Consider the following 56,119-nt stretch of genomic DNA (forward strand, 5'->3'; position numbering starts at 1 on the left):
CACGCGCGCTCGCCGCGTTGTCGTCGGTCGACGACGCGAGCGTCGCCTCCTCCCCCTGCCTTCGGCGGGGGGACCCCCACCTCCGCCTTGCGATCGCACGCACCAGACCCCGCCGGCCCGCCCTCACGGGCGGACGAAGCTACTTTGACGACACCCCCTAGCCGGCCGGTACCGCGCCCCCGGCCACCGTCCCGGTCGGCGTGGCCGGGTCGGTGTGCTCGGGGTACCGCTCCTCGTACGCCTGTATCAGGGAGACGAGGAGGTCGAACGAGGCGTCGTCGAGCGGCGAATCGCCGGAACCGTAATACGCGGCGGCGGCCCTGATGGCCGTACCGATCGCGTCGGCGTACTCGTCGCGGGTGGAGAGGACGGAACGGGGGCCGGCCGGCGGGTCGGGAGCGGCGCTGGTGATCGTCATGCCCCGGATCGTCGCGCAGGGGTCTGACAATGCCCCGCCGGTACCGCGAGGGCGGCCTGGGTGGCATCGCCCCCGCGGTCACCCGATCGGACCTGCGCGATGCGACGAAGCCCGCACCTTCGGCGCGAGCGGGGCTCCTTTTCGGACCCGCGCCTACGCGAGCTCGGCCCGGTGATCGGCATGCCACCCCCGTCGTGCGATCCAGCCGACGCATGCTCAAAGATGCTTGATGCGAGACGATTTCGAGCAGCATCCTTCAAGTGATCTTCTTCGGCCGCTATCTTGCCAGGCGCATGCCAAAGCGGTGTGTCCGCAATCCGGACCGCACGAGGAGCTGCCCCATGAGACTCACGCGCATCCCCAGGCGCACGCACAGCCGTATCCCCACGCCCACGCCCACGCACACACGCAAGAAGGCCAAACGGCGGGGGGCGTCCCTCGCCGCGCTGCTCGCCGGGGCCCTCGCCGTCGCCGGTCTGGCCGCCGCCGGGCCGATGACCTCGACGGCCGCCGCCGCCCCGGCCCCCGCCACGGCGGGCAACGCCACCGGCCTCACCCGGTCCGGGAACACCTTCACCGTCAGCACCTCGGCCGGCGCCAAGGCCCGCGTCGTCGTCGCCCGTGCCGACATCTTCCGGCTCTGGCTCTCGCCCGACGGCGCCTTCACCAACGACCCGGCAGGCTCCGACCTCGCCCCGACCACCGACTTCGGCCCCGTCGACGCCTCCTTCACCGACGCGGGCGCCTACTACCGCATCACCACCGGCGCCCTGAACATCCGCGTCAACAAGATGCCCCTGCAGTTCTCCGTCTACCGCGCCGACAACGCCACCCTGGTCTGGCAGGAGACCCAGCCCACCTCGTGGACGGCCTCCCAGACCACCCAGTACCTGGCCCGCGGCACCGACGAGCAGTTCTACGGAACCGGCCTGCGCCTCGGCGAATGGGCGCTGCGCGGCAAGACCGTCCCCGTGGCCGTCGACAACAAGTGGCGCGAGAACAACAACGCCAGCCCGGCCCCCTTCTACATGTCCACCAACGGCTACGGCGTCATGCGCAACACCTGGGCCCCCGGCTCGTACGGTTTCAACGCCCCCACCACCCTCACCCACGACGAGAAGCGCTTCGACGCCTGGTACTTCACCGGCGATTCGCTGAAATCCGTACTCGATGGCTACACCGATGTGAGCGGCAAGCCGTTCATGGCGCCGATGTGGGGCCTGGAACTGGGCAATGCCGACTGTTTCAACGCCTCCAACCCCGCATACCAGGGCGACCACAACCGCCTGCGCCACCAGACCACCCCCGACGTGGTCGGATACGCCACCGACGCCCGCGCCGCCGACATGCCCTCGGGCTGGTTCCTGCCCAACGACGGATACGGCTGCGGCTATACCGCGCCGCTCAAATCGACGGTCGACGCCCTGAAGGCCAAGGGCTTCCAGACCGGCCTGTGGACCTCCACCGGTCTCGGCTCCATCGCGGACGAGGTCGGCGCGGCCGGCACCCGCGGCGTGAAGACGGACGTCGCCTGGATCGGCGGCGGCTACAAGAGCGCCTTCAACGGGGTCCAGCAGGCCGTCGACGGCATCGAGAAGAACTCCGACGCACGCCGCTACGTGTGGACCGTGGACGGCTGGGCCGGCACCCAGCGCAACGCCGTCGTCTGGACCGGCGACACCAACGGCACCTGGGACGACATGCGCTGGCACGTCCCCGCCATCGCCGGCGCGGGCCTGTCCGCCCTCAACTACGCCTCGGGCGACGTGGACGGCATCTTCGGCGGCAGTCCCAAGACCTACACCCGCGACCTCCAGTGGAAGGCCTTCACCCCCGCCTTCATGACCATGTCCGGCTGGGGCGCGACCAACCCGGCGGCCGGCTACCAGGACAAGCAGCCCTGGCGCTTCGCCGAGCCGTACCTCTCCATCAACCGCAAGTACCTGCAGCTCAAGATGCGGCTGATGCCGTACCTCTACACCATGAGCCGCACCGCCCACGAGAGCGGCGTGCCGAGCACCCGCGCCATGGTCCTGGAGTACCCGGACGACCCGGTGGCCCGCGGGAACCTCACCAGCGGCCAGTTCATGGCCGGCGATTCCTTCCTCGTCGCGCCGGTCGTCTCCGACACCTCCGTCCGCGACGGCATCTACCTGCCCGCCGGGACCTGGACGGACTACTGGAGCGGGAAGACGTACGCCGGACCCGGCTGGCTGAACGGCTACCAGGCGCCGCTCGACACCCTGCCCCTGTTCGTCAAGGGCGGCGCGATCGTGCCGATGTGGCCGCAGATGAACCACACCGGCGAGAAGCCCGTCTCCACCCTCACCTACGACATCCACCCGCGCGGCAACTCCTCCTTCAGCCTCTACGAGGACGACGGGCTCACCCGCGCCTACCAGTCCGGCGCGTACGCCCGCCAGCAGGTGGACGTCACGGCCCCGGCCGCCGGCTCCGGCACGGTCACCGTCTCCGTGGGCGCCCCCACCGGCAGCTACACCGGCAAACCGGCCGCCCGGGGCTACGAGTTCAGCCTCCACCTGGCCTCCGCCCCCGGCTCGGTCGCCGCCGACGGGGCCGCCCTGACCCGCCAGAGCTCGAAGGCCGCCTACGACGCGGCCGCGTCCGGCTGGTTCTTCGACCCCGCCGACCGCGGCGGCATCCTGTGGGTGAAGTCCGGTACGAAGTCCGGGGCGTTCGGCATCACGGTGACCGGCACCTCCGTGCCCGCGGCCGACCCGGTCCCGGCGACCTCCGCCCCCGTCCCGCAGTCGGCGTGGACCCTGGTCTCCGCCGACAGCCAGGAGAGCGCCGCCGAGAACGGCGCGGCGAAGAACGCCTTCGACGGGAACCCGGCCACGCTCTGGCACACCGCATGGTCCTCGGGCACCCCGGCCGCGCTGCCGCACGAGATCGGCATCGACCTCGGCGCCCGCTACGCCGTCGACGGCCTCGGCTACCTGCCCCGCCAGGACGGCGGAGTCAACGGCCGGATCGGCGGCTACGAGGTGTACGTCTCCGACAGCACCACCGACTGGGGATCACCGGTGGCGACGGGCACCTTCGCCGACACCGCCGCCGCCAAGTCCGTCCCCCTGGCCGCGAAGACGGGCCGCTACCTCCGCCTGCGGGCCCTGACCGAGGCCGGCGGCCGCGGCCCCTGGACCAGCGCCGCCGAGATCAGCCTGACCGGGCGCGCCGCCCCGCTCCCGGCCGACGCCACCCTCGTCCAGGCGGCTTCCGCCCGCTGCGCGGACCTGCCGCACAGCGCCACCACGCCCGGCACCGAACCCACCCTCTACGCCTGCCACGGCGGCCCCAACCAGCGCTGGAGCCTGACGGCCGACGGCCGGGTCACGGGCCTGGGCGGGGTCTGCCTCGACGGTACGAGCGCCTCCTCGGTCACCGTCCAGACCTGCGGCGCGGCCGCGGGGCAGAGTTGGCAGCAGGGGCCCGACGGCAGCCTCCGTACGCTCGGCCAGTGCCTGGCCCCGGTCGGTGCGGGCACCGCGAACGGGACCCGGCTCACCCGCGCGGCCTGCGACGGCAGCCCCGCGCAACGCTGGACCTTCACGCCCTGACGAAGCCGGTCGTCAGGACGCGCAGGCGCCCTCCCCGAGCACGGTCCGGCACTCCCGCCAGGCCGGCTCGGTGAGCAGCCCCCGCAGCCGGGTGAACAGGGCGAGGAGGTCCGGCCCGTGGGCCGCACGGAACGCCGGGTCGATCCGGGCGAGGTCCAGCTCGTTCGCCGCGGACAGCTCGGCGAAGTCCCGCCGGGGCTGAAGGCCGGGGGAGTGGACGCGGCCGGTGAACCGGTCGCGGAACGCAGGCGCCACCGGCGCCACCGACGGCACCGCCTCGCCGTCGGCGGCGCCGGTGCCGGCCGTGACGCCGGTGCCGGCCGGGAGACCGGCGGCGAGCGTCGGACAGAAGGCCGCGCGGTCACAACTGGCGTAGAAGTAGACGACCTCCTCGGCCTCGGCGCCGATCACCGCCGCCAGCTCGGCCCGCCGGCCGACCGGCAGCAGGGCGGTGGCGAAGCCGTCCGTCCCGTAGAACGCGTGGCACAGGCCCGCGAGCCGGAGCGCCGGCCGTGCTCCCCACGCCCCGAGCCGCGCGTGTACGCGTTCCAGATGCGCGAGCAGGGTGCCGCCTGGGTGGTCCAGGTGTCCGGCGCCGAGTTCCCGCAGCAGCGCGAGGGCGGCCGCCTCCCGGCGCTCGGCCTGGGTCTGCATGGGCGTGGTCCTCTCCCGCGTGCCCGATGGACGTGGGTGGGTCGGCACCCGTCCCCGCCCGCGCCGGGGTCCGGACCGTGGCGCGGGCGGGGACGGGTTGCCGCCCGGGGCCCCGTATGGATCGTTGTCCACCCACAGACCCAAGTCAATCCTCTGATTGCCTATCAAGACCCAAGCTGGAGCTTGGAGTAGCCTCCACCCCGTGACTCTCGACGATCTCCGCGTCTTCGTGGCCGTCTGCCGGGCCGGCAGTCTCAGCGCCGTCGCCCGCGACCTCGGCTGCACGCAGTCGGCCGTCAGCCAGCACGTCCGCCGCCTCGAGAAACAGACCGGAACCGAGCTGCTGGAGCGGCACGCCCGCGGTGTGGTCCCCACCGAGGCCGGGCGCATCCTCCAGGCGGCCGCCGCCGACGGCATCGCCGGGCTCGACGGGGCCCTGCGCCGTCTCGACGAACTCGTCCGCGGGAACAGCGGATCGGTGCGCATCACCACGGGTGCGACGACCGTACGGCACTTCATGTCCGAGGCCGTCGTCGACTTCCGGCGCCGCCATCCGCAGGTCAGTCTGGAGTTCCAGACCGAGAACTCCAGCCGCAGCTGCTTCGACGCCCTCGCCGCCGACGACCTGGACCTCGCCTGGATCACCATCGGCCGCCCCGTGCGCGGCATCGAGCAGCGCCCGGTGATGGAGCTGCCCTGGGTGCTCGCGGTCTGCGCCGACGACCCCCTCGCCGCCCGGCCCCGCATCGAGCCGGCCGACCTCACCGGGATCCGCCACATCCGGCTCCCGGAGAACTCCGCGTCCCGGGCCCACCTCGACACCGCCTTCGCGCAGTCCGGCATCCGGATACGGTCCGACACCAGCGTGGCCGACTGGGACACCGCCCTGCTCCTGGCCGAACTCGGGCTCGGCCACGCCGTCGTGCCGGCCCTGCCCGGCTGGCGGGTCCCCGGATCAGACGGCCCGCTGCGCCTCGTCCCGGTCCCGGCCCTGCCGCCGCTCCCGGTCGGCTGGGCCGTCCGCCGCTGGGCGGCCCTGTCCCCGCTGGCCCGCGTCTTCGCCGACGACGTCGCCCGCAGCTGTACGGCGCGTGCCGCGCGGCAGCAGTGATGCCGGCAGCAGCCCCACGGCGGCCAGCGCCGCCAGGGCGAACAGGGCGGCCGGCGCGGTCCCGGCGCCCGCGCCCCAGCCCGCCGCGACGGCGATGCCCAGGGTCGGACCGACGTTCATCGCCGTCTGCTTGAGCCCGCCGACGACCCCCGCGTACCCGGCGGGAGCGTCCCCGACCACCGTGCCGGTGGCGGTGACCATGACCGCGGCGAACCCGGCGCCGAGCACCGCGAAGGCCGCCAGGACCACCGGGACGCCCGCCCCCGCGCCCAGCCCGCAGACCCCGAGGACGACCAGGCCCGTACCGGCCAGCGCGGTCCGGCGCGGCCCGTACCGGCGCAGTGCCAGGGCCGCCAACGGCGCGCCCGCGACCATGCAGCCGGTCAGCGGGAGCACCAGCAGGCCGGTGGCGAGCGGGCCCTGGCCCCGTACGTCCTGGAGCAGGAAGGTCGCCGTGAACAGGGCCCCGAACATGCCGGCGGAGACGGCCAGCAGCAGCGCCATCGAGGCCGCGACCGGCCGGGACCGCGCCACGGCGGCCGGTACGAGCGGCTGCGCGGCCCGCCGTTCGTACCGTACGAGCAGAGTCGCGAGGGCGGCCGCCGCGCCGAGCCCGAGCAGGGTCGGCGGCGCGGTCCAGCCGTGGGCGGGCACGCCGGCCAGCGCGTGGACGAGCAGGGCGAGCGTCGCGGCCAGCAGCGCCGCGCCGGTCAGCGCGGGCCGGTCCGATCCGGGCCGGTCCGATCCGGGCCGGTCCGATCCCGGCACGTCCGATCCGGGCCGGTCCGGCGCGGGGATCCGTACGGCGAGGGCGAGCGCGGCGATCGCGAGGGCGATCGGCACGTTCAGCACGAACACCGACCGCCAGCCCGACTGCGCGACCAGCGCGCCCCCGAGCAGCGGACCGGCCGCGGCGGCCGCGCCGATGGCGCCGGTCCGGACCGCCACCGGGCCGGAGAGCCGGTCGGGAGGGTAGGCGAGGCGCAGCAGCGCGAGGGTCGCCGGCTGCAGCAGGGCCCCGAACACCCCTTGGGCGGCGCGCAGGGCGATGACCCAGCCGACTCCGGGCGCGAGCGCGATCCCGGCGGAGCTCGCGGCGAAGCCGAGCACGCCGACGAGCAGCAGCCGCGTGTGCCCGTACCGGTCTCCGAGCCGGCCGGCGATGACGAGGAAGGCGGCCACGGCCAGGAGGTAGGCGGTGCTCGTCCACTGGACCTGGGCCATGCCCGCCCCGAGGTCGTGGCGCATGCTGGGCTGCGCCACGCTGAGGACGGTGCCGTCGAGGGCGACGAGCATCGCGCCGCCCACGCTGACGAGCAGCGCGATCCGCTGCCTCGCGCGCGTCATGCGGGATCCGACCCGAGGTGGGCGTCGAGGGCGGCGCCGACGAGCCGTTCGATGCCTACGGTGGGACGGGCTTCGAGCATCAGGGGCAGGCTGCCCCAGGCCCACAGCTGGGCCACGCCGTGCAGGTTGGCCCACAGGGCGGCGGTGATGACCTCGGGGTCCCCGTCGGTCCGGCAGCGGGAGACGAGCCCGACGAGGAGGCGGAAGAGCGGGACGGTGGTCTCGCGCAGCTTCGGCTGCCGCGGCCCGGGGGTGTCTTCGCCGGTGTTCTCCGCCGCTTCGCTGTCGAGCAGGTCGTGGCGGAACATCAGCTCGAACATCCCGCGGTGCTCCAGCGCGTAGCCGACGTACGCGCATCCGAGCGCCCGTACCTGCTCGCGCGGCGAGGAGGTGCCTTCGACCGCAGCGGCGAACCGGCCGCCGAGGTCGGCGAATCCGCGCCGGGCGATCGCCGAGAGCAGGGACTGGTGGGTGGGGAAGTAGCGCCGGGGCGCGCCGTGCGACACCCCGGCGCGCCGGGCGATCTCGCGCAGGCCGAGGGCGGCGGTGCCCTCGGTCAGGACGAGGTCGACGCCGACGTCGATCAGTCGTTCCCGGAGCGGGCTGTGCGGGTCCATGGACCGTGTCTACCAGGAGAGAGTAGACACTGTCTACCGCCGTGCCGCCGATCCCGCCGCTCAGTCGACGGAGTCCATGAACTTCAGCATCCGGGTGTTCGCCTCCCGGGCGTGGTCGATCTGCGGGCCGTGCCCGGTGTCGCCCATGATCTCCACGACGGCGCCGGGGACCAGGCGCGGTACGCGCTCGCGCTGCCGCTCCGGGTGGACGAGCAGGCTGTGTTCGCCGAGCAGGACGTACAACGGCGTGCGGATGGTGCGCAGTTGTTCTTCGGTGAGCGGCTGCGGAGTGGGTCGGCGGATCCGGAACGCGCGGACGCTGAGCATGATCATCGCGCGCAACTCCGGCACGATGAGCACGGGTTGGTCGAGCCAGGCCGCCAGGCGGCGCCTCATGGGCCTGGGTGCGACCGTGGCGAACAGGCTGATGAAGATCCAGACGAAGAAGCGGGCTCCTGTCTTCTCCAGGCCGCCCGGGTCGAGGAGGGTGACCGACGCGAGCCGCCCGGGGCTGCGGTGCACCTGATTGAGTGACAGCCAGCCGCCGTACGAGCTGCCGATGAGGTGGATCCGGTCGAGTCCGAGGCCTTCGAGGACCTCGTCGAGCCACTGGGCCGCACGCTCGGGCTGGTGGATGGGGGTGTGCTGCACGCTGCGGCCCGGATCGCCGAGGGTGTCGACCGCGAAGACCGGCCGCTCGGCGCTGAGCGCGGCGAGATTCGGGTACCACTGCGAGGAGTTGCCGCCCGCGCCGTGCAGGAGCACCGCCGGGGTCCGGGCGGCGGCCCGCGGATCGGCGGGGCCGAAGCGGTAGACGTGCGTGGTCCCGAAGCTCGTCTCGATGTCGGTCTCCGCGTCCGCGGCCGGGCCCAGTGCGTAGACGGCGTCGCAGGCGGCGAAGTACCGCTCGCGCAGCCGGTCGTTCACGTAGCGGCCGACATCGGCCTGGACGTGCTTGCGCTGGCGGTCGCGATCGCGGGTCGTGGTCTCGGGCACGGTGGCACCTCCGGTGGTCCGTCGCTTTCTTGATACGACCGTACCATGATGCTGGTACGGCGGTACCATGAAATCTGCGGGCCGGATCAAGGCGGGCCGGGGCGGGCCTGCCCCGTGCGAAGGTCGAACGAACGGGCGGAGACACACCGGATGCCGAAACGGGTGGACCACGAGGAGCGGCGCAGCCAGATCGCGGAGGCGCTGGTCCGCGTCGCCGGCCGGCGCGGACTGCACGCCGTGGGCATGCGGGACGTGGCCGCGGAGGCAGGGGTCTCGCTGCGCCTCGTCCAGTACTACTTCCAGACCAAGGAGAACCTGCTCCTGTACGGGCTCGAGCACCTGGCCGCGGCCCTCGGGGCCCGGGTCGCCGAGCGGCTGCGGGCGGTGGGGCAGGACCCGGGACCGCGCGCGATGATCGAGGCGCTGCTGATGGAGGCGCTGCCCACGGACGAGGCGAGCCGGACCTTCCACATCGTGTACACCTCGTACGCGGCGCTGGCGCTGACGGACGAGGCGCTCGCCGCCCAGCCGTTCATCGACAACCCGAACGCGGCCGAGGACGCCCTGACGGCGCTCCTCCAGCAGGCGGTCGACGCGAAACTGGCCCCGCCGGACACGGATCCGCGCACGGAGGCGATCAGCCTGCTCGCGATGTCGGCGGGGCTCGGCACCAGCATCCTGGTGGGCCAGCGCACGCAGGAATCGGCCGCGGCGGTGCTCCGCCACCACCTCGACCGGCTCTTCCCGGCCCTGCGCTGACGGGCCGGGGCGCGGAGGCGGAGGCTACGCGCTCGCGCTCGTGTGCCCCTGCGTGTCCCGGATCGCCCGTACCAGTCCGGCCACGAGGTTCGCCCGCTCTGCCATGGCGTCGACCACCACGTACTCGTGGTCGGCGTGGGCGCCGCCGCCGACCGCACCCAGGCCGTCCAGGGTCGGCACGCCCAGCGCCGCCGTGAAGTTCCCGTCGCTGCCGCCGCCTACCGAGCGGCCTTCGAGGCCGGGGAGCAGCTGTTGGGCCACCGCGAAGAGGTCGGCCGAGGCCGACTCCGGCATCGGGGGCCGGCCGATGGAGCCGTGGACCGAGATCTCCGCGTCTTCGAGGTGCGGGGCGAGCGCCGCGAACGCGGACTCGATGCGTGCCTGTTCGCGGGCCGATTCGACCCGCACGTCGGCGGTGACGGTCGCCTCGGCGGGCACGACGTTGTCCACGCCCCCCGCGGACGCGACGGTCGGGGTGACGGTCGTGCCGATCTCGGGCCGCCCCAGTGCGGCGATGTCCAGTACGAGGTGCGCCGCCTCGATCAGGGCGTTGACCCCGGCCTCGGGCTCGAGGCCGGCGTGCGAGGCCCGGCCCGCGACGGAGACGTGGAACGAGCCGCAGCCCTTGCGCCCGGTCTTCAGGGCCCCGCCCTCGGCGGCGCCTTCGAACACCAGCACCGCGCCGCAGGCGAGGGCGCGCTCCTCGATGAGGGCCCGGGAGGAGGGGGAGCCGATCTCCTCGTCGGCGGTCACCAGGATCTCGACGCCCGACAGGTCGTCGAGCAGCGCGAGCCCGTGCACGGCCTGCACCAGCCCGCCGAGCATGTCGAAGACCCCGGGGCCGGTCGCGCGCCCGTCTTCCACCGCGAAGGGGCGCCGTTCGAGGGTCCCGAGCGGGAACACCGTGTCGTGGTGGCCGAGGATCAGCACCCGCGGCGCCCCGCCGCCCGACCAGTGCACGTGCGGGCCGGTCTCGCTCTCGATGAGGACGGCCTCCCCGCCGAGGCGGTTCTCGATGACGGCGGCGACGGTTTTGGCCGATACCCCCAGCGCGTCGAGGTCCCGGGAGGGGGACTCGATCTCGACGAGTGTCCTGAGGTCCTCGATCATCGCGTCCACATTCACATGGACAACCGCACGCATCGTCATGGCGCAAGGGTAGCCGCAGCGCCACGGCGCGAAGTCCGCGGGAAGAGCGGCTGCATCAGGTGCGGCCGGGACGAATGGGGCATCTGAGGGGATGATGGAGGGGAGGAGGTGTTCGGGCCATGGCGGAGCATGACGGCGGTCCCTCGGCGGCGAACCTGGAGGAAGGCAAGCTGCTCAAGGAGCTGGAGGCCATCCACCGGACCCGCCACGAGACCCTGCTCTACGGGTCGGACGAGGCGTTGGTCACTCACACGCAGCGGATGAACGAGCTGGAGCACGAGTACGTACGCCGGCACCCGCAGCGGGCCCAGACGCCGGGGCGGACCCGGTCGGGCGCCCGCGCCCGGACCGGCGAGGGCTGAGGCGGTGCCCACGTCTCGTGGGCCTCACTTCTCGGCGTGCTCGCCCAGGTAGAACAGCAGCCAGATGAACCCGGCGAACACGTGCGTCCCGAAGATGTAGAAGAACGCGCGCAGCGCGACGCCCTTCCCCTTCCACTGCTCGTGCCGCGCCGCCGCGGAAGCGGTGTCCTCGGTCTTGTCCGGCACGGCGGATCTCCGTTTCGAGTGCGGGGCGGGAGCGGGGCGGGGGTGGGGGCAGGGGCGGGCAGGCACGGGCCGGTGGCCCGGAAAACAGCGTACGGGTGCGCCCTGAATCTGAGCCTCCTTCGACCCGAATGAGACGTTGATGTATCATTCGAGGCGAAGGAGGCTCATCGCTGTGCGCGGCGGCGGGCCTCCCCGCCCGCTCACCCGAACGGAACCCCATGCACGCCCGCCGTCCCACCGCTCCCCTCGATCCGCACCGGTGGATCGTCCTCGCGATCCTCTCTGGCAGCCTGCTGCTGATCTCGATGGACACCACGATCCTCAACGTGGCCTTCCCCTCCCTCGTCGGCGACCTCCAGCCCGGCGCCGTACAGCAGCTGTGGATCATCGACGTCTACGCGCTCGCCCTGTCCGGCCTGCTCGTCACCGCGGGCGCCCTCGGCGACCGGTGGGGGCGCAAGCGGCTGCTCATGGCGGGCTTCGCGATCTTCTCCGTCGCCTCCCTGATCGCCGTCTTCTCCACCGAGGCCTGGCACGTCATCGCGGCCCGCGCCCTCCTCGGCATCGGGGGCGCGGCGATCATGCCCTCCACCCTGTCGATCCTGCGCGGCGTGTTCACCGACGCCAAGGAGCGGGCCTTCGCGCTCGCCGTCTGGGCGGCTGTCTTCGGTGGCGGCATGGCCTTCGGCCCGGTCGTCGGGGGGCTCCTCGTCCAGGACTACGGCTGGCACTCCGCCTTCCTCCTGAACCTCCCCGTCGCCGCCGTCATCGTCGCGGCCGGACTGCGCTACCTGCCCGAATCCCGCTCCCCGCGCAGCGGCCGCTGGGACTGGTGGGGCGTCGGCCAGTCGATCGTCGGCATGCTCGCCCTCGCGGGCGGCATCAAGCAGCTCGGCAAGAGCGGGGCCGCGGATCCCCTCCCGTGGGCCCTGCTCGCCCTGGCCGCTGTCGCACTGACCGTCTTCGTACGCCGCCAGCTGCGGGTCGAGACCCCGCTGCTCCAGGTCCGGCTCTTCGCCAAGCCCGCCTTCAGCGTCGCCGCCACCGCGATCTTCCTGCCGATGGTGGGCATGGGCGCGATCCTCTTCCTCGTCACCCAGTGGTTCCAGTACGGCCAGGGGTACACCCCGCTCGAGGCGGGCCTGCGCCTGCTGCCCGCCCCGCTCGCCCTGATCTGCGCCTCGATGGTGGCCCCGACGCTGATGCAGCGCTTCGCGATCCGGCACGTGCTGGGCGCCGGACTGGTGGTGCTGGCCGCGGGCATGGCCCTGCCCTGGAGCTTCCAGCAGTTCACCGAGCTCGGCTACCCGGCCTTCGCCGTGGCCCTCGCGGTCATGGGCCTGGGCGCGGGCATCGCCACCACCGTCGCCTCGGTCACGCTGATCTCGACCGCTCCCGCGGACGAGGTCTCCAGCGCCGCCGCCATCGAGGAGACCTGCTACGAACTCGGCTCGGCCATGGGCGTCGCCATCCTCGGCAGCACCGCGGCCGCCCTGTACCGCGGCAACCTGCCCGCCCTCGACCTGGACGGCGCCACCACCGCGGCGGTCCGCGAGTCCGTGGGCGAAGCCGCCCACATCGCCGAACGGCTGGGCGGGACGGTGGGCAAGGGCCTGATCGAGGCGGCCTCCCAGGCCTACACCCTCGCCATCACCCCGGCCTTCCTCCTCGCGGGTCTCCTCGCGGCGGCGGCGGCGGCCACGACCTGGACGATGATCCCGCGCGACCTGCGGCCCACCGACGACCACTGACGGGGCCGCCGGCAGCGGCCCGCGTCACCGCCGCGGCGGTGACGCGGGCGCCGGACCCAGCGTGGTGGTGCCCGGCGCCGCGCGGTGGCCCAGCCCCGTACGGTAGGCGTCCAGCGCGGCCTCGATCCGGCCCGTGCGCCGCAGCAGGTCGCCCAGCAGCCGGCACAGGTCCGCCAGATCCCCGCTGGCCCCGCTGCGTTCCAGCAGGGTCAGCGCCTGGACGTAGTGCTCCTCGGCGCACTCGCTCTCCCCGCGCTCCTCGGCCATCAGCCCGAGCAGCCGGTGCGCCCCGCCCGCGTGCACCGCGCCGTGGCTGTCGCCCAGCTCCAGGAGCCCGGAGAGCAGCTCGGCGGCCTCCTCGCAGCGGCCCAGCCGGCGCAGGACATCGGCGAGTTCCACCTCGACCTGCGCCGTGTACAGGGCGGCCCGCCGGGCCGCGAGGATGTCCCGGGCCGTGCGCAACTCCGCCTCCGCCCCGACGAGATCGCCGTTCTGCGCCCGGACGTAGCCGCGCATCCAGTGGCAGTGCGCCAGATCGGTCCGCAGCCGCAGCTGCCGGTAGATCGCCTGCGCCTTGGCGAGCGAGGCGTCCGCGTCCGCCGGCCGCCCCGCGGTGAGGAACGTCCGCGCGACCTGCCGGTGCATCCCCGCCACCAGTGCCGGATCCGCCACCTGCGGAGCCAGCGACAGCGCCAGCTCGGCGGCGTGCGCGGCCCGGGCGTGGGCGCCCATGTCGATGTACGGGCCGATCACGGCGGCGTACAGCAGCACGAGCGCCTCCGGATCGGCCAGCCCGCTCGCATTCAGCTCGTCGATGGCGGATTCGAGCAGGTAGCAGGCGTAGCGGAGCTCGCCGGCGAGCAGGTGCGCGACGGCCCGGCCGCGGATCGGGCGGGCCCGGCGGGGCAGCGGCTCCTCGGCCAGCAGTCGCTCCGCCTCCTCGAAGTGGCCGATGGCTTCCGGCAGTTCACCCGCCTCCAGGGCGCAGTCGCCGAGGCCGAGCAGCGCCTCCGCCCGCTCGGCGTCGAGGCCGAGCCGTTCCGCGTCCGCCAGCAGCTGCCGGTACCGTACGGCCGCCTCGGCGGCGGCCCCCGTGGCCAGCGTCTGCTGGGCGTCGGTGAGGGAGAGGCGCAGCTCGGTGGCCAGATGGGCGGGCCGCCCGGTGGCCAGCTCCTCGTACGAGGTGCCGAGGCGCTCGGCGAGGAAGCGCAGCGCCGTCTCGGAGGGCCGGACCTTGCCCGACTCCAGGGTCGAGATGTAGGCGGAGGTGTACGAGGGCTCCGCCAATGCCTTTTGCGTCAAACCGAGTTCGGCACGCATGCGCTGAACCCTGCGGCCGATCGCGGCCGGTTCGTCCATGAAGACTCCCTGGTTGCTCCAACTCCCCATGGTGCAGGGGCGGCTGGCCATTGCGCACCTCCCGTGCGCCCCCTAGTTTAAGCAACTGGTTCAGCGCACTTATCGAGCCGCTTAACTTCCGGTGACTTCCGGCTTCTTCCCGGGGAGAACTCCATGGACGCGTCCCTCCGTCTGACGCTGCGCGCCGCCTTCGCCGCGGCCTGTACGACGGCCCTGCTGCTGGCCGCGGGCCCGCTCGGCACGGCGGCCGCGGCACCGCCGCCGCTACCGGCGAAGGCCGGGACCGAGGTGGAGGTACCCGGACCCGAGGAGGGTACGGCCGCCGGATCCGGCCACATCCGGGTCCCCGCCGCCGGGAAGGCGAGGAAGGCCCCGCAGCTCTCCGAAGCGGACCGGGCGGCCGACGGCGAGGTCGCCAAGCTGGTCGACAACGGCTCGACCGCCGACCGCCTCGACATCGTCGTCATCGGCGACGGATACACCGCCGCCGAGCAGGACCGCTTCCACGCCGACGCCCGGGCCAAATGGGCCGAGATCACCGCCGTGGAGCCGTACTCCACGTACCGGAACCTCTTCAACGTCTGGACGGTCGACGCCGTCTCCCGCGACTCCGGCGTCTCCGGCGACCCCACCCCGGCCACCGTCCGCGACACCGCCCTCGGCTCGTACTTCTGGTGCGAGGAGATCGAGCGGCTGCTCTGCATCGACCAGCCGAAGGTGGACGCGTACGTGGCGAAGGCGCCGGCGGCCGACCTGGTCCTGGTGCTCTCGAACAGCACCAAGTACGGCGGCGCCGGGTACAACGAGCCCAGCCCCACCCTCGGCTACGAGGGGATATCGACCGCCTCCGCCGGCAACGCCAAGTCCGGCCAGGTGGCCATCCACGAGACCGGCCACTCCCTGGGCAAGCTCGCCGACGAGTACTTCTACCCCGACACCCCGGGCTACGAGAAGTACGAGGGCCCCGAGCCCGCCGACTCCAACACCTCCACGCTGCCCGCCGACCGGATGGCCGCCGAGCGGGCCAAGTGGTACCGCTGGCTGGGTGCCGAGTCGCCCGACGGCGGAACCGTCGGCGCGTACGAGGGCGGCGGCTACTACGTCACCGGCCTGTACCGGCCCACCGACAACTCGATCATGCGCGTGCTCGGCAAGCCCTTCAACCTGCCCGGTACGGAGGCGATGATCGCCGGCTTCTACCAGCACGCGAAGCCCGCCGCCCCGCTCACCCCGACGGGCCGCACCCTGCGGCTGCGCAACACGGCGAAGGTCTCCGTACCCCGGCTCTCCGGTGCGGACGGCCGGCAGCTCGACGTCCGCTGGTACCTGGACGGCCGGGAGCTGAAGCGGTTCGCCGGCCGCACCGAGGTCGCGGTCGCCGAGCTGTGGCTCCTGGACCTGCGCACGCACAGACTGTCGGTCACCGCCGAGGACCGCACCCCCTCGGTCCGCGACCCGAGGATCGCCCGCACCCTGAAGTCCACGGTCGACTGGAGCGTCCGCCTCTAGCCCCCGGCGGGGAGCGAGTACGCCGGAGGCCCGGGGCGATCCGCCCCGGGCCTCCTTCGCAGCCTTCTTCGCGGCCGGTCCGCGGACCGGCCCGTGCGTCAGCTGTAGCGCCGCAGGAAGTCGGTCTGCGACCAGTTCCAGCCGGACGGTGCGCTCCAGCCGCCCTTGGCGCTGTTCAGCGTGCCGGTCGGGGAGGAGAGGTGGGTGAACAGCTGCACCGATCCGTTGGCGTAGCCGAACATGTTGCCCATGTCGTCGCGGCCGTCCCCGTCGTAGTCGCCGGGCACGATCTTCATCTGGCCGTACGTCCAGTTGCCGGCTGCCGACTGCCACATCACGGACGAGGAGGTGGAGAACCCGCCGTCCTTGCCGGCGTTGGCGGCGGCCAGGAACATGCCGTCGTGGCCGTCGGCGTAGTCGTACCAGAGCAGCATGTCGTCCAGGCCGTCGCCGTTGAAGTCGCCGGAGTGCGGGAACGTGCGGTTCCAGTCGCCCCAGCTCGTGATGGTGCCGCTCCAGGACGGGAAGTGGTCCCCGAATCCGCCGTTGGGCTGGGCGAGGAAGGTCAGCGCCTTCACGTCGCCGTTGCCGTACCCGTACAGGGCCGAGAGGTCGTCGCGTCCGTCGCCGTTGAAGTCGCCGGTGATGAACTTCGAGCGCTTGACGTCCCAGCCGGTGGAGCCCTCGTGGTGCGAGGGGAACGGGGCGTTGAAGCCGCCGTTCACGTTGGCGGTGAAGGTGAACAGGGTGTCCGTGCCGTCCCAGTACGAGTACCAGGCCATGAGGTCGTCCCGGCCGTCGCCGTTGAAGTCGCCCGAGTTCAGGGTCATCGAGGACGAGTAGAAGCCGCCCTTGCCCGAGGACCAGGAGACCGTCGGACTCGCCAGCTTGCCGTCGGCCTGGCCGAGCGCCGTGAACAGCTTGACCACGCCGTCGCCGTAGTCGTAGAGGCCCGCCATGTCGGCGCGGCCGTCGCCGTTGTAGTCGCCGGTGGAGAACTTCATGTTGTCGGTGTTCCAGCTGCCCGGCTGGGACTCGTAGCCCTTCAGCGGCCCCTGCAGGGAGCCGTCGCTGTTCGCGAGGAAGGTGTTCAGCGAGGACCGGCTGTCCGCGGCGACGTACCAGGCGGCCATGTCGCTGCGGCCGTCGCCGTTGTAGTCGTCCCGGACCACGGTGTTGCTGGACCACTTGGACTGGCCCGCGGTGTTGTAGATCACCAGGTTGCCGCGGTCCTGCAGCAGCGCGTAGCCGTCCGCCGCCTGGGACTTGGACTCCCAGAGCCGGGTGCCGCCGTCGGCCTTGTAGACGACCAGGTTGCCGTCGGACTGCATCAGGGCCTTGGCTCCGGCATTGCCCGCGGTGTTCGTCCGCCACAGCGCCTTGCCGGCGTTGGAGGTGATGACGAGGTCGCCGTCGGCCTGCATGGTGAGCTTGGCGGAGTTGGACGTGTAGGACTGGCCGGACGCGATGCTCGTGCCGGTCGGGATGAAGGTGCCGCCGGTCACGCCGTCGATGGTGAACCGGCTGCCGAACGAGATGTTGTTGGTCGGGTTGGGAGCCTGGCCGGCCCAGCCGAACATGGTGTTGTCGGCCTTGCGGGCCCACAGGTCGGCGTAGACCGCCCCCGCCGGGTCGTTCGTGTAGTCGCCGGAGGATCCGATGATCGGGTACTCCGCGGCCTTCAGCCCGCCACCGATCTTCACGCGGTCGGCGGCCAGGCCCCACTTGGCCGGGTCCACCTCGCCGTTCGAGCCCTTGGTCGCGTAGGACCGCAGGATGTCACCGCTCGCGTTGTCGCGCAGCCACAGGTCCGGCAGGCCGTCCGCGTTGACGTCGCCCGGGGTGATCAGGGTGAACTTGTCCCAGTCGGTGCCGCCGACGAGAGCGGGGTGGCGGCTGTTGGCCAGGTCGAGGTCCTTGCCGGCCCGGTTGCCGTAGTAGGCCCAGAGCAGCTTGCCCTGCTTGACCAGGAGGTCGGGCTGGCCGTCCCCGTTCAGGTCGCCGGGCGCGGCGATCTGGTCGGCGTCGCTCCAGTGGTCGTCACCGGAGTCGCAGCCCATGTCCGGGTCGGCGACGGGGCAGGTGACGTCGAGTACGACGTTCTTGTCCGGGCGGATCCGGCCGGTGCCGTCGTTCGAGTAGAGCCGGATCCTGTTGCGCTTGTCGGTCGCGCTGTACTCCAGGACGGCCAGGTCGTTGTAGCCGTCCTGCTCCCAGTCGCCGGTCGTGGCGACCTGCTTGCCCGCGAAGGAGCCGCCGGCGTTCGTGGCGTTGTTGAACTCCTTGTTGCCCTGGCTGGCGTAGGTCATCAGGGTGCCGTTGGAGTCGACGCTCCAGATGTCCCGGATGCCGTCGCCGTTGAGGTCGCCCTGGACGTCCCGGCTGGTGCTGCGGGTGGCGTAGTAGAGGTAGGTGGCGATGTCCGACCGGTTGCCGGCCTTGTCCACGCTGTACGCGTACACGAAGTGCGGGCCGAAGCTGGGCGGGGTGACGTTCACCTTGGTGCCGGGCGCGGCCTCCTGCACCTCGGGGTCGGAGTCGGACCAGTAGTGGTAGCCGACCACGTCGGTGGCGCCGTTGGGGGCGAAGGAGAAGGCGCCGGGGGTCCGGGCCTTGCCGGTGGTGGCGGGCCAGCCGCTCTCACCGTTGGGGAACACCGTGGAGGAGATCACCGGAGGCTTGCTCGGCCGGGTCCGGTCCACGGTGAACTTGCAGGTCTTCGAGACCGCGGAGGGCGCGTTGTCCTGGTCGCGCGCCACGACGTTCCACGTGTAGTCACCGGTGGGCAGGTCCGCGTCCGGGACGGCCCAGGTGGTGGCCCGGTTCTTGAGCGCGGGCAGCTGCACCGTCTTGAACGGGGTGGTGACGCCGGGCTTGAACAGCCGGAACTCCGCGGACAGGTTGCCCGCGTCCTTGTCGTCGGTGGTCGCGTAGAGGCTGACCCGGGTGTTGCCGATGACACCGCCGGTGGCGCAGTCCGTCTTCGGGCTGGTGCCGAGGTCCTCGGGCCTCTTCGGCGGGTTGTTGTACGTGAACTCCAGGACGGCGGTCTTGGCGTCGAACTTCTTCCAGCCGAAGGTGTCCGCCTCGTCGGCCGCGTAGAGGCCGAGCGTCACCGAGGCCTTGGGGCTGCCGCTGCTCGGCTTGGCCCGGGACTTGACCAGGTTGGTGACGTCGAACTCCAGGTTCCCGGCCGCGCAGTCGTTGCTCCAGCCCTTGGAGTCGTTGACGGTGGCCAGCGGCGAGCCGCCGATCTTGCCGGGCTGGTTGTTCCAGTTGGTCTGGCGGGAGATGTCGCCGGTCTGCCAGAGCTGCACCGGCCGGTCCTGGCAGGACCAGGACCAGGTGTTCTTGATCCGGAAGGTCGCCGTCTTGACGTCGGCGCCCATCACGGGGCTGGTGTCGAGCTGGACGAAGGAGCGGGAGATCCGGTCGGATCCGCCGGTCTCCGCCTCGTAGCCCACCCGGATGGGGTCCTTGGTGTTCCAGAACGAGGTGCGCGGGTAGTGCTTGTAGACCCGCGTCCAGTTCTGCTTCTTGCCCCAGTCCCAGGACGGGTCGATGAAGACCGGGTAGCGGGTGTCGGAGCCGGTCAGCAGCGCCTGGTCGGGCTTGATCTCGAGGGTGTCCCCGGCGACCGTCGTCGGCATCGGGGCGTCCTTGGAGCCGGGCGGCGGCTCGAAGGCGTCCGAGGGCGCCGGCTCCGCGGCGGCCGCGGCCGCCGCGGAAGAGCCGAAGGCGCTCCGGGCGGCGGGCGCGGCGGCGCTGGAGGCGGTCGTGGAGTCCCACATGGTCGGCGAGGGGCTGGTGAAGACCGTCTGACCCGCCGGGTCGACGGCCAGCACGCTGCCGGTGTCGGCGTCGGTGGAGACGTCCAGGCCGACCGTGGAGAACTTGAACTTCAGCGAAGCCAGTTCGGGGTTCTTGGCCGCCGCGGCCGTCTTGACGACCAGCAGCTGGGAGAAGCCCTCCACCTCCGCCTTCAGCTGGAGGTCCACGCCGGGCAGCACCTCGGCGTAGGTGGCGACGTTGCCCGCGAGCGTGGGCTTGGGGAGCGCCTTGGGCCAGGTGAGCGTGAGGTTGCGGCCGTCCTTGACCCCGGACAGCAGGGGCGCGGTGCCGCCGCCGGAGAAGGTGACGTCCAGCAGGGAGGCCTTCGGCTTCACCGCCCCTCCCGCGGCGAAGGCGAGGGTCGCGTCGGTGGCGACCCAGACGCCGCCGCGCAGGACGCGCACCGCGCTGCCGTAGCGCTTGACGGTCCAGGTGCCGTCCGGCTGCGCCCAGGTGTCCGTGGTCTCGGTCCGCGCCGCGGTCAGTTCGTACGGCTTGCCGGTGGCCTTCGCCTGGCTGAGCGCCCAGTCCTCCGGGCTCGTCGAGCCGTTGGCCACGGGATCTTCCGCCGCGGAGGCGGGGGCCGCCGCCGAGGGGGAGAGCGCAATTCCGGAAGCAATGATTCCGGCTATTGCGGCAAAGGAAACCGCCCGCCGGTGGCGGCGTCTGGAGTGTTCAGTTCTGTGGTTCATCAACGTCTCTCGCCGAACGATATTCGGAGAGACGATACAGGTGCTCTGACCAGGGATCTGTCCCGTATGGGGTCATGATCGCATTGGTCTCGATAATCCATCCGCATATTGCCGGGCGGCCGGATCGGATTCAGGCGCCGGCCGCGTACGTCCAGAAATCGCGCATCACGGCGGGCGGGGTCGGGCTGTTCATTTCGCGCTGGGTGAGCACGATGGAGACGGTGCCGGTGGCCGGGGTGACGTGGCCGGCGGTTCCGCTGCCGCCGATCCAGCCGTACCGCCCCGGCACGTTCCACGGGTCGCGGGCCGTGATGTCCACCGAGCCGCCGAACCCCCAGCCCTGCCCCTCCAGGAACAGCTCGCCGGCGGACCGCTGGGCCGGGGTCAGCCAGTCGGTGGTCATCCGCCGCACCGAGTCGGCCGACAGGAGCCGCCCCCGGCCCCCGTCCAGCTCCCCCTGCGCGAGGAGCATCCGGCCGAACGCCCACCAGTCGTCGGCGGTCGAGACCAGGCCGCCGGCGCCGGAGGGGAAGGCGGGGAGGCTGCTCCACTGATCGTGGGGGGCGTCGGCCAGGGCGAGGCCGTCCTCGCCCTCGCGGTAGAAGCTCGTGAACCGGCCGAGGTCGGAGGCCGGGACGCAGAACCCGGTGTCGGACATGCCCAGCGGCTCGAAGATCCGCTCGGCCATGAACTCGGGCAGGGACTGCCCCGAGACCCGGGCGATCAGCACGCCCAGGATGTCCGAGCAGGTGTTGTACAGGAAGGCCTCGCCCGGCTGGTGCAGCAGCGGGATGCCCGCCAGCGTCTTCAGCCAGACGTCCGGCGCCGCGATGTCCTGCGGTCGCGCCGGGCCCTGCTTCAACTCGCCGACCAGCGGCGCGAGCGCCGGCAGCGAGAAGTCGGACGGGAACCCGTACCCGGCGCGGGAGGTGAGGAGGTCGAACACCGTGATCGGGCGGTCGGCGGGCACCAGGTCGTCGAGCGCACTCGCGGGCGTACGGGCGACCAGCGGGGCGGCCAGCTCCGGCAGCCACGGCGCGATCTCGTCCCCCAGGGCCAGCAGGCGCTCCTCGACGAGCGTCATCGTGGCGGCGGCCGTCAGGGGCTTGGTCATCGAGGCGATCCGGAAGATCGAGTCGCGGACCATCGGAGCCGTGCCCTCCAGGTCGGCCGAGCCCACCGCCTCGACCTCCACCCGGTCGCCGCGGGCCACCAGGCCCACCGCCCCGGGCAGCGATCCGCTGCTCACGTGCCGTTCCAGGATGTCGCGCAGTCCACTCATCACTCCACCTCTCCCGATCCCGCTCCGGATGCCTCCTACAGACTCCCGCAGCGCCGCCCATTCATCGGCCGGACGCGCGGCGCAGGACCGGACGGGTCACCACCAGTAGGCGGGGTACCTCGGCGCCTTGCGCCGGATGCGTGAAGCGGCGTACCCGGTCAGGACGAGCAGCACCGTCGCACCGAAGAGCAGCGGGACGAACCGGGCCGGGGCCGGGCTCTGGAGCACGATCACCACGGAGGTCGCGCAGGCGGGCGAGTGCGGGGTGCGGGCGGCCATCAGCAGTGCGAGCGTGACCCCGGCCGCGACGGCCGCGGCCCAGGCGCTGCTGCCGGCGGCGGCGAGGGCGCCGTAGCCGACGGCGGTGCCGAGCAGATGGCCGACGACCACACCGCGCGGCTGGGCCAGCGGCAGGGTCGGGGCGCTGTGCACGAGGGCGGCGCTGGCGGCCAGCGGCGGTATGAGCACCGGCTCGTGGAGCAGCGCGCCGATCCCGACGAGCCCCAGCAGGACCGCTGTCACGGCGCTGATGCTGTGGAACGCGGCCGCGGTGGTGGGGCGGGCCGGAGCCCGGCCGGCGGTGATCCGCCGCCGGGCCGGCCCGGCGGCGGATGCGGGGGCGGGGGTGGCGGCGGAAGGGGACGGGGAGGGCAGGACGGTGCTCATGTACGGATTCCGGGGCAGGACGAAGGGGTGAACGCGGTCGGGGCGGCACGGAGGCAGGGTGATCAACCGCCGCCCCGGCCTCGCGTCCGTCCCTGGTACGGCCGACGCCGACCGGCTACGACCCTATCCGTCAGGTGTGCGCGGCCCCTCCCGGGGGAGGGATACGGATACGGGAAGGACGGAACATGACCACGCACGCCGACGATCCACAGGCGCGCCCGCCCGCCGACGACGCGGCCCGCGCCCCGGCTCCCGACCCCGCCGGGGGCGGTGAGCCGGCCTGCCTGCTCCACCTGGTCTGCCCCGACTGCGGCCGGCTCGCCGACCACCGCGGCGCCCGGTCCTGCTCCCGCTGCGGCGGCCCGCTCCCGGCCCCCGACTCCTGACGCCTCCGCGACCGCGCCCCGGATATCCGGTGGCCCGGGTGCGGACGGCGGTCCTAAGGTGCGGCCCATGACGATCATGGGCTCCGAAGCCGTAGACCGATCCGTGTCCCTCACCGTGCAGGCGCTCCGCGAGGCGGCGCACCTCGACTGGTCCGTCCCGGCCGCCGGCCTCGAGTGGAGCTGTCACGACACCGCCGTCCACGTGGCGAGCGATTTCATCGGGTACGCCACCCAGCTCACCGGCCGCTCGACCAGCGGGTACGCCCCCTTCGACATCAGCGCCGACCCCGGCACCGCCCCCGAAGGCCTGATCCAGGTCATCGAGGCCACCGGAGGCCTGCTGTCCGCCGCCGTGGCCGTGACCGACCCCGGGGTCCGCGCCTGGCATCCGTACGGCATGGCGGGCCCGGACGGATTCGCCGCGATGGGCGTCGTCGAGACGCTGCTGCACACCCACGACATCCTGAACGGTCTCGGCGTCCACGGCTGGGAGCCCGACGCGGACCTCTGCGAGCAGGTCCTCGACCGGCTCTTCCCGCAGGTGCCGCGCGACCTCGCCGGAGCGTGGCCCACCCTGCTGTGGGCGACCGGCCGGGGCGAACTCCCGGGCCTGCCGCGCCGCACCGCCTGGCGCTGGTACGCCGAACCCGTCACCGCGGAACGCGTCGTGCTCTGCGAGATCTCCCCGCTCGTCGCCGCGGACCTCCACGGCGGCGGCACCGGCGGCTTCGCCTGGGCCGAGGACGGCCCCGGCGAGGGCACCCGGGCCGCCTCCGGGATGGTGGCCAAGTCGCGGGAGGAGGGAACGTTCCGCCCGGGGTGGGGCGCGTACGCCATCGTCCGTACGCAGGACCGGCGGGCGATCGGCGGGATCGGCTTCCACGGCGCCCCCGACGCCGAGGGGAACGCGGAGGTCGGCTACGACCTCGTACCGTCGGCCCGCGGCAACGGGTACGTCACCGAGGCGCTGAGGGGCCTGGTCGCCTGGGCCCTCGCCCAGCCCGGCGTGAGCGCGCTGCACGCCCGCGTCGACGCGGACAACGCCCCCTCCCACGGCGTGCTCGTACGGGCGGGGTTCGAGCGGACGGGCTCCACCGAGGACGGCGGAGCCCGCTACACCCTGCGCGGGGCCGTTCGGTAGGTCGCTTCGGGTCGGGGTACGGGCGGCCGGCCGCCCGGCCGCCGACAGTCCGCGGAAGTACCGCCGGTCGGGGTCGGCCTCCCGGGCCTGCGCGGCGGCGCGCTCCTCCCGGCCGCCGTAGCCGTGGGCCCGCGCCCAGTGGTCGGCGCACCTGACCTACGCTGCGGACTCCCCGCCGTGCAGCGGCCTGGAGCAGCGTCCTTGAGTCCGGGCGGGGAGGCGGGGCGATAGCGTGGGAGGCGGACGCCCGACACCGGCTCGGAAGGCAGGCCCCGATGGCGAGTTCTCCGATTTCCCCCGCTTCCGCCCGTTCCCGAATTCCCGTGATCGACCTCGGGCCGTGGCGGTCCGGCGAGGCCGGGGCGCGCGAACGGATCGCCGCCCGCGTCGACGAGGCCCTCCAGAGCGCCGGGTTCCTGCTGGTCACCGGGCACGGGGTGGATCCGGGGCTGCCCGCGCGGATCCGGGCGGCCGCCAAGGAGTTCTTCCGGCAGCCGGCCGAGGCGAAGGAGCCGTACGCGGTCGCGGTCGGCGGCCGCGGCTGGCTCGGCCCGGGCGCCGAGGCCAACAGCTACGCGGAGGGCGCGGCCTCGCCGCCCGACCTCAAGGAGTCCTGGTCCTGCGCGGCGGACGAGCCCACCGGCAACCCGTCCGTGGACGCCGAGTGGTTCCGCCCGAACGCCTGGCCGGCCGAGGTGCCGGCGCTGCGGCCGCAGGCCCTCGAGTACATCGCCCGGATGAGGGAGCTGTCCGACGAGCTGCTGGAGCTCCTCGCTTTCGCACTCGGCCTCGCCGAGGACCACTTCACCCGCCACACCGGGCACCCCACCTGGGGGTTCAACCTCAACTGGTACCCGGGCACCGAGGTGATCGGCGAACCGCTGCCCGGCCAGTTCCGCATCGGGGCGCACACGGACTTCGGGACGGTCACCGTCCTCGACCGCGAGCCGGGCGCGGGCGGACTCCAGATCCACACCGACGCCGACGGCTGGCAGGACGCCCCCTACGACCCGGCCGCGCTCACCGTGAACATCGGCGACCTGATGGCCCGCTGGACGGGGGACCGCTGGCGCGCAGGCCGCCACCGCGTCCTGCCGCCGCCGTCCGACGCACCGGCCGAGGAGCTCGTCTCGCTCGTCTACTTCTACGAATGCGACGCGCACACCCGGGTCGAGTCCCTCCCGGCCCCGATCGGCCGGGTGGTCCACGAGCCCGTGGACTCCCACGCCTACCTGAGGGCGAAACTGGACGCGATCACCGTGTCCTGACCCTCCTCCCGGAGGGGGAGCCGGGTGTCCCGCAGGGGGAGGCCCCGCTCCTCCTGAGAGGTGACGATCACGCGCGGCCCGCTGCGTAGGTTCGACGTCATGAACCGACGCCGAACCGCCGCATCCCTCGCGTTACTCGCCCTCCTGCTGCCGCTGCCACTGGTGGCCGCCGGCCCCGCCGCGGCCGCCCCGCCGCCGACGGCCGGCTCCGCGGACTCCCGTGTGGTGCTGCCGCAACTGCCGCGCCCCACCGGCACGTTCGCGGTCGGCCAGGAGACCTTGCACCTGGTGGACCGCAGCCGGACCGACCCCTGGGCGGGGTCCGGACCGCGCGAGCTGATGGTGACCATGCGCTACCCGGCCCAGCGCGGCACCGGGGGGCCCGTCCGGCCCTGGCTCACCCACGAGGAGGCCCGGCTGCTGCTGGCCGACCGCGACCTGGACGAGGCCGTCGCGGTCGAGAGCCTGGTCGGGACCAAGGCCTACGCCCGCTCCGACGCCCGTCCCGTGGCCGGCCGGTACCCCCTGATCGTCCTGTCGCCCGGATTCACCGTCCCGCGCGCCACCCTCACCTCCCTCGCCGAGGAGCTCGCCTCCCGCGGCTACGTGGTCGCCGCCGTGGACCACGCGTACGAGACCTCCGGTACGGCCTTCCCCGGCGGGCGCGTCCTGACCTGCCTGGCCTGTGGGAAGGCCAACAGCGAGGAGGGCGCCAGGCAGGTCACCGACAACCGGGCCCGTGACGTCTCCTTCCTCCTGGACCGGCTCACCGGCCGCCACCCGGCCTGGCACAACGCCGGCCTCATCGACCCGGGCCGGATCGCGATGGCCGGGCACTCCATCGGCGGCTCCGCCGCGGTCGCCGCCATGGCCACCGACCCGCGGATCCGGGCCGGGATCGACATGGACGGCGGGGTGTTCTCGCCGGTCCCGGCGGGCGGGCTCGGCGGCAGGCCCTTCATGCTGCTCGGCGCGCAGGAGTCCCGCCCGGGCAACACCGGTACCGGAGAGGCGAGCTGGGACCCCAACTGGAAGCGGCTCGACGGCTGGAAGCGCTGGATCACCCTCGACGCCTCCCACCACTTCACCTTCACCGACTGGCCCACCATGAGCGACCAGCTGGGGCTGCCCCCGCTGACGCCGCTGCCCGGCGCCCGTTCGGTCGAGCTGACCCGGCGCTACGTCGGCGCCTTCTTCGACCAGCACCTGAAGGGCGTCCCGCAGCCGCTGCTCGACGGCCCGGACCCGCAGGCCCCGGAGGTCCGCTTCCACACCCCCTGACCGGGGGCCGGGGCGGTGGCCGGGTCCGCGGCGGCCGCCCGGGCGGACCCGATTACCGCTGGTCGGCGGTGTTCGGCAGGATGGGGGCATGACCGAGATCCGCACCCCCCGCCTGCTCCTGCGCCGCTGGACCGACGACGACCTCGTCCCCCTGTCGGAGATCAACGCCGACCCGGACGTGATGCGCTGGATCGGCGACGGCTCCACCCTCGACCTGGAGGAGACCGCCGAGGAGATCGAGCGCTGGGAGGAGGAGTGGGACGAGGAGGGCTTCGGCCTCTTCGCCGTCGAGCTCCTGGCCTCGGGCGAGCTGATCGGCGCGGTCGGCCTGACCGTGGCGCAGTCCCCCTCGGAGGTACGGGACTTCGTGGCGGTCAGCTGGCGTCTCGGCCGGCCGTACTGGGGCCAGGGCTACGCCTCCGAGGCCGCGCAGGCCACGTTGGAGTTCGCCCTCCAGGACCGCGGTCTCGACCGGGTGATCGCGGTCAACCGGTCGGGCCACGAGGAGTCCGAGAACGTGATCCGCAAGCTGGGCATGGTGCTGGACCTCGACACCACGGACCCGGAGCACGGCCACCTGCTCCAGGTCCACAGCATCGACCTGACGGAATACGAGGCCTGAAGCGAGGCTTGGCACGAGGCCGTCCCGAGGCCGGCCCGGGGGCTCCTTCCGCGGCCCGCGGGTCAGGGCCGGCGGAACCAGCGGCGCCGCGGGGCGGCCGGCGGGCCGAACGGCGGGAGGGCCTTGAACCGCTCGTGGAAGACCACCGTCGGGGCGATGCGCCGCAGCGCGCCGCGGACCAGCGTGAGCGGGTGCTCGGGGAACTGCGCGTCCCACTCCTCGAGGTCGGCCACGTGGTACGGCAGGCCGCCCGTCACGTCCGGCCCGTACGGGTGCGGGCGGAAGTAGTTCTCGTGGCCCACGCGGGCACCGACCAGGGCCTCCCGCATGCCCGTCGTGCCCTGCTCGCCCGCCTGCACCTTGATCACCGTGCTGCAGCCCTCCTTCGGCACGGTCCAGGAGGCGAGGAACACCAGCCCGTGCTCGGTGTTCGGCCGCCGGATCTTGACCAGCTGCCGTACGGCCGGGACGGAGTCCACCTCGCCGGGCACGGCCTCGATCAGCCCGCCGCCCGCCCGGGCCACGGAGCGGGCGAGGCCGTGCCGGAGCCGGTCGCCCTCGTGCAGCGGCGCCGGCAGGTCCGGGACCAGGGGGAAGAAGTGGACCGAGAGGACGAGGCCCCTCTCGTCGGTCCAGACCCCTTGCTCGCGCTCGGTGAAGCCGGTGAGGTCCATGGCCGTGATCGGCGTCGGTGTGGATATCGGTGTCATGGGGATCATGATGCTGATCTGCGGCCGGGCCCGCCGCAGCGGGTCAGCCGGCGGCCGGGCCCGGAGGCAGGACCGGGGCCTGGGCGGCATGGCCGGTGCGGACCGCCGCGAGGGCCGCCCGGTGGACGGCCGCCGGGTCCGCGTGGTGCGGGACCGGGCTGCCGGTCAGCGTGTACCACTCCTCCGCGTCCTTGTACTGGACGTCGATCCGGACCAGGCGGCCGTCCGGGAGCGCCGTCGTACGCAGGGTCAGCGGGCCCGTGATGACCCCGACCTCCTCCGTCATCGCCCCGCCGGGCCCGGCCAGGACCTCGTCGCACCACTGCCGCGGTCCGGCCGTGTGCTGTCGTCCGGTCATGCCGCGCAGCCGTCCAGCATCGTCGTGAGCATCTTCTTCTCCGGTTCCGTCACGGTCAGGCCGTAGGTGGATTTCACGATGGTCCAGGCCCTCCCGTACTGGCACCAGCTCGACTTGTCCGGCGGCTGCCACAGGTCGGGGCTCTGGTCGCCCTTCGAACGGTTCGTGGCCGCCGTCACCGACAACAGCTGAGGGTGGGTCAGGTCGTTGGCGAAGGCCTTGCGCCGCGCGGCGTCCCAGGCGGCCGCGCCCGAACGCCAGCCCTCGGCGAGCGGCACGATGTGGTCGATGTCCATCTTCGACGCCTCGGTGACCACGGCCCCGTCGTACAGGCTCTTCCAGGTGCCGGAGACCGCCTTGCACTCGGAGTCCTGCTTGACGTCCGTGCCGTCGCGCTTGAGGACGACCTCGCGGGTGTCGCACTTGTTGCCCTGCTCGGCCCAGTGGGTGAACTTGGCCCGGCTGTAGCCGGCCATGGTCCCGGGCGGCGCGACCTTCAGCGCGGCCAGCTGGGCACGGGCCGCCTGGACGCCGACCATGCCGGGCAGCACGTCCCCCGAAGCCGGTTTGGCGTCACCGCCGCCGGGAGCGGAGGGCGAGCCGGCGGCCGCCGAGGGCTTCGCGTCCTTGCCCGGCACGGCGCCGGTGCCCGAGCATCCGGTCACGGCCAGCAGCACCGCCGCCGCCAGGACCGCACCCCGTACACGTATCTGACGTCCCATGAACCCACCCCGAGCCGGTCCCGCACCGCACACTGTCCCGGAAAGACTACCCAGAACCGGACATTCAACCGGTCGGTCAACCCGCCCCGGCCGCGCCGCCGTCGGGCCGGGCGCCGAGCGGGCCGCCCGCGCGGGCGCCGAGCGGGGCCCCTCGGCGGGCGTTGTCAGAGGCTCTCGCTAGTCTCCCGGCATACCGCAGCTCAGGGGGCTACTCCCCTTGGTCGAGGCTGCGCGCATCCGGGATTCGGGCAGGCGGAGGGGCACGTACTGATGGCATGGCTGGCGGCGGGCGAGGGGTACGAGATCGCCCTGGTGGAAGGGAAGGTGGCGGCGCGGTCCGCCACCGGCCGCACTGCGGGACGGCAGTTGAAGTCACTGCCCAAGGCGCTGCGCGACCACCCCGAGGTGGACCGGCTGCGCCGGCTCGCCGAATGGCTGGAACGGCACGAGACCGCCTGCATCGCCCAGGTGGACACCTGGATGGTCTCCTCGCTGCCCGTGCCGACGGCGCTCCTCGCCCGGGTCTGGCCGGACGAGGCCTGGCAGAGCGCGCTGCGCGACATGGCCGTCGTCGGCGAGGACCCGGACGAGGTGGGCTTCCTGCGGGACGCCACGGCCTCCGGTGAGCTGAAGGTGGTCAACCTCGACGGCGAGACCGTACGGCTCTCCCCGCGCACGGTGACCCTGCCGCACCCGGTGCTGCTGCCCGACCTGGACGACGTACGGGACTTCGCGGCCGAACTCGGCATCGTGCAGCGCGTCGAGCAGATCCACCGGCCGACCTGGGAGAAGCCCGGGGACCTGGCGGCCACCGCCACCGAGGTACGGGACTACGCGGGCGGGGTCTTCGCGAGCCGCTTCGGCCTGGCCGCACGGGCCACGGGCCTCGGCTACCGGGTCTCCGGCGGCTACGCGACCTGCAAGGTCCGCGACACCGGCCGGGGCACGGAGGCGGCGGTCTGGATCGGCGAGCCGTACTACGAGGACGAGACGAGCACCGGCGCCCTGAGCTGGCACGACGAGAACGGCCGGGCGGTGCGCCTGACGGAGGTCGGACCGGTCGCCTGGTCCGAGGGAATGCGGATGGCCGCGGCGCTGTACGCCGGGCGCAAGATCGAAGAGGGCGGGGACGCGCGATGAGCAACACCACCGGCACCACGAGGACGAACGACGCCGCGGCCGAGGCCGAACTGCTGCTCAAGGCCGGCGCCGTACTGCCGAGCGGCACCGAGGGCGCGGGTCCCTCGGCGGTCGACCTGACCGCGCGCTCCTACCGGCACCCCGCCCTGCCCGACGACCGCGTCGTCGTCCGGCTCGCCGCCGCCGAACTGGGGGCCGCCGAGGACCTCGCCGCCGGCTTCCTGGGACTCGTGCCCGCCGAGGCCGAGGGCGCGCCGCCCGTGGTCGGCCTCGGGCAGCGCCAGGCCCTCGGCTTCCCCGAATGGGTCCTCGTCCACCACCCGGAGGACGGACACCACGCCCTCGCCGTGGTCCCCGAACTCGACCGGCTCGCCCGTACGGCCAAGACCAAGCCCAAGGCCGCCCTGGACGCCTGCCACGAACTGGCCGGCCGGCTCGGCGCCGCCGTCCCGCACTTCCTGCCCGTCTTCTACGAGCAGGCCGCCCGCATCTTCCTCGCCGTCGAGAACACCACCTACGCCGCCCAGCTGTTCGGCCGCGCCCGCACCAGCGAGGCCCAGCACGGCCTGCCCGTGGACGAGGACCGCCTCGACGCGGTCTTCCTCGAATTCGCCCTGGTCGGCGCCCTCCCGGTGAAGGTGCTCACCGGCTACGCCAAGGAACTGTCCGCCCGCGTCAGCCCCGCCGAGGCGTACGAGCGCTTCCGCCGGCTGTGCGTACGCCGCACCGCGGGCGGACTGCCGCCCTCCGCCCAGGCCGCGACCGAACTGCGCCGCCTCGCCCGCGCGGCCGGCCTGACCGGCACCGAGGCCGAGCAGGACTACCTCGCCGAGCTGCTGCCGCTGCCGGCCACACTGCGCGCCGCGTACGGCTGGTGGAAGGCGCACCGCAGCGCGCTCGTCGCGCTGGCCCGCCGGGTGCCGTCCGTACGGGGCACCCTGCTCGGCCTGATGCCGCCCGGCGGCGGCGACGGCGAGCTCCCCGAGCTGTGGCTGGGCCTGCTGGAGGAATCCGGCGCCACCGACGGACTGGTCCGCGCCGACCTGCCCGCCGAGCAGCGCTGCTCCGACGGCGCCGCCGGCTGGCTGGAGCGCTTCCACGCCGCCCGGCACACCGGCTGGGGCTCCCGCCCCACGCTGCCCGCCCTGCTCGACCTCGTCACCCGCGCCGCCGACCGGCTGCGCGCCGAACTCGCCGAGCCCGGCCGCGAAGCGGGCCTGAAGGTGGGCGTCGAGGACGCCGACCTGCTGGACCTGCTGCTCTCCCTGGACGTCCCCGTCACCGACCCCGAGCCCGACTCCGGCTCGCGCCGCCGCCACGACCAGCTGAACCTGGCCGACTGGGCGCGCTCCGACCGGCGAAGGGACCTGCTCGCCGTCGCCGCCGACCAGCGCTTCAGGCCTGCCTTCCGGCGCGCCGCGTACGGCCTGGGCGGTGACGCCCACGCGGTGGAGGTCATGCGACTGCTCGCCGCCTCGCCCGGCGGCCGCCCCATGCTCACCGAGTGGATGCGCGAGGTGGCCGGCGCCTCCACCGCCGCGGGCCTGCCCGGACTGCCCGACGCCGTCCGCCGGCTGACCTGGCTGCCCGCCGAGGCCCTCGAACTCGCCCGCGAGGAGGTGGCCCTCGCCGCCGCCGCCGACCTCGGCGAGACCCTGGCCCGCACCCTGCGCACCGGCCTCTTCGAAGAACTGTGCTGGCCCGCCTGGGAGAGCGCGGTCGCCGAGATGACCCCCGCCGGACAGGGCGGCGGGCACGGGCTGACCGTCGTCGAAGCCTGGCCCCACCTGATCGTCGCCAACGCCACCCAGGTCCGCGTCATCGACGCCGACTCCACCGTGCTCACCCACGACCTGCGGGCGGCGAGCAACAACGCGCGCCGCTTCGGATTCCACTACGTGGACGGCGAACTGCTCGTCTTCTGGGCCCAGTACGGATCCGGGGGCGTCGAGGGCTACTGGCACACCGACCCCGGCAACGTCTTCAGCGTCGACGTCGACGGCGGCTACTGGAACCTGCGCTCCGAGGACATCAGCCTGCCCCTGCCCGGCGGCGGCCGCACCACCGGCGGCGGGGTCCTGCACGCCGGGGACACCAAACTGCCGGGCGAGCGGCGGCTGCTGTCCGACGGCACCTCGTACTGGGTGTGGCAGCGCCGCGACCAGGAACACGACGGCGGCTGGCGCGAGTACGACCCCGAGGGCGGCACCTTCGGCCGGTTCTCGGCCCCCGGCTTCCTCGCCGACGCCCTGAGCGCGCACCCCGGGGACGGCAACACCGTGCCCGCCCAATCCTGCTGGCTGCGGCCCGCGCCCGCCGTCGAGGGCTCGGTCCTCGGCGCGCCCGCGGACGGCCTGCTCGGCTGGCGCGCCGTACGCGTCCCCGGCCGCGGCTGGGAGGCCTCGGACACCGGCGGCCGCCGGGTCGGCGTGCCCGAGGGCGCCGAGATGCCCGTCGCCGCGCTCACCTTCCCCGGCGACGAGCGGCCCCGCGCACTGACCCACCGCTGGCGCGAGCTGAGCATCAGCGACCCGGACGGCGTGGTCACCGCCCAGTCGCGCAGCGACTACCGCACCGCCGCCTTCGCCACCGGCAGCGTCGAACTCCCGCCGCTGCCCTTCTGGTACGCGCTGCGCCCGCGCGACCCGGAGGCCTCGGCCGCCCTGCGCGCCGCCGACGGCGCCTCGATCGGCGTCCTGCTCAAGGCGGCGGCCGCCGCCGAGGCGGCCACCGATCTGCCCGGCCTGGTCCGCGCGGCGCTGCCGCAGGTCACCGCCCCGCAGCTGATCGGGGGCATCGTCGAGGTGCTGCGCTTCGCCATCACCCAGCAGGAGGCGCTGGACGGGGTCGCCGCGCGGCTGGACCCCGACTCGGCCTCGGCCGACCGGGAGCCCCAGGGCCCCACCGACGAACTGATCGCCGACGCGCTGCACGGGCTCGTCGGCACCGGGTACTACCGCTGGGGCGCCCAGAGCGACGTCGCCCACCGCTACCTGGACGGGCTGGTCCGGGCGGCCGCCGACACCGGCGCCGAACAGGTCCCCGGCCGGCTCCACTTCGACCTGCCCGAGCTGGCGTACTCCGCGCTCCCCTTCACGCAGCTGCTGGACCAGCCCGCGGCGATCGCGTACCGGGCCGTCGCCGTCGGCACCACCGAGGAGCAGCGGACCGCCCTGTGCACCCTGCTCGGCCGGGTGGACGCGCTCGGCCTGGACTCGGCCGAGGGCTCCGCGGACCACTGGCGCCGGGTCCTGGTCCACCTCGACGAGCGGCACCTGCGCACCCCCGACGGCATCGAGCGCAACACCTCGCACCGCAGCCTGCTCCCGCTGGGCGGCGGAGCCGTCCTCGGCCTCACCGAGCACAACGTGTCCGTGCCCGGCGGCCACGAGTTCGGGGCGCTGCTGTACGACCCGGCCGGCCGCTTCGCCGTGCCCGGCCCCTACACCGTGCGCGGCGACGCCCCCCTCGGCGACCGGGAGCGCGGCCCCGGCTGGTTGGCGGCCTTCCTGGCCGAGGCCGCCGAGCGCGGGACGGCGCCGTTCCTGCCAGAAGCCGCGGAGGAGTTCGCCCGCCTCACCGGGGTCTCCGGCACGCTGGCCCGGCTGCTGCTGGCCGGCCTGCCGAACATCGACAGCTACGAACACCACTTCCTGCCAGCCGAACTGCGCACCGTCCTGGGCGTCAAGGCGGCCGACGCGAAGCACGCCCGCGCCGAACTCAAGAGCCTGCAGATCGAGGTGCGGCGCGAGGTCGTCGCCGCGCTGCTGCCCGCCGACCCGGCGCGGCTGTGGACCGACGGGCCGGACGCGGCCGCCGCCGCGCGGGCCTGGAACCGCCTCCTGGGCCGGCGTACGCCCGTGCCCGAGTGGCTGCTCGCCGAGGCCACCCGAGCCGCGCGCACCGGCTGGTCCACGCACCGGGCCCTGGCCGCGATCCTCGGCCCGGACCGGTCGCCCGCCTTGAGCGCCGACGTCGCCTGGGAGGTCAAGGGGGACCACGTCGAGCCCCGCGAACCGGCCGACGAGCCGTTCACCTCGACCATCCTGACCGGCGCGCTCACCCTGACGGCCTGGGCCGCCCACCGGCTGCCCGCCGGGGACCCGCTGCGGGCCGCGCTGCCGCCCGCGCTGAGCGCCGTGCGCCAGCGGCTCGCCGCACCGGAACTGATGCTCAGCATCGGGCACTTCACCAGCCTGCCCGACTTCCGGAAGGCGGCGGGCACGCCGACCGAGACGGGCGAGGGGTACGAGCGCTACGGCGCGGTGGTCATGGCCACCGCGGACGACCGGCCCAAGCCCGCGCTGCGGACGGCCCTGCTCGACTCCACCGGCTCCGACCCGTACCTGCCGGCGCTGCGCGGCGAGGACCAGCAGCCCTCGTCGGTGGAGACGGCGCTGCGGGCGGTCCACGACCCGCGGTTCGCGGCGCTCCTGGCGGATCCGGGCGCGCCGGCCGCGGGGACCGTCGACAAGGACGGCACGTGGTGGCCGCAGGATCCGAGCCGCTCGGTGCCCGAGCTGGTGGCGGAGGTGTCCGAGGCGCACGGCCTGGGCGCGGACGCGGCCGCCGTGTACCTGGCGCTGCTCGCGATGCCCGACCCCACCGACCGCAACCTGGCGCGCTGGACGGGCTGGAAGCCCGCCCGGCTGAAGGCCGCCCGCGCCGAACTGGCCGCCACCGAACTGGTGGTGACGGCCTCCCGGACCCGGGCCGGGCGCTCGCTCTTCCTGCCGGGAGGCTGGGCGGAGATGTCCTCGCCGGTGCTGCCGGTGGAGCTGTGGAAGCTGCCGATGTACGGGCTGGCCCCGGGCGGCCGGCCGGTGCTGGGAGTGCTGGTTCCGGACGAACCGGCCGCCGACCTCTACCGGCGGGCCTGGCAGCGGGTCCGCGAGGGCGACGTACCGCGCTTCGAGGCCCTGAAGGTCAAGCGCACCCGCGCACGCCGCCGCTGACGCCCGGGCCGGCCGCGGCGCGGCGCCCCCTCCCTCGGGAGGGCGCGCGCCGCGCCGCGGCCCGGCCGCCCCGTACACCCGTACCCCGCGAAGGACACACCACGTCATGACCCTCACCGACACACCCGTACAGAGCCCCGCCCGGCAGGTCCTGCCCGCCGAGGAGCGCCATGCCGCCGAACTCGCCTTCCTCGCCGCGCAGGACACCGGCCCCCGCCCGCCCGGCTGGGCGCTGACCCCGCGTGCCGTCGTCACCTTCGTGTGCGGCAGCGAGGGCGCCGAACTGGCCCTTCCGGGGCGCCGCCCCGCCGGACTCCCGGCCAAGCTGGTGATCGCCCCGAAGTTCGTCGGCGAACGCGCCCTGGTCGAGCGCTGCGTCGTCACCCTCGCCGGGGAGCGCGGCCTGCTGCTCACCGGCGAGCCCGGCACCGCGAAGTCGATGCTGTCCGAGCTGCTGGCCGCCGCGGTCTGCGGCACCAGCGCGCTCACCGTGCAGGGCACGGCCGGTACCACGGAGGACGCCTTCCGGTACGGCTGGAACTACGCCCTGCTGCTCGCCCAGGGCCCGACCTCCCAGGCGCTCGTGGACTCCCCGGTGCTCTCCGCCATGCGGACCGGACGGGTGGTCCGGGTGGAGGAGGTCACCCGCTGCCTGCCCGAGGTGCAGGACGCGCTGGTGTCGATCCTGTCCGACCGGCGGGTGAGCGTGCCCGAACTGACCGCCACCGAGGACGCGGTGGTCAGCGCGGCCCCCGGGTTCACGGTCATCGCCACCGCCAACCTGCGGGACCGCGGGGTCTCCGAGATGTCCGCCGCCCTCAAGCGGCGCTTCAACTTCGAGACGGTCGCGCCGATCGCGGACGCGGACGCGGAGGCCACGCTGATCCGCCGCCAGGCGGTGGCCGCGGTGCAGCGGGCGGGCGCGGCCTTCGCGGTGGACGACGCGGTGCTGGACGCGCTGGTCACGGTCTTCCGGGACCTGCGGTCGGGGCGCTCGGCCGAGGGCTGGGACGTGGAGCGGCCCGGTACGGTCATGTCCACTGCCGAGGCCGTGCAGGTGGCGGCCTCGCTGGGGGTGGCCGCGGCGTACCTGCCGGGCGGTGACGTGCTGGACCTGCTGCCGGGGCACCTGCTCGGCGTGGTCCGCAAGGACGACCCGGCCGACCACGGCCGCCTGCTGGGCTACTGGGACGGCCCGGTCCGCCGCCGCGCCGAAGACGGCTCGGCGATGTGGCGCCGCCTGTGGGACCTCCGCGGGAACCTCCGATGACGGCCCCTGCCGACCGCACCGGCTCCGCCGGCCCGCCGGGGGCCGATCCGCGGACCGCCGTGGACGGGCTCGCCGCGGCGCGGACGCCGTACCTGCTGGGCGTACGGCACCACAGCCCCGCACTGGCGGCCGTGGTGCCGGCGCTGCTGGACGCCGCGGAGGCGGAGGTGGTGTGCATCGAGCTGCCGACCGACTTCCAGCCGTGGCTGGAGCACTTGGCGGACCCCGAGACCGTGGCCCCCGTGGCCCTGGCGGGCACGGGCCGCGAAGGCGGGCTCGCGTTCTACCCGTTCGCTGACTTCTCCCCGGAGCTCGCCGCGATCCGCTGGGCGCGGGCGCGCGGGGTGGAGGTCCGCTGCTGCGACCTCCCCCTGGCCGACCCCGGCTGGACCGCCGCCCCGTCCGAGGATCCGGCACCGGCGAGCCGCGCCTCGTACGCGAAGGCGCTCAGCGCGTCCGGCACCGGGCGCGACGGCGACGACCTGTGGGACCGCGCCGTGGAGGTGCTGGCCCCCGGATGCCCGCCGGAAGCCGTCCGGCGGGCCGCGCTGGGCGTGGGCTGGGCCCTGCGCCAGGACGGCCCGGTCCCCGCGAGCGACCTGGCCCGCGAGGCCCACATGCGCGAGGTCGTCAACGCCGCCGCCTCCGGCGGCCGGAGGGTCGCCGCCCTCGTCGGAGCCTTCCACGCCCCGGCACTGCTCGGCGCCCCGCAGCCGGCCGCCCCGCGGCCCGTCGTCCCGGCCACCCGGTCCGCGGCGCCGGAGGCCGTGGCCGCGGGCCGGGCCGATGCTCCGGCTGCCGCGGCCGCGGCCGCGCGGGGCCGCGTTTCCGACGCCGGGATCGGGGGGACAGGGGGCGGCGGCGCCGTCACGTCCCTCGTGCCCTACTCCTTCGATCTGCTGGACTCCCGCTCCGGATACCCCGCCGGCATCCGGGACCCGCTGTGGCAGCAGGCCGTGCTGGGGGCGGGCGGGGACGCCGCGCGGGTGCGTGATGCCGCGTCCGTCGCCGTCACCGGCATCTGCCGGGAGCTGCGTCGCGCCGGGCACACCGCCGGGACCGGCGAGGCCGCCGAGACGCTGAGGCTCGCCGGCGATCTGGCCGTCCTGCGCGGGCTGCCCGCGCCCGGCCGGGGCGAGCTCCTCGAAGCCGTCACCACCGTGCTCGGCCAGGGCGAACCGCTCGGCCGGGGGCGGGCGCTGGCCCGCGCGCTGGAGGCCGTGCTCGTCGGCACCGGACGCGGCCGGATCACCCCGCACGCCCCGCGCTCCGGACTCGGCCCCGGCGTCGAGGCCGAGCTGGCGGAGCTGCGGCTGCCCGGCCCCGAGGACCCCGCCCCCCGCGAGATCCGCCTCGACCCGCTCCGCTCGCCGCTCGACCGCCGCCGCGAGGTCCTGCTCCAGCGGCTGGCCGTCTGCGGGGCCGCGTACGGGGAGCCCCTCGCGGTGGCCGCCACCGGAGACGGCACCGCCCTCGGCACCAAGTGGCGGCTGACCTGGACGCCTTCCGTCCCGGCCCGCCTCGACCTGGCCGGCGTCCGCGGGGTCACCGCCGCCCAGGCCGCCGCGGGGACGCTGCGCGAAACCGCCCGGCGGGCCGCCGCCGACGGCGGTCCGACCCCGGCGCAGATCCTCACCGGCCTGGCCGCGGCCGCGCGGTGCGATCTGCCCGAGCTGGTCGCCGTACGGCTGGACGAGGCCGCCGAGACCCTCCCGCAGACCGCGACCCTGCCCGAACTCCTGGAATCACTGGACCTCTTGGAGGGGCTCTCCCGCGGGCACTTCCCCGGTACCTCCGACGGCTCCCGCGCCGCCGCGACCGGGCTCACCGGCCGGCTCCTCGAAGCCGCCGTACGCTCCCTGCCCGGCCTCGCCGGGAGCGAGGACCCCGCCGACGCGCGGGCCCTCGTGGCCCTCGCCGACCGCGCCGCCACCCTGCACCTGGGCCTGCGGATGGACGCCGCCCTCGCGGAACTGGCCGCCACCGCCTCGCCGTTGATGCAGGGCGCGGCACTGGCCGTACGGGTCCTCCTCGATCTCGACCCGGCCGCCGGTCTCGGCGACCGGGCCGCCGGGTGGATCGACGGCGCCACCACCCCCGACGCCCGGCGCGCCCTCGCCCGCCGGCTCGGCGGGGTCCTGGCCGCGGCCGGACCGCTGCTCCAGTCCTCCGCCGCGGCCCTCACCCCGGTCCTGGACCGCGTCGACGGCCTCGCCGACCGGGAGTTCCTGGACCGGCTCCCGGCCCTGCGCGGCGGCTTCGACGTACTCGCCCCGGCCGCCCGCGACCGGTTGCTGGACACCGTCACCGAACGGCTCGGCGACCGCCTCGACCTGTCCCTCGACGCGCCGCCCGCGCTGCTCGCCCTGTGGGCCGCCGCGGACGCCGCCGGCGCCGCCGCGCTCAAGGCCCTCGAGGGGCTGCCGGTCGGTGGCGCGCCGACTCCCGGTGCCGGTGCCGGTGCCGGTGCCGATCCCGGCCCCGGGCCGCAGTCGCCCGTACCGCCCGCACCGCCGACACCCGCGCCCCTGCGGCGGACCGGCGACCGGCTGGCCCCCGCCGACCGCTGGCGCCTGCTGCTCGGCCGCCAGCGCGACCGGCTCCCCGCCGGCGCCCGGCGCTACGCCCACGCCCTCGACGAGCTGTACGGCAACGGCCGCGGCGAAGGCTCCGCCGACCTCGAAGGCGGCCGGGGCAGCGGGGGCGGGGGCGGCCGGGAGGCCTCGTTCCCGACGGCCCGCGAATGGTCGCAGGAGCTCGAATCGCTCTTCGGCGCCGACGTACGCGAGGAGGTGCTCGCCGACGCGGCCGACGCCGGCCGCGCCGACGTGCTGAGCCAGCTCGACCCGGCGGCCGTCCGCCCCTCGGTGGAACTGCTCAGCTCCGTGCTGTCGCTGGCCGGCGGTATGCCCGAGGCCCGACTCGCCCGGCTGCGGCCCCTGGTCAGACGGCTGGTCGAGGAGCTCGCGAAGGAGCTCGCCACCCGGCTGCGCCCGGCCCTCTCCGGCCTCGCCACCCCGCGCCCCACCCGCCGCCCCGGCGGCCGGCTCGACCTGGCCCGGACCCTGCGGGCCAACCTCGCGCACACCCGCCGTCTCGGCGACGGCCGGGTCGTGGTCGTGCCGGAACGGCCCGTGTTCAGCACCCGGGTCAGCCGGGAGGCCGACTGGCGGCTGATCCTGGTCGTCGACGTCTCCGGCTCGATGGAGGCCTCGGTCATCTGGTCGGCGCTCACCGCCGCCGTCCTGGGCGGAGTGCCGACCCTGTCCACGCACTTCCTGGCCTTCTCCACGCAGGTCGTGGACCTCACCGACCGGGTCGAGGACCCGCTGTCGCTGCTGCTGGAGGTTCGCGTCGGGGGCGGTACGCACATCGCGGCGGGTCTGGCCCACGCCCGCTCCCTGATCACCGTGCCGAGCCGCACGCTCGTCGTCGTGGTCAGCGACTTCGAGGAGGGCGCCCCGATCGGCGGACTCCTCGGGGAAGTCCGCGCGCTGGCCGCGTCCGGAGCCCATCTGCTGGGCTGCGCCGCGCTCGACGACGCGGGCGCGCCCCGCTACTCGGTCCCGGTCGCCCGGCAGCTCGTCGCGGCCGGCATGCCGGTGGCCGCCCTCAGCCCGCTCGCCCTCGCCCGCTGGGTGGGCGACCGCCTCCGTGGAGAGTCCCGTTGAGCAGTGAGTCGAGTACCGAGCCGAACGCGGGCCTCCTGCCGCCCGTCGCCCCCGAGGTCCTCGCCGAGGCCGTCGAGAACCTCACGGCCCGGCTGCGCAAGAAGCTGGACGCGGCCATCGAGGGCTGCGCCGCGGGCGCGGTCCGCGGGGAGGACGGGGGCGTCACCCTCCGCTTCGGGGAGGACGCGCTCGTCACTCTGCGGCCGGGCCCGGGCGGTGCGGTCACCGCAGCCGACCAGGCCACCTGCACCTGCCTGTTGGCGCCGCGCTGCCTGCACCGCGCGGCAGCACTGGGCGCCGCCCCCCTGGCGGACCCGGACCGACCGGCGCACGAGGACCCCGATCCGGCGGCCGGGGACGGGGCCGGAACCGAGGCCGAGGCCGTGTCCGAGGCCGCGCCCGGGGTCGATTCCGGGGCCGATTCCGGGGTCGCCCCCGCCTCCGTACCCGGGGCCCGTTCCGCGTCCGCGGCCGAAGCGGGCACCGAGCCCGGGCCCGGGCCCGGTGGCGGGGCCGGGCCGGTGGCCGGATCCGTGCCCGCCCCCGAGGCGCTCACCGCCGCGCAGCTCGCCGCTGCCGTCGCGCTCTGGCGGGCCGCAGCGGAGGCGCTCGCCGCCGGGGTCACGGCCGGCGGTGCGGTGGTCCAGGCCGAGCTGCTGCGGGCCGCCCACACCGCACGCCTCGCCGGGCTGCCCCGCGCCGAGGCCGCCGCCCTGCGGGTCGTACGGGGCCTGCGCGCGGCCCGGGAACGCAGCGGCGGCCACCGGCTCGCCGACCTCACCGGAGCCTTCCGCGAACTCCTCCACACCGCCGGACTGCTGGCCTCCGGTACGGCCGGCCCCGCGCTGACCGCCGCCGCCCGCCGGGCCTACCGGCCCGGCGGCAGCTTGCGGGTGTACGGCCTGTGCCGGGAGCCGGTCCTGTCGGCCACCGGGTACGGGGGAGTGGTCACCCACCTGCTCGCCGCGGACGGCTCCCGCCACTCCGTCTCCGACGTCCGCCCCGGCGGCCTGGCCCGCGCCCGCGGCGCCGGCACGGCCTCCGTGGCGCTCGGCGGAGCCGCCCTCGACCACGCCGGCCTCGCGCGCGGGGGACTGCGTATCGCCGGGGCCACGGTCTCCGCCGACGGCCGCCTCGGCGCCGGACGCGGGGTCCAGGCGACCCCGCTGCGCGGAGTCCCGTGGACCGGGGAGCCGGCCGCCGCGCTCTTCGCCCGGCCGGCGGCCGAGGCGGTGGCCGCGCAGCTCGCCGAACGGGACGGGGACCCGGACGCGGCCGAGCCCGCCCTGCTCGGCTGCGAGGTCGCGGTCGTCGGCGCGGCGGGGGAGGACCTCCTGGTCCGCGAGGTACGAGCGGACGCGCCCCTGCTGCGGCTGCGCGCCGCCCACCCCCATCCGGAGCTGCCGCACACGGCCAACCTGCGCCGTATCGCCGCCCATCCGGGGCTGCTGCTCCGGGTGCTGGGCCGCCCCGACCTGGACCGCGCGGCGACCCTGCGCCCGCTGGCCGTCGGGCCGGTCCCCGGCGCGCAGTACACGCTGCGCCTGCCCGAGGAATGGCTGGGCCGCGCCGATCTCGGCTACGACCTGCTCCAGGGCAGCCACTTCCCGTCGGGTGCGCCGTCCGCCACCGCGCCGTCCGCCGCCGAGGGCCCGGACATCCTGGCCGACTCGCCGCTGTGGCGGGTGCGCAGGCTGCTGGAAAGCGGGGTCGCGGGCGGCCGCCGCGCCGTCGCCGAGGCGGCCCGCACCACGGAGCTGCCGGCCGCGTACGGCCCCCTGCGCCGGGCCGGCTTCACCACGGCGGCGGAACTCGCCACGGCCCTCGCCGCCGAGGCGGACCGCCGCCCCCGCGACCGGTTCGGCCGCCTGAAGGACCCCTCACCCGACGCCTACGCCGCAGCCTGGCTGGCCGCCTCCACCCACCTGGCGGCAGCGGAACGCTCCCTGGTGGCGGCGTCCTGGTCCTAGGGGTTGTCCGCGAAGTAGCGCCGTGCGCCCGAAGGGCGCTCCCGCGGCGTCCGGTGCGTGCTCTCGGTGTGCCGGGCGGAAGCCCGTGTACTGGACGTACTCGGGATTTCGTCCGGTGCGCCGAGAGCGCGTGCCGGGCGCCGTGGGGCAGGCGGGACTTTGCGGACACGCCCTAGGGGGCGCCGCGGGGCAGGCGGGACTTTGCGGACACGCCCTATAGGGGGTGTCCGCACCGTCACGGCGCGGCCGGGTCCGGGGCGGGGTCGCCGGGCCGGGCGGCGTACTCGTCCGTGAGGATCTCGCAGGTGCACCAGTCGCCCGCGCACGGGGTGCCGGCCTCGGCTCCGTAGGGACCGAGGCCGGCCATGAGGGCGAGCACCTCGGCGCGTTCCGACGCGCTCAGCACCGCAAGCGCGGCGCGGGGCCGCAACCGCCAGGTGTCGGGGACGTCATCGACGTCGCCGACGACCTGCCCGTCGATGAACAAGGTGTAGAGGGGATGTTCGGGAAAGTGGTTGAGCCGCAGGACCCACCAGCGTCCGTCGGCCCGGGCGGCCCAGCAGAAGACGCTCGTGCCCGTGTCGTGCCAGGTGGCTCGCGCGGGCAGGGGAGGCAGCGGCGTCATGCGGTGACCCTCCGGGGGAGCGAGTGGCGGCGGAGCCATGCAGCCAGCGCGGTGAAGTCCGCCGACGTGAGGCCGTAGCGGGGATCCACCCGGTGCAGCAGGGCCGGGGCGGGATGGTGCGCGCGGACCAGGGCCCGGTCGGCGGGGGTGATCTCGTCGTCCACCCAGGCGAACGGGCGGCCCGCGGCGTGGGCGACCAGGGCGGGCGTCTTCCAGTGGATCCGATTCCGGCCGTCCTCCTGCTCGGACGCGTCCGGCCAGGACACCACCGGCAGCTCCGGCAGGCCGATCCGGGGGCCGACCCACGCGTTCGCGTCGGCCATCCAGGTCGTGGCCCAGACCAGCTCGCACGGCAGCGCCAGGAGGCGGGAGCCGAGGGCGGGATCGAGCCTGGCGAGGAGGGGGTTCGCGTCGGGATCCGCCCCGTACGTCGGGTAGCCGTCCGGCAGCTCGTGGGCGGTGGCCCCGAACGGGATGAGCGGTCCGTCGACGTCGAGGAAGAGGAGGGGGCGCTGGACTGGGCCGGTCATGGCGGCACCGTAGCCCACCGTGTGGAACCGCGGGCGGTGCGATCCCCTCTACCTGGGGGGTGTCCGCAAAATAGCGCCGTGCGCCCGAAGGGGGGTAGGCGGGATTTGCGGACACCCCCCAGGCAAGGGGGGATGGCCATGAGCAGGACCATGACGACGAGGACAGCGGTGTTGTCCAGGGCGGTCGGGAGAGCGGCGGCGGCGGGACTCGTGTGCGCCGTGCTGGCGGCATGCGGGACGCGGCACGCCGGCGGCGAAGCCGCCGCGCCGCCCGCACCGGCCGCGCCGGTGAAGGAGACCTGCGGTCTCGACCGGACCACGGGCGGCGTCGGTACGGGCACGCCCGAGCCGCCGACGGAAGAGGAGACGGGCGGCGGCTACGCGGGCCCGCCCACCGATCAGGAGACGGGCGGGTACGCGGGCCCGCCGACCGATGAGGAGACGGGCGGGTACGCGGGCCCGCCCACTGATCAGGAGACGGGCGGCTACGCGGGCCCGCCCACCGACCAGGAGACGGGCGGATACGCCGGTCCGCCCACCGATCAGGAGACCGGCGGGTACGCCGGTCCGCCGACCGACGGGGACATCACCAACGGCGCCGGGCCCTGTGGCGGGGCCGGGTGGTTCGACATGACCCGGGACTTCAACGCCTACTACGCCCAGCGGCGCACCAAGGCCGACCAGTTCCTTCCCGAGCAGGCCGTCGGTGAGGCCCGGGTGCGCAAGGGCCGGGACGCCGGAGAGGCGGTCGTCACCTTCTCCACCCGGTCCGTCGGCAAGGGCCTGTGGGAGGACGGCCGCCGGGTCGCGGACATCTTCGTCTCCTGGCGGCGCCAGGTGTACCAGGACCACGGCACCGTGACCGTCCGCACCGGCACGGGGGAGGTCCTCGCCACCTCGTCGTGGTGAGGCGGGCTCACGGCCACCGGGCGTCCCAGAACGCGCAGTGGTGCTCCGCCGGGCCGTCCACCGGGTGGATCCCGCCCGGTGAACCGCCCGGCGCCAGCGACAGCACGGATCCCGCCGAATCGAACCGCGGCCACGCCGGGGGCCGCCCCGTGCGGGCGAACGCGGTCCAGTCGGCCGTCATCCGCTGCGACAGGGCGCGCTGCGCAGCCGTCAGGGCGGCGTCCATCGTGAACAAGTAGGGCAGTTCGAGGCCGTGCGAGGCGCCGTACGGGAAGCCCGGCACCTCCGGCAGGCCGGTGAAGTTCGGCGCGTCCCGGTCGCTGAACCGGTACGCGTACACCGGCACGTGCCGGGCCATCGCCCGGCCGTCCCGCAGCGCCGGGCAGATGAACGAGGCGTCGGAGAGCAGGGCGGCGAAGGCGAGCGCCGGGGTCGGGTACGCCGCCACCGGGTACCGCGCCTCGACGGCCGGGACGGCGGCGGCGCCGAACGACTGCTCCAGCCGGGCCCGGTAGGCGCCCGCGTCGGCGATGGGGAACGCCGCCAGGCTCTGCGCCAGGAAGATCCGCATCTCGTCCCGGTTGAAGCCCTCGATCACCGGCACCCGGTGGAAGCGGCCGGCCTCCAGCGCCCGCCGGGGCTCCTCGGGCAGCACGCGGTTGCCGGTGCCGTACGAGACGAGCGAGAAGCGCATCATCAGCTCGGGCGTCGCGAGCGCCGTCGCGTCCTTCCCGCGCAGGCAGTCCAGTACGGCGTCCGGATCCGGCCGGTCGCAGCCGAGCCCGGCCGCCGCCTCGACCCCGGCCGCGACGGTGCGCTGCTCGGGCACGAAGGGCTCGTACCGGCCCAGTGTGGGCAGCACCGAGCGGGGCGGCATGGTGGTCGAGCAGGAGCCGCTCTGCAGGATCGCCCGCTGGAAGAGGCCGGCCGAGGCCGGGGAGGTCAGGTGCGCGCAGATGCCGAGGCCGCCCGCCGACTCGCCGAACAGGGCCACGTCGGACGGATCGCCGCCGAAGCGGGCGGCGTTGGAGCGCACCCAGCGCAGCGCCGCCTGCTGGTCGGCGATGGCGAAGTCGGGGGCGCCGCCGAGGGCCGGGTGTCCGAAGAGGCCGAAGATCCCGAGCCGGTGGTTGACGGTGACGACCACGGCGCCGCCCCGGACGGCCAACCGGTCCGGCCGGTAGAGGTCACCGGCCCCGTTGACGAAGCCGCCGCCGTGGAACCAGACCATGACCGGGCGTCCGTTCCCGCCCGGGGACGGGCTCGTGACGTTCAGGTACAGGCAGTCCTCGGAGCCGCTCGGCCCGCCCGGCCCCACCGCGGGCAGCTGCACGCAGCGCGCCCCCGGCGTCCCGGCGTCGCGTACGTCCGTCCACCGCGCGGCGGGCTGCGGAAGCCGCCAGCGCAGCGGGCCGGTCGGCGGCGCCGCGTACGGGATCCCCTCGAAGGTCCGGTACGCGCCGTGCGCCGTGCCCCGTACCGGCCCCCGGTCGGTCTCCACGACGGGCCGGTCCGCGCGGGACGCCGCGGACGCCGGCCCGGCCCCGGCGGCGAGCATCAGCAGGGCGCACCACGCGGCGCTCCAGCGTCGTACGAAGCGGGCACGGGGCACCTTCGACCGCCTTTCGTCGCCAGTCTCTGTCCTCTGCGCACCGGGTGGGCGCCGTCGGCGCTATCGGCGCTGCACGACGCCCCGTACGTACGCGGCCTGACCGGCGTGCTGGAGGTCGTCGGCGATGATGCTGACCAGCCGTACCCCCAGGGTGACCGGCGGGTCCCAGCCGGTGTCGACCACGCGGTCCAGATCGGCGGCGGAGAGCCCCCGCACGAACTCGGCGGTCCGCTCGTGGACGGCGTCGAAGTACCCCAGCAGCAACTCGTCCGATGTGACCAGGACCGTCCCGACCTGCTTGGCCGTGTGCCCGTATCCGGTGGCCTCGGCGGGCAGCGGCAGGGCGAACCGGGTGAACCACTCCTGCGCCGTCCAGACCTGCTCCAGACCCGACGCGTCCGCCATGTGGTCGTCCTGCACCCGGGTCAGGTGCCACACCAGCCACGCGATCGAGTTCGCCTTCGGGTCGATCCGCGCGTTCAACTCCTCGGCCGAGAGCCCCTCGACCACCTCGTGCACCACCTCGCGGATGCGTCCGTACGCATCGGCCAGTACCTCTGTAGCCTTCATGCACCGCCTCCTGGCGTGGCGTCATGCCGCCTGTCGGCTGTCAGCCGTCAGCTGTGAGCCGTCAGCTGTGAGCCGTCACTCGACGTACGGCATCGGCCGGTGCCGCACGGCGACCGGCCGACGGGTGAACCGGCGCGGGACTACATGGGATCCATGCCCCGGTCGTCGATCTTGTCTTCCTTCTCGCTCTGCTCCTGGAGCCGGCGGGCCTTCTCCTGGAGCCTGCGGCGCTCTTCGGGGTCGGTGGAGCGTTCGGCCGCCGTGTTCAGCTCCTGCGCCTTCTCGCGCAACTGCCGGACCCGGCCGCGGGATTCGCCTGCGCTCATGATCACTCCTCGGGTGTGGGGGGTAAGGAGGCCCGATTCAGCGAACCAGCAGCGCCGCGCGGGCGCATCTCGGGGCACCGCATCCGATGGCCGGCCGAGTGGACGGCTCCCCCGTTTGCCCGCCCCGAATGGCGCAGCGGAGCGGGGTGCCGCTGAATGGTGACCGAGCGTGCGCATCCCATGACGCACGTTGACCGGCGCGCGATGTGTAGACCCGAGCGTCGGCGAACGGAGCTTTCCATGAACGACCCCTTCACGCTCGCGGCGACGACGCAGGACGACGCCCCCCGCGAGCTCCCCGACCCCGACCCCACCAGCGCGACGACCCCGACGGGGAGCGAGCCGGTACGGACCCTGCTGGAGACGGCCGGCACCTGCCGGCCCCTCGAGGAAGTGGCCGAACTGGTGAACCTCCTCGAGGAGACCGGCCAGAGCCCGGGCCACGGCCGCCAGACGCTGCGGGCAGCCGCCGTCGGACGCCCGGTCCAGGACGTGGCCCTGCTGGTCGGCATCCTCGGGACGGACGAGGACCGCAAGCCGCCCTCGGACCCCGCCCCGAAGGCCGAGGGCCCCGAGCCCGCGCACCCCGTCCCGCCCGCGCACGTCCCGCCCGTGCCCTCCGGTCCGGCCGACCGGTCCCCGCAGCCGGCCCCGGACGTCGCGGACGTCGCGGACGTCCCGGTCGTCCCGTCCGTGCACCCGGCCCAGCCGCCGCGCACGAGCCGGCCCGCCCGGCCGCCGGCCGTCCCCGCCCTCCCCGTCGAACCAAGGCCGCGGGACGGCAAGCGGTACGCGCGCCGGCCCGAGCCGCCGGCCGAGGAGCCGTTCGACGACCCCTACGAGGACGAGCAGTACGAGTCCCTCGAGGAGTACCGCCGCACGTACGGGCGCGGCCCGAACGGAAACCGGGCCGCGGCCCCGGCCCCCTCGGGCCCGCTGCGCCACCCGCTGCGCTGGCCCGTTGCGTCGGCCCTGCTGGCCTGCGGGGTCCTGCACCTGCCGAGTGACGTGACGGCACTGTCGTCCGCGACCCCGACCGCGTTCCTGCCGCTCCTCGCCACCGTGCTGTGCCTGGGGCTCGGCGCGCTGACAGCGGTGCGCGACACGGCCGGAGCGTGGCGGGCCGCCGCGGTGGCCGCCGTCGCCGTCGTCGCCCTGCACGTGGTCGGCGGACTCGCGGCCTTCGATCCGCTGGAGGGTGCGGTGAGCGCCTCCCAGGCCTGGGCGGGCGTCGCGGCGGTGTTCTGCGCCGCGGCCGCGGCGGTGCTGGCCGGTCTGGCGCTCGGGAACCGCTCGCCCCGAGCCCGGGCGGGCGCCGGCGGCTGACCGCGCGACGGGGGCGGGACCGGCGGCACGTGCCCCGGTTCCGCCCCCGTGGCATGCCTGCCCGGGGCCGCGCGGCTACGCGAGCAGGTTGACCCCGTGCGTGAACACCCCGGGCAGCCGGGCCGCCCACGGGACGATCCGCCCCGCGAGCCGGGGCTGTTGGCGGGCCCAGAGCAAGGACGCGGTCAGCGTGCGGTAGCTGCGCGACAGCTCCCGCCAGGCGCGCTCGTACGCCTGCGGCCGGCCCTCCCGCACGCAGCGCACGAGTTCGCCCGCCGCCGTCACGGCCAGCGTCAGCCCCTCGCCGGTCAGCGCGTCCACGTACCCCGCGGCGTCCCCGACGAACAGCACCCGGCCCGCGACCCGTACCCGGGCCCGCTGGCGCAGCGGTCCGGCGCCCCGCACCGACGAGCCGGCGGATCCGGCGAGGCGCGCGCACAGCAGCGGGAACCGGGCCAGCTGTACCTCGAAGGGGGCGCGTTCGGCGGTGAGGACCGCGACGCCGACCCGGTCGGGCCCCAGCGGGGTCACGTACGCCTCGCAGCGTGCCGACCAGTGGACTTCGACGAGGTCGCTCCAGGGCTCCACGGCGTAGTGGCGGCGCAGCCCGTAGCGCGGCGGGCGGCCGGGGGCGGCCGGCGCCGCCAGGCCCAGAGCGCGCCGGAGGGGGGAGTGCAGACCGTCCGCCGCGACCAGGTGGCGGGCCGTCAGCCCGGCCGCGGCGACCCGGTCCGCTTCCTGGCGGACCTCGCCGACGCGCCGCGCGAGCACCCGTACGCCCAGCTCCTCGGCCCGCCGCGCCAGCGCGGCCTGGAGGACGGGCCGGCGGGTGCCCAGACCCGGTCCGGCGCGGAACCGTCCGTCCGCGTGCAGGCCGCTCACCCCGTCCAGGTAGCGGATCCCGTGGAAGGGCCGGCCCGGCACGGACACGCCGAGCTCGCGGAGGCCGCGTACGGCCCCCGGCATCAGTCCCTCGCCGCAGGCCTTGTCGATCGGGGTGGGACGCGGCTCCAGGACCACGACCTCCATCCCGGCCAGCGCCCCGTGGATGGCCGTGGCCAGCCCGGCCGGGCCGCCGCCCGCGACGAGCAGGTCGATCACCGGGCCCTGCCCTCCGCCGGTACGGGGCTGCGGTAGACCGGCGCGGCATGTGCGAGGGCGTCCTCCTCGCAGCGGATCCGTACGCCGAGCAGCAGGAGGTTCAGCAGGGTGAAGGCGGTCGCCGTCACCCACGCGGTGTGCACCAGCGGCAGCGCCGCGCCCTCGACGACGACGGCGACGTAGTTCGGGTGGCGCAGCAGCCGGTACGGACCCGCCGCCACCAGGGGCAGCCCCGGGACGACCAGCACCCGGGTGTTCCAGCGCGGGCCGAGGGTGGCGATGCACCACCAGCGCAGGCCCTGGGCGGCGATCACGAGGGCGAGGGCGGGCCAGCCCAGTGCGGGCAGGAACGGGCGGTCGGCGCAGAGCGGCTCCACCACACAGCCCAGGAGCAGTGCGGTGTGCAGGGCGACCATGGCGGGGTAGTGGCCGCGGCCGTACTCGATGGCGCCGCGGGACAGGCTGCGCCGCGTGTTGCGGCGGGCCGTGGCGAGTTCGGCGAGCCGCTCGAGGGCGACGAGGCCGATGAGGAGCAGGTACGGCTCCAGTGAGGGGGTCAGCGTCACAGACATGGGGTCACCAGCGCAGGAGGACGAGTTCGGAGGCGAAGCCCGGTCCGAAGGCGATCATCAGCCCGACGGAGCCCGGTGCGGGCGGCCCGGAGGCCTGGATCGTGTTCAGGACGTGCAGGACGGACGCCGAGGAGAGGTTGCCCGCGTCCGCGAGCGAGCGCCGGCTCGCCGCGAAGGCGGAGTCGGGCAGGCCCAGCGCGTCCGCGAGCACGTCGAGGACCTTCGGCCCGCCGGGGTGGACGATCCACGCGTCGACGTCCGGCGGCTTGAGGTCGTGCCGTGCGAGGAACGTCTCGACCTCCTCGGCCACGTGCAGCCGGACCAGGGCGGGCAGTTCCCGGCCCAGCACCATCCGGAAGCCCCAGTGGCCGATGTCCCAGCCGAGGAGTCCCTCGGTGCCGGGGTAGAGGCGGCTGCGCGCGGCCACCACCGAGGGGCCCGGCCGCGTGCCGTGCAGCGGATGGCCGCGGCCCACCGCGAGCAGGGCTCCGGCCCCGTCGCCGAAGAGGGCCCCGGCCACCAGGTTCGCCACCGAGGTGTCCGAGGGCTGGAGGGTGAGCGAGCAGAGCTCGGTGGACAGCAGCAGGGCCGCGTGGTCGGGGCGGCCCGTCAGATGGTCGTGGAGGTGGCCGAGTCCGGCGGCGCCCGCCGCGCAGCCGAGGCCGAAGAGCGGCAGCCGCTTCACGTCGGGGCGCAGGCCGGCCCGGCCGGCGATGCGGGCTTCCAGCGAGGGCGTGGCGAGCCCGGTGACCGTGGTCGACATGACCAGGTCGACCTCGCGGGCCGTCAGCCGGGCCGCGGCGAGGGCGGCTTCGACGGCGCGGAGGCCGAGCTCCTCGGCGCTCTCCAGGAAGAGGGCGTTCGTGGCGCCGAAGTCGCTGGACGGACCGTAGCGTTCCAGCGGGAGCGCGAGGTGGCGGGAGTCGACGCCCACCGCGGCGTGCAGCCGGTGCAGGAGGGCGGTGTCGGCTCCCGGGGGAAGGAAGCGGGCGAGCGCCGTCGCGATCTCGGACTGTCGATAGCGGTGGGGCGGGAACACACTGCTCACGGCCAGGACACGCGTCATTGGCTCAACATAGGGAACAACTGACACTTAGTGATGAATGCCGCATACCGGGCGCGGCGCGGCATAGCGTGATCGCGTGCCCCGCGCCAGAGCAGAAGCCGCAGGCGGAACCCTGCCCACGCCCCCCGTGACCCCGGAGCCCGCAGGGCCCGAGCCCGCCGCGGCCGGTCTGTCCGGCCTGCTCGGGGCCTGCCATCCGGTGCCCGCGGCCGCCGTGACGCTCTTCGCCGCCGTCTTGGCCGCGGCCGTGGGGCGCGGCCTTCCGGGCGCGGGGCTCACCGCGGCCGCGGTGGCCGCGGGCCAGCTGTCGGTGGGCTGGTGCAACGACCGGGTGGACCTCGGCCGGGACCTGGCGACCGGCCGACGCGACAAACCCCTGGTCTCCGGAGCCGTTCGGCCCGCCGCCGTGACGGCCGCGGCGCTCACCGCCCTGCTGCTGTGCGTTCCGCTGTCGCTGGCCTGCGGGCGGCTCGCCGGCTGTGCCCATCTGTGCGGGGTGGCCGCCGCCTGGGCGTACAACCTCGGCCTGAAGAGCACCGCTCTCTCGTGGCTCCCGTACGCCCTCGCCTTCGGGCTGCTCCCCGCCTTCGTCACCCTCGGCCTGCCGGGGGCGCCGTGGCCGCCGTGGTGGCTGACGGCCGCGGCGGCCCTGCTGGGCGCGGGCGCGCACTTCGCCAACGTGCTGCCCGACATCGACGACGACCTGGCCACGGGCGTGTCGGGGCTGGGGCACCGGATCGGCGCGCGCGGCTCGGCGGCCGTCGGCCGGATCCTGGTGCTCGGCTCGGCCGTGGCCCTGGTCGCCGGACCGCCGGGGCGGGTGCCGCCGTACGGCTGGGGGCTGCTCGCGGCGACGGCCGCGGTGGTGCTCCTCGGGGCCGGGCGGCCGACCGGCCGGAGCAGGGTCCCGTTCCTGGTGACGATGGCGGTCGCCGGGGCCGATGTCGTGCTGCTGCTGGTCCGCGGGGCGGACCTGCCGGGGCTGCCCTGAGGCCGCCGCCGGTTCAGGCCGGGGCCGCGGCCGCCGGCGGGCGGCGGGTCCGGGTCCACTCCCGCAATCGCTCCCGGGGCCAGGTGTTCACGACCCGTTCGGCCGCCACCCCGCACTCCACGGCCCGTTCGCACCCGGTGAGCTGCCAGTCGAGCTGGCCGGGGGCGTGTGCGTCGGTGTCGATCGCGAACAGTGTCCCGGCCTCCACGGCCAGCCGCAGCAGCCGGCGGGGCGGGTCCAGCCGCTCGGGCCGGCTGTTGATCTCCACCGCGGTCCCGGACTCCGCGCAGGCGGCGAACACCGCCTCGGCGTCGAACCGGGACTCGGGGCGGGTGCGCCCCGTCACCAGCCGCCCCGTGCAGTGGCCCAGGACGTCCATCAGGGGATTGCGTACGGCGGCCAGCAGCCGGCGCGTCATCGCGGGCGACTCCATCCGCAGCTTCGAGTGCACCGACCCGACCACCAGGTCCAGCCGGTCCAGCAGTTCGGGCTCCTGGTCCAGCGAGCCGTCGGCCAGGATGTCGCACTCGATGCCGGTCAGCAGCCGGAAGGGCGCCCACGTCCCGTTCAGCTCCGCCACCACGTCCAGCTGCTCGCGCAGCCGCTCCGGCGAGAGCCCCCGGGCGACGGTCAGGCTCGGCGAGTGATCGGTGAGCACGGCCCACTCGTGGCCCAGTGCGGCCGCCGCCCGGCCCATGGCCTCGATCGGGCTGCCGCCGTCGGACCACTCGGAGTGCAGGTGGCAGTCGCCGCGCAGGGCCGCGCGCAGCGCGAGGGCGGCGGGGTCGGCCGGCGGGCCCTCGGGGTGCGCGGCGACCTCGTCCTCGAGGGCCTGCAGGTACGCGGGGACGGCCCCGCCGACCGCCTCCCGCACCACTTGGGCGGTTTTCGGCCCGATGCCCTTGACCGCTTCCAGGGTCCCCGCCCCGACCCGTTCGCGTACCTCGGGCTCGCCCATCCTCACGAGGGCGGCCGCCGCCGTACGGAAGGCGCGTACCCGGTAGGTGGGTGCCTGCCCGCGTTCCAGCAGGTAGGCGATCCGCTCCAGTGCCGCGACCGGATCCATGCGGTACCTCCCGAGTGCCTCCTGGTTCCAGTGTGACCGGCACCCCCAAGGATGTCTTGGGGAGGTCATAAGCTCTGTTTATAGGGTCATAAGCGGGGGGTGGGTGCTGGGTTAGGGTTCCCTTAGTTTAGGGTTTCCCGTGATCCAGTGTTTTTCGGTCGAAGGGAACCAGTCATGCCTCGCCCTCTCCGGGTAGCAATCGTCGGTGCCGGCCCCGCCGGAATCTACGCCGCCGACGCGCTGCTGAAGTCCGAGGCGGCCGCCGAGCCGGGTGTCTCCATCGACCTGTTCGAGCGGATGCCCGCCCCCTTCGGCCTGATCCGGTACGGCGTCGCCCCCGACCACCCGCGGATCAAGGGCATCATCACCGCCCTCCACCAGGTGCTCGACAAGCCGCAGGTCCGCCTGTTCGGCAACGTGGACTACCCGAACGACATCAGCCTCGACGAACTCCACTCGTTCTACGACGCCGTGATCTTCTCCACCGGCGCGACCGCCGACCGCGCGCTCGCCATACCGGGCGTCGAACTCGACGGCTCCTACGGCGCCGCCGACTTCGTCTCCTGGTACGACGGCCACCCCGACGTCCCGCGCACCTGGCCGCTGGAGGCCGAGAAGGTCGCCGTGCTCGGCGTCGGCAACGTGGCCCTCGACGTCGCGCGCATCCTCGCGAAGACCGCCGACGAGCTGCTGCCGACCGAGATCCCGGCGAACGTCCACGAGGGGCTCAAGGCCAACAAGGCGCTCGAGGTCCACGTCTTCGGCCGCCGCGGCCCGGCGCAGGCCAAGTTCAGCCCGATGGAGCTGCGCGAGCTCGACCACTCGCCCAACATCGAGGTCATCGTCAACCCCGAGGACATCGACTACGACGAGGGCTCGATCGCCACCCGCCGCTCCAACAAGCAGGCGGACATGGTCGCCAAGACCCTGGAGAACTGGGCGATCCGCGACATCGGCGAGCGCCCGCACAAGCTCTTCCTGCACTTCTTCGAGTCGCCCGCCGAGATCCTCGGCGAGGACGGCAAGGTCGTCGGCCTGCGCACCGAGCGCACCGAGCTCGACGGCACGGGCAACGTCAAGGGCACCGGCCGGTTCACGGACTGGGACGTCCAGTCCGTCTACCGCGCCGTGGGCTACCTCTCCGACGAACTGCCCAAGCTGCCGTGGGACGTCGACAGCGGTACGGTCCCGGACGAGGGCGGCCGCGTGATCGAGGCCGGCGAGCACCTGACGTCCACGTACGTCACGGGCTGGATCCGGCGCGGCCCGATCGGTCTGATCGGGCACACCAAGGGCGACGCGAACGAGACGGTCGCGAACCTCCTCGCGGACCACGAGGGCGGCCGCCTGCAGACGCCCGCCGCGCCCGAGCCGGAGGCCGTCGAGGCCTTCCTGGCCGAGCGGAACGTCCGCTTCACGACGTGGGAGGGCTGGTACCGGCTCGACGCGGCCGAGAAGGCGCTGGGCGAGCCCGAGGGCCGCGAGCGCGTGAAGATCGTCGAGCGCGAGGACATGCTGAAGGCGAGCGGCGCGTAGCAGTCGCGCGTTCTCGAACGGGTGGGGGCCGCCGGCGGCGGCCCCCACCCGCATGTCCGGGACGTCGTCAGCCGTCGATGGAGAGGATCTTCCGGGTCTTCAGGTCGGCCTGCACGTGGATCCGGGTGGTGTCACTGCCGCTCCAGGTCAGGGTGACGGTGGCATTGGTCTTGCCCATGCCGCTGTCCACGTGGGTGACCTTCCACTCCAGCGGCACGTTCTGGGCGCGCAGGACGCCGTCCGCGTGGTTGGTCTCCTCCCACTTCGCCAGCTCGCGCTGGAGCGGCACGGAGAGGTAGGCGGCCCGCAGCTGCCTCGCGCGCGTGCCGTCCCCGTCGTACACCGCGTCGATGTACGCGCCGTAGAAGGTGGCGATCCGGGAGAACGCGCCCTCCGGGCTGCCGGACACGGACGGTTGCGCGGCGGCCGCCCGGCCGTCCTGCGGCGTGTCCGTGCCGGCAGCGGTCGCGGAGGCGCCGGTGACGAGGGCGAGGGTGAGTGCGGCCGTCGCGGCGGTGGCCGCAAGGGCGAGGGAAACGGTGCGCTTGGCCTTGGCCGGAGACTTGGACATCGTTCGGACCTTTCACCGTGCTCGGTTGCCGAGTAGCTGAACCCTCCGACGCCGCCACCGCGGCGGACGGTTCTCGGATCGTGCGAAATGGCCTGAATGCGACGCGGATGGCGTACAGCCGCCTATCGGGGCGAACCCAGGCAGTTCAGGGCCGCCGCCCGCAGGGCCCGTACGCCCGCAGGAAGCGCCGTGCGCACGTCCGGCGCGAAATCCGGCGCGTGGTTGGCCGGCAGGACGGCCAGCTTCTGCGCCGCCGTCGTGCCGGGCGCCGCCGACCAGGCCGCCGGGCCGATCACGCCCAGCATCCAGTACGCGAGGCGCACGCCCTGCGCGCCGTGCAGCTCCCGGCCCGCGTCGCCGAACAGCCCGAAATCCTCCGTGGCCAGGGACGGCGGCCACATGGCCACCCGCTCCGCGCCGAACTCGGCCGCGTGCGCCTCCCGTACGGCCGCGGTCGTCGCCGGATCGGGATGGGTGACGGGCGAGGATCCGACCCGGACGATCTCCGGCTCCCGGGGGCAGTCCGAGGCGGCGCACTCGGCGCGGACGATCCGCTCGACGGCGGCCGCCGCCCGGGCCAGCGCCGCCGGGCCGGCCGCCCGTACGGTGACGTCCAGTTCGGCCCGTTCGGGCACGACGTTCGCACGCTCGCCCGCACGGAACGAGCCGACGGTGACGGCCACCTGCTCCGAGGGGGCCGCCTCGCGCGCCACCACCGTCTGGAGCCGGGTCACCACGTGCGCGGCCGTCACCACCGGGTCCACGGTCAGGTGCGGGGCTCCGGCGTGGCCGCCGCGGCCGTGCACCACGATCCGGTAGGTGACGCTCCCGGCGGTCATCGGCCCGTACCCGTGCGCCACCATCCCGGCCGGCAGCGGAGCGCAGTGCTGGGCCAGCACGGCATCGGGCCGCCCGACCCGCTGGTACAGCCCGTCCGACAGCATCGCCCGGGCCCCCTCCAGGGTCTCCTCGGCGGGCTGGCCGACCACGACGAGCGTGCCCCGCCAGCCGCCCGTCGTCCGGGCCAGCAGGGCGGCGGCGCCCACCGCCGCGGCCAGGTGCAGATCGTGCCCGCAGGCGTGCGCCGCCTCGCCCTCGCTCGCGTACGGCAGCCCCGTCGTCTCCCGTACGGGCAGGGCGTCGAGCTCGGCGCGCAGCAGCACCGTGGGCCCGTCGCCGCTGCGCAGCACCCCGGCGACGCCGTGCCCGCCGATCCCGCGCGTCACCGCGTACCCCTCGGCCTCGAGCGCGCCGGCGAACCGCGCCGCCGTGCGCCGCTCCTCGCCCGACGGCTCCGGATCCCGGTGCAGTTCCAGGTAGAGGGTGGTCAGCGGCCTGATGAGAGCGGAGAGCATGGCCCCATGGTCGGACAGCGCCCGCGGGGCGGATGCGTCAGGGCGCTGACACTTCCTGTCAGCGAGGTGCCAGCGCTCCGGGGGGTGAGCTGACGGCGCGACCGGCTCTGATGGAAGGGCAACACCCAAGGGCCCGTCACCACCCGGCCGCACCGACCGAAGGAGCCATCATGGAGAAGTCGCCCCTCGCCTCGCTCGC

The 56,119-nt window shown here is 74.6% G+C and carries 45 protein-coding genes and 1 pseudogene (1 of these 46 cut by a window edge); 21 read left to right on the forward strand and 25 right to left on the reverse strand.

Annotated elements, in window-relative coordinates:
* Window positions 1-157: 157 nt before the first annotated feature.
* Window positions 158-418 (reverse strand): hypothetical protein, encoded by a 261-nt coding sequence (locus ACFYZS_RS36650; protein ID WP_389022681.1) that lies wholly within the window; start codon window positions 416-418, stop codon window positions 158-160.
* A 341-nt stretch (window positions 419-759) separates the two neighbouring features.
* On the opposite strand from ACFYZS_RS36650, the gene ACFYZS_RS36655 reads away from it, so the two are divergent.
* Entirely contained in the window at window positions 760-3,999 is a 3,240-nt protein-coding gene (locus ACFYZS_RS36655; RefSeq protein ID WP_389022684.1) for a TIM-barrel domain-containing protein, read from the forward strand.
* Window positions 4,000-4,011: 12 nt separating this feature from the next.
* Here ACFYZS_RS36655 and ACFYZS_RS36660 read toward each other — a convergent pair whose 3' ends face one another.
* A complete protein-coding gene (locus ACFYZS_RS36660; RefSeq protein ID WP_389022687.1) occupies window positions 4,012-4,653 on the reverse strand; it encodes a DUF6817 domain-containing protein in 642 nt (213 codons plus the stop codon).
* Between the two features lie 202 nt (window positions 4,654-4,855).
* Here ACFYZS_RS36660 and ACFYZS_RS36665 point away from each other — a divergent pair, with 202 nt between their 5' ends.
* Window positions 4,856-5,764, forward strand: coding sequence for a LysR family transcriptional regulator (locus ACFYZS_RS36665; protein WP_389022689.1), 909 nt, complete (start codon window positions 4,856-4,858; stop codon window positions 5,762-5,764).
* Here ACFYZS_RS36665 and ACFYZS_RS36670 read toward each other — a convergent pair.
* The 3 genes and pseudogenes from ACFYZS_RS36670 to ACFYZS_RS36680 all read right to left on the reverse strand — a co-directional run.
* Window positions 5,747-7,111, reverse strand: a pseudogene (locus tag ACFYZS_RS36670) (MFS transporter); the annotation flags it as partial. The gene ACFYZS_RS36665 and the pseudogene ACFYZS_RS36670 overlap by 18 nt on opposite strands.
* A complete protein-coding gene (locus tag ACFYZS_RS36675) occupies window positions 7,108-7,728 on the reverse strand; it encodes a TetR/AcrR family transcriptional regulator (protein WP_389022692.1) in 621 nt (206 codons plus the stop codon). The pseudogene ACFYZS_RS36670 and the gene ACFYZS_RS36675, both read right to left, overlap by 4 nt.
* Before the next feature lie 60 nt (window positions 7,729-7,788).
* A complete protein-coding gene (locus ACFYZS_RS36680; RefSeq protein ID WP_389022695.1) occupies window positions 7,789-8,724 on the reverse strand; it encodes an alpha/beta fold hydrolase in 936 nt (311 codons plus the stop codon).
* Between the two features lie 150 nt (window positions 8,725-8,874).
* Between ACFYZS_RS36680 and ACFYZS_RS36685 the strand changes: the two genes are divergently transcribed.
* Complete coding sequence (locus ACFYZS_RS36685; RefSeq protein WP_389022697.1) at window positions 8,875-9,483, forward strand: TetR/AcrR family transcriptional regulator; 609 nt, start codon at window positions 8,875-8,877, stop codon at window positions 9,481-9,483.
* A 24-nt stretch (window positions 9,484-9,507) separates the two neighbouring features.
* On the opposite strand, the gene ACFYZS_RS36690 is transcribed toward ACFYZS_RS36685, so the two are convergent.
* On the reverse strand, window positions 9,508-10,632 hold the full coding sequence (locus tag ACFYZS_RS36690; protein ID WP_389022700.1) for a M20 family metallopeptidase: 1,125 nt from the start codon (window positions 10,630-10,632) through the stop codon (window positions 9,508-9,510).
* Between the two features lie 119 nt (window positions 10,633-10,751).
* On the opposite strand from ACFYZS_RS36690, the gene ACFYZS_RS36695 reads away from it, so the two are divergent.
* Window positions 10,752-10,994 carry a DUF6158 family protein gene (locus ACFYZS_RS36695; protein WP_389022702.1) on the forward strand — a complete coding sequence of 81 codons (243 nt, stop codon included), beginning with the start codon at window positions 10,752-10,754 and terminating at the stop codon, window positions 10,992-10,994.
* Between the two features lie 24 nt (window positions 10,995-11,018).
* Here ACFYZS_RS36695 and ACFYZS_RS36700 read toward each other — a convergent pair whose 3' ends face one another.
* Entirely contained in the window at window positions 11,019-11,180 is a 162-nt protein-coding gene (locus ACFYZS_RS36700) for a DUF6126 family protein (RefSeq protein ID WP_389022705.1), read from the reverse strand.
* A 218-nt stretch (window positions 11,181-11,398) separates the two neighbouring features.
* On the opposite strand from ACFYZS_RS36700, the gene ACFYZS_RS36705 reads away from it, so the two are divergent.
* Window positions 11,399-12,931 carry an MFS transporter gene (locus ACFYZS_RS36705; protein ID WP_389022707.1) on the forward strand — a complete coding sequence of 511 codons (1,533 nt, stop codon included), beginning with the start codon at window positions 11,399-11,401 and terminating at the stop codon, window positions 12,929-12,931.
* A 24-nt stretch (window positions 12,932-12,955) separates the two neighbouring features.
* On the opposite strand, the gene ACFYZS_RS36710 is transcribed toward ACFYZS_RS36705, so the two are convergent.
* On the reverse strand, window positions 12,956-14,290 hold the full coding sequence (locus ACFYZS_RS36710; protein WP_389022710.1) for a tetratricopeptide repeat protein: 1,335 nt from the start codon (window positions 14,288-14,290) through the stop codon (window positions 12,956-12,958).
* 153 nt (window positions 14,291-14,443) lie between these two features.
* Here ACFYZS_RS36710 and ACFYZS_RS36715 point away from each other — a divergent pair, with 153 nt between their 5' ends.
* A complete protein-coding gene (locus ACFYZS_RS36715) occupies window positions 14,444-15,799 on the forward strand; it encodes a M64 family metallopeptidase (protein ID WP_389022713.1) in 1,356 nt (451 codons plus the stop codon).
* 98 nt (window positions 15,800-15,897) lie between these two features.
* Here the strand turns inward: ACFYZS_RS36715 and ACFYZS_RS36720 are convergent, their stop codons facing one another.
* The 3 genes from ACFYZS_RS36720 to ACFYZS_RS36730 all read right to left on the reverse strand — a co-directional run bounded on the left by ACFYZS_RS36720 (window position 15,898) and on the right by ACFYZS_RS36730 (window position 22,270).
* Window positions 15,898-20,187 carry an FG-GAP-like repeat-containing protein gene (locus ACFYZS_RS36720; protein ID WP_389022716.1) on the reverse strand — a complete coding sequence of 1,430 codons (4,290 nt, stop codon included), beginning with the start codon at window positions 20,185-20,187 and terminating at the stop codon, window positions 15,898-15,900.
* 265 nt (window positions 20,188-20,452) lie between these two features.
* On the reverse strand, window positions 20,453-21,604 hold the full coding sequence (locus ACFYZS_RS36725) for a serine hydrolase domain-containing protein (RefSeq protein ID WP_389022719.1): 1,152 nt from the start codon (window positions 21,602-21,604) through the stop codon (window positions 20,453-20,455).
* Between the two features lie 96 nt (window positions 21,605-21,700).
* Entirely contained in the window at window positions 21,701-22,270 is a 570-nt protein-coding gene (locus tag ACFYZS_RS36730; RefSeq protein ID WP_389022722.1) for an HPP family protein, read from the reverse strand.
* A gap of 185 nt (window positions 22,271-22,455) precedes the next feature.
* Between ACFYZS_RS36730 and ACFYZS_RS36735 the strand changes: the two genes are divergently transcribed.
* From ACFYZS_RS36735 to ACFYZS_RS36755, 5 genes are all read left to right on the forward strand, one after another.
* Window positions 22,456-22,656, forward strand: a complete 201-nt coding sequence (locus ACFYZS_RS36735) for a hypothetical protein (protein ID WP_389022725.1) — start codon at window positions 22,456-22,458, stop codon at window positions 22,654-22,656.
* Between the two features lie 67 nt (window positions 22,657-22,723).
* Entirely contained in the window at window positions 22,724-23,797 is a 1,074-nt protein-coding gene (locus ACFYZS_RS36740) for a GNAT family N-acetyltransferase (RefSeq protein WP_389022727.1), read from the forward strand.
* 275 nt (window positions 23,798-24,072) lie between these two features.
* Window positions 24,073-25,065 carry an isopenicillin N synthase family dioxygenase gene (locus tag ACFYZS_RS36745; RefSeq protein ID WP_389022731.1) on the forward strand — a complete coding sequence of 331 codons (993 nt, stop codon included), beginning with the start codon at window positions 24,073-24,075 and terminating at the stop codon, window positions 25,063-25,065.
* A 99-nt stretch (window positions 25,066-25,164) separates the two neighbouring features.
* The gene (locus ACFYZS_RS36750) at window positions 25,165-26,346 is read left to right on the forward strand and encodes an alpha/beta hydrolase family protein (protein WP_389022734.1); all 1,182 of its coding nucleotides are present in this window, start codon (window positions 25,165-25,167) and stop codon (window positions 26,344-26,346) included.
* Between the two features lie 88 nt (window positions 26,347-26,434).
* Entirely contained in the window at window positions 26,435-26,968 is a 534-nt protein-coding gene (locus ACFYZS_RS36755) for a GNAT family N-acetyltransferase (RefSeq protein WP_030153966.1), read from the forward strand.
* A 62-nt stretch (window positions 26,969-27,030) separates the two neighbouring features.
* Here ACFYZS_RS36755 and ACFYZS_RS36760 read toward each other — a convergent pair whose 3' ends face one another.
* Genes ACFYZS_RS36760 through ACFYZS_RS36770 form a run of 3 tightly spaced genes read right to left on the reverse strand, consistent with a single transcriptional unit; the run spans window position 27,031 to window position 28,758 of the window.
* The gene (locus tag ACFYZS_RS36760; protein ID WP_389022737.1) at window positions 27,031-27,678 is read right to left on the reverse strand and encodes a hypothetical protein; all 648 of its coding nucleotides are present in this window, start codon (window positions 27,676-27,678) and stop codon (window positions 27,031-27,033) included.
* Window positions 27,679-27,721: 43 nt separating this feature from the next.
* On the reverse strand, window positions 27,722-28,036 hold the full coding sequence (locus tag ACFYZS_RS36765; protein ID WP_389022740.1) for a hypothetical protein: 315 nt from the start codon (window positions 28,034-28,036) through the stop codon (window positions 27,722-27,724).
* Window positions 28,033-28,758, reverse strand: a complete 726-nt coding sequence (locus tag ACFYZS_RS36770; RefSeq protein ID WP_389022742.1) for an HNH endonuclease family protein — start codon at window positions 28,756-28,758, stop codon at window positions 28,033-28,035. The genes ACFYZS_RS36765 and ACFYZS_RS36770 overlap by 4 nt, the downstream gene beginning before the upstream one ends.
* Window positions 28,759-29,028: 270 nt before the next feature.
* Here ACFYZS_RS36770 and ACFYZS_RS36775 point away from each other — a divergent pair, with 270 nt between their 5' ends.
* The 5 genes from ACFYZS_RS36775 (at window position 29,029) to ACFYZS_RS36795 (ending at window position 41,764) form a co-directional block, all read left to right on the forward strand.
* Window positions 29,029-29,898, forward strand: coding sequence for a DUF4132 domain-containing protein (locus ACFYZS_RS36775; RefSeq protein WP_389022745.1), 870 nt, complete (start codon window positions 29,029-29,031; stop codon window positions 29,896-29,898).
* Window positions 29,895-34,853 carry a DNA-binding protein gene (locus tag ACFYZS_RS36780; RefSeq protein WP_389022747.1) on the forward strand — a complete coding sequence of 1,653 codons (4,959 nt, stop codon included), beginning with the start codon at window positions 29,895-29,897 and terminating at the stop codon, window positions 34,851-34,853. Before ACFYZS_RS36775 ends, ACFYZS_RS36780 begins: the two co-directional genes overlap by 4 nt.
* Window positions 34,854-34,959: 106 nt before the next feature.
* On the forward strand, window positions 34,960-36,123 hold the full coding sequence (locus ACFYZS_RS36785; protein WP_389022750.1) for an AAA family ATPase: 1,164 nt from the start codon (window positions 34,960-34,962) through the stop codon (window positions 36,121-36,123).
* Complete coding sequence (locus ACFYZS_RS36790; protein WP_389022753.1) at window positions 36,120-39,794, forward strand: DUF5682 family protein; 3,675 nt, start codon at window positions 36,120-36,122, stop codon at window positions 39,792-39,794. The genes ACFYZS_RS36785 and ACFYZS_RS36790 overlap by 4 nt, the downstream gene beginning before the upstream one ends.
* Complete coding sequence (locus ACFYZS_RS36795) at window positions 39,791-41,764, forward strand: hypothetical protein (RefSeq protein ID WP_389022756.1); 1,974 nt, start codon at window positions 39,791-39,793, stop codon at window positions 41,762-41,764. The genes ACFYZS_RS36790 and ACFYZS_RS36795 overlap by 4 nt, the downstream gene beginning before the upstream one ends.
* 235 nt (window positions 41,765-41,999) lie before the next feature.
* On the opposite strand, the gene ACFYZS_RS36800 is transcribed toward ACFYZS_RS36795, so the two are convergent.
* Both ACFYZS_RS36800 and ACFYZS_RS36805 read right to left on the reverse strand, forming a co-directional pair.
* The gene (locus tag ACFYZS_RS36800; protein ID WP_389022760.1) at window positions 42,000-42,389 is read right to left on the reverse strand and encodes a hypothetical protein; all 390 of its coding nucleotides are present in this window, start codon (window positions 42,387-42,389) and stop codon (window positions 42,000-42,002) included.
* The gene (locus tag ACFYZS_RS36805; protein WP_389022763.1) at window positions 42,386-42,919 is read right to left on the reverse strand and encodes an HAD domain-containing protein; all 534 of its coding nucleotides are present in this window, start codon (window positions 42,917-42,919) and stop codon (window positions 42,386-42,388) included. The genes ACFYZS_RS36800 and ACFYZS_RS36805 overlap by 4 nt, the downstream gene beginning before the upstream one ends.
* A gap of 138 nt (window positions 42,920-43,057) precedes the next feature.
* Between ACFYZS_RS36805 and ACFYZS_RS36810 the strand changes: the two genes are divergently transcribed.
* Entirely contained in the window at window positions 43,058-43,828 is a 771-nt protein-coding gene (locus ACFYZS_RS36810; protein ID WP_389022765.1) for a hypothetical protein, read from the forward strand.
* Window positions 43,829-43,835: 7 nt separating this feature from the next.
* On the opposite strand, the gene ACFYZS_RS36815 is transcribed toward ACFYZS_RS36810, so the two are convergent.
* The 3 genes from ACFYZS_RS36815 to ACFYZS_RS36825 all read right to left on the reverse strand — a co-directional run bounded on the left by ACFYZS_RS36815 (window position 43,836) and on the right by ACFYZS_RS36825 (window position 46,339).
* Window positions 43,836-45,440 (reverse strand): carboxylesterase/lipase family protein, encoded by a 1,605-nt coding sequence (locus ACFYZS_RS36815; RefSeq protein ID WP_389022767.1) that lies wholly within the window; start codon window positions 45,438-45,440, stop codon window positions 43,836-43,838.
* Between the two features lie 60 nt (window positions 45,441-45,500).
* A complete protein-coding gene (locus tag ACFYZS_RS36820) occupies window positions 45,501-46,010 on the reverse strand; it encodes a DinB family protein (RefSeq protein WP_389022770.1) in 510 nt (169 codons plus the stop codon).
* Between the two features lie 140 nt (window positions 46,011-46,150).
* Window positions 46,151-46,339, reverse strand: a complete 189-nt coding sequence (locus ACFYZS_RS36825) for a DUF6381 family protein (RefSeq protein WP_372481535.1) — start codon at window positions 46,337-46,339, stop codon at window positions 46,151-46,153.
* Between the two features lie 237 nt (window positions 46,340-46,576).
* On the opposite strand from ACFYZS_RS36825, the gene ACFYZS_RS36830 reads away from it, so the two are divergent.
* Window positions 46,577-47,662 (forward strand): hypothetical protein, encoded by a 1,086-nt coding sequence (locus tag ACFYZS_RS36830; protein ID WP_389022772.1) that lies wholly within the window; start codon window positions 46,577-46,579, stop codon window positions 47,660-47,662.
* A gap of 75 nt (window positions 47,663-47,737) precedes the next feature.
* Here the strand turns inward: ACFYZS_RS36830 and ACFYZS_RS36835 are convergent, their stop codons facing one another.
* From ACFYZS_RS36835 to ACFYZS_RS36845, 3 genes are read right to left on the reverse strand one after another with little or no spacing between them, the layout of a single operon-like run.
* A complete protein-coding gene (locus tag ACFYZS_RS36835) occupies window positions 47,738-48,763 on the reverse strand; it encodes an NAD(P)/FAD-dependent oxidoreductase (protein WP_389022775.1) in 1,026 nt (341 codons plus the stop codon).
* A complete protein-coding gene (locus ACFYZS_RS36840; protein ID WP_389022778.1) occupies window positions 48,760-49,335 on the reverse strand; it encodes an isoprenylcysteine carboxyl methyltransferase family protein in 576 nt (191 codons plus the stop codon). The genes ACFYZS_RS36835 and ACFYZS_RS36840 overlap by 4 nt, the downstream gene beginning before the upstream one ends.
* Window positions 49,336-49,339: 4 nt before the next feature.
* A complete protein-coding gene (locus ACFYZS_RS36845) occupies window positions 49,340-50,401 on the reverse strand; it encodes a type III polyketide synthase (protein WP_389022781.1) in 1,062 nt (353 codons plus the stop codon).
* Window positions 50,402-50,477: 76 nt separating this feature from the next.
* On the opposite strand from ACFYZS_RS36845, the gene ACFYZS_RS36850 reads away from it, so the two are divergent.
* Entirely contained in the window at window positions 50,478-51,392 is a 915-nt protein-coding gene (locus tag ACFYZS_RS36850) for a UbiA family prenyltransferase (RefSeq protein WP_389022784.1), read from the forward strand.
* Window positions 51,393-51,405: 13 nt separating this feature from the next.
* On the opposite strand, the gene ACFYZS_RS36855 is transcribed toward ACFYZS_RS36850, so the two are convergent.
* Complete coding sequence (locus tag ACFYZS_RS36855; RefSeq protein ID WP_389022787.1) at window positions 51,406-52,458, reverse strand: PHP domain-containing protein; 1,053 nt, start codon at window positions 52,456-52,458, stop codon at window positions 51,406-51,408.
* Between the two features lie 174 nt (window positions 52,459-52,632).
* Here ACFYZS_RS36855 and ACFYZS_RS36860 point away from each other — a divergent pair, with 174 nt between their 5' ends.
* Window positions 52,633-53,994, forward strand: a complete 1,362-nt coding sequence (locus ACFYZS_RS36860; protein WP_389022790.1) for an FAD-dependent oxidoreductase — start codon at window positions 52,633-52,635, stop codon at window positions 53,992-53,994.
* 67 nt (window positions 53,995-54,061) lie between these two features.
* Here ACFYZS_RS36860 and ACFYZS_RS36865 read toward each other — a convergent pair whose 3' ends face one another.
* Together ACFYZS_RS36865 and ACFYZS_RS36870 are read right to left on the reverse strand one after the other, a co-directional pair.
* Window positions 54,062-54,565, reverse strand: a complete 504-nt coding sequence (locus ACFYZS_RS36865) for a hypothetical protein (protein WP_389022793.1) — start codon at window positions 54,563-54,565, stop codon at window positions 54,062-54,064.
* 122 nt (window positions 54,566-54,687) lie between these two features.
* A complete protein-coding gene (locus tag ACFYZS_RS36870; RefSeq protein ID WP_389022796.1) occupies window positions 54,688-55,920 on the reverse strand; it encodes an amidohydrolase in 1,233 nt (410 codons plus the stop codon).
* A 170-nt stretch (window positions 55,921-56,090) separates the two neighbouring features.
* Here ACFYZS_RS36870 and ACFYZS_RS36875 point away from each other — a divergent pair, with 170 nt between their 5' ends.
* Window positions 56,091-56,119, forward strand: partial view of a thiazolylpeptide-type bacteriocin gene (locus tag ACFYZS_RS36875; protein ID WP_007268044.1) — the beginning only. The gene runs 145 nt beyond the window's last position; only the first 29 of its 174 coding nucleotides appear in the window; its start codon is at window positions 56,091-56,093; the stop codon falls past the right edge of the window.

Origin of the sequence: Streptomyces sp. NPDC001903 (genome assembly GCF_042891345.1) — a bacterium.
In the GTDB taxonomy this organism is placed as follows: Bacteria; Actinomycetota; Actinomycetes; order Streptomycetales; family Streptomycetaceae; genus Streptomyces.

What these genes read in the sequence shown, in the direction of transcription:
- ACFYZS_RS36650 (WP_389022681.1), bottom strand. Translation starts at nt 418, where the DNA reads ATGACGATCACCAGCGCCGCTCCCGACCCGCCGGCCGGCCCCCGTTCC.
- ACFYZS_RS36655 (WP_389022684.1), top strand. Translation starts at nt 760, where the DNA reads ATGAGACTCACGCGCATCCCCAGGCGCACGCACAGCCGTATCCCCACG.
- ACFYZS_RS36660 (WP_389022687.1), bottom strand. Translation starts at nt 4,653, where the DNA reads ATGCAGACCCAGGCCGAGCGCCGGGAGGCGGCCGCCCTCGCGCTGCTG.
- ACFYZS_RS36675 (WP_389022692.1), bottom strand. Translation starts at nt 7,728, where the DNA reads ATGGACCCGCACAGCCCGCTCCGGGAACGACTGATCGACGTCGGCGTC.
- ACFYZS_RS36685 (WP_389022697.1), top strand. Translation starts at nt 8,875, where the DNA reads ATGCCGAAACGGGTGGACCACGAGGAGCGGCGCAGCCAGATCGCGGAG.
- ACFYZS_RS36690 (WP_389022700.1), bottom strand. Translation starts at nt 10,632, where the DNA reads ATGACGATGCGTGCGGTTGTCCATGTGAATGTGGACGCGATGATCGAG.
- ACFYZS_RS36695 (WP_389022702.1), top strand. Translation starts at nt 10,752, where the DNA reads ATGGCGGAGCATGACGGCGGTCCCTCGGCGGCGAACCTGGAGGAAGGC.
- ACFYZS_RS36705 (WP_389022707.1), top strand. Translation starts at nt 11,399, where the DNA reads ATGCACGCCCGCCGTCCCACCGCTCCCCTCGATCCGCACCGGTGGATC.
- ACFYZS_RS36710 (WP_389022710.1), bottom strand. Translation starts at nt 14,290, where the DNA reads ATGGACGAACCGGCCGCGATCGGCCGCAGGGTTCAGCGCATGCGTGCC.
- ACFYZS_RS36715 (WP_389022713.1), top strand. Translation starts at nt 14,444, where the DNA reads ATGGACGCGTCCCTCCGTCTGACGCTGCGCGCCGCCTTCGCCGCGGCC.
- ACFYZS_RS36725 (WP_389022719.1), bottom strand. Translation starts at nt 21,604, where the DNA reads ATGAGTGGACTGCGCGACATCCTGGAACGGCACGTGAGCAGCGGATCG.
- ACFYZS_RS36730 (WP_389022722.1), bottom strand. Translation starts at nt 22,270, where the DNA reads ATGAGCACCGTCCTGCCCTCCCCGTCCCCTTCCGCCGCCACCCCCGCC.
- ACFYZS_RS36735 (WP_389022725.1), top strand. Translation starts at nt 22,456, where the DNA reads ATGACCACGCACGCCGACGATCCACAGGCGCGCCCGCCCGCCGACGAC.
- ACFYZS_RS36740 (WP_389022727.1), top strand. Translation starts at nt 22,724, where the DNA reads ATGACGATCATGGGCTCCGAAGCCGTAGACCGATCCGTGTCCCTCACC.
- ACFYZS_RS36745 (WP_389022731.1), top strand. Translation starts at nt 24,073, where the DNA reads ATGGCGAGTTCTCCGATTTCCCCCGCTTCCGCCCGTTCCCGAATTCCC.
- ACFYZS_RS36750 (WP_389022734.1), top strand. Translation starts at nt 25,165, where the DNA reads ATGAACCGACGCCGAACCGCCGCATCCCTCGCGTTACTCGCCCTCCTG.
- ACFYZS_RS36755 (WP_030153966.1), top strand. Translation starts at nt 26,435, where the DNA reads ATGACCGAGATCCGCACCCCCCGCCTGCTCCTGCGCCGCTGGACCGAC.
- ACFYZS_RS36760 (WP_389022737.1), bottom strand. Translation starts at nt 27,678, where the DNA reads ATGACACCGATATCCACACCGACGCCGATCACGGCCATGGACCTCACC.
- ACFYZS_RS36765 (WP_389022740.1), bottom strand. Translation starts at nt 28,036, where the DNA reads ATGACCGGACGACAGCACACGGCCGGACCGCGGCAGTGGTGCGACGAG.
- ACFYZS_RS36770 (WP_389022742.1), bottom strand. Translation starts at nt 28,758, where the DNA reads ATGGGACGTCAGATACGTGTACGGGGTGCGGTCCTGGCGGCGGCGGTG.
- ACFYZS_RS36775 (WP_389022745.1), top strand. Translation starts at nt 29,029, where the DNA reads ATGGCATGGCTGGCGGCGGGCGAGGGGTACGAGATCGCCCTGGTGGAA.
- ACFYZS_RS36780 (WP_389022747.1), top strand. Translation starts at nt 29,895, where the DNA reads ATGAGCAACACCACCGGCACCACGAGGACGAACGACGCCGCGGCCGAG.
- ACFYZS_RS36785 (WP_389022750.1), top strand. Translation starts at nt 34,960, where the DNA reads ATGACCCTCACCGACACACCCGTACAGAGCCCCGCCCGGCAGGTCCTG.
- ACFYZS_RS36790 (WP_389022753.1), top strand. Translation starts at nt 36,120, where the DNA reads ATGACGGCCCCTGCCGACCGCACCGGCTCCGCCGGCCCGCCGGGGGCC.
- ACFYZS_RS36800 (WP_389022760.1), bottom strand. Translation starts at nt 42,389, where the DNA reads ATGACGCCGCTGCCTCCCCTGCCCGCGCGAGCCACCTGGCACGACACG.
- ACFYZS_RS36805 (WP_389022763.1), bottom strand. Translation starts at nt 42,919, where the DNA reads ATGACCGGCCCAGTCCAGCGCCCCCTCCTCTTCCTCGACGTCGACGGA.
- ACFYZS_RS36810 (WP_389022765.1), top strand. Translation starts at nt 43,058, where the DNA reads ATGAGCAGGACCATGACGACGAGGACAGCGGTGTTGTCCAGGGCGGTC.
- ACFYZS_RS36820 (WP_389022770.1), bottom strand. Translation starts at nt 46,010, where the DNA reads ATGAAGGCTACAGAGGTACTGGCCGATGCGTACGGACGCATCCGCGAG.
- ACFYZS_RS36830 (WP_389022772.1), top strand. Translation starts at nt 46,577, where the DNA reads ATGAACGACCCCTTCACGCTCGCGGCGACGACGCAGGACGACGCCCCC.
- ACFYZS_RS36840 (WP_389022778.1), bottom strand. Translation starts at nt 49,335, where the DNA reads ATGTCTGTGACGCTGACCCCCTCACTGGAGCCGTACCTGCTCCTCATC.
- ACFYZS_RS36845 (WP_389022781.1), bottom strand. Translation starts at nt 50,401, where the DNA reads ATGACGCGTGTCCTGGCCGTGAGCAGTGTGTTCCCGCCCCACCGCTAT.
- ACFYZS_RS36855 (WP_389022787.1), bottom strand. Translation starts at nt 52,458, where the DNA reads ATGGATCCGGTCGCGGCACTGGAGCGGATCGCCTACCTGCTGGAACGC.
- ACFYZS_RS36860 (WP_389022790.1), top strand. Translation starts at nt 52,633, where the DNA reads ATGCCTCGCCCTCTCCGGGTAGCAATCGTCGGTGCCGGCCCCGCCGGA.
- ACFYZS_RS36865 (WP_389022793.1), bottom strand. Translation starts at nt 54,565, where the DNA reads ATGTCCAAGTCTCCGGCCAAGGCCAAGCGCACCGTTTCCCTCGCCCTT.
- ACFYZS_RS36870 (WP_389022796.1), bottom strand. Translation starts at nt 55,920, where the DNA reads ATGCTCTCCGCTCTCATCAGGCCGCTGACCACCCTCTACCTGGAACTG.